We start from the raw sequence: 57,671 nt of genomic DNA on the forward strand, positions 1-57,671 counted from the left end.
GGGGGGCAAAAAAAATGCCTGATTTTTCCAAAAACTCAATCATGTCCAATTCATAAATCGCCCCAAGTTTGGCGATCTGAAGAATATTGGGGACTGTTTTTCCAGTTTCGATATTGGAAAGGGTTTTTTGAGACACTTCCAAAAGATGAGCAACTTCATGCTGGGAAAGCTTTTTTTCTTCCCGGATTTTTTTTAGTCGAGATCCTAATTTCATACTAAAAACAAGTAAAAATTTACTAAAAATTAGAAATATCTTACTAGGTATTGACCTAAAGACACTCCAAATTAGCACTAAGAATATAAAGTAAAAGAAAAATTAAGATTTTTTAGGTTTTGCTTATGGAAAATAGTCTGATTTGTACGAAGCGATTGTTTGACTGGATCAAACTCCCTTATTCCGAGCCATTTTTGAAAGAAAAGTTGCTCACCCATCCAGAGCCGGATTCTCTGTTGGCTATCTCGGATACCTTGGCTGAGTATAAAGTGGAAAGCCTTGCGCTTCAACTTGGGGAAGATAAATTGGATCAACTGCCATTGCCTTGTGTGGTTCAGATTAGCCAAAATCCTTATCCTTATTTCACTTGCCTGTCGCAGGTCACTGAGGATTGGGTGGAATACTTGGACGAAAAAGGAAAGCTGATCAAGGTAAGCAGAAAAGAGTTTGTGACCCAATGGACTGGAGCAACCTTAGTGGTGGAAAAAGGGGAACACTCGGGAGAACCTGGATATACCAAGCGACGAAAGGAGCAATTGATCTATCAGTCTTTACTAATTCTTACTGGTGCAGTTGGTTTGGCTTGGATCATTGGAGATTTGATAGGGTTGGACTATAACACTTCTTTTTCTTTTGGAGCGATTTCTCTATTTATTTTAAAGCTTGCTGGCTTGGGTATATCGGCAATTTTACTGTGGTCAGAAGTGGATAAAAATAACGTTGCAATTACTCAATTTTGCAGAGGAGGTGAAAGTGTGGATTGTAATTCCGTGATTGATTCCTTTTCTATAGGCGGATTGATCAGTTTGGGGAATGTGGCCTTTTCCTATTTTGCTGCAAGTACTACCCTACTCCTAGTTAGTTCATTTTCTTCCTCCGCACTTGGGTTATTGGCTTTGCTCAGCTATTTCAGTTTGGCGATTATCCCTTTTTCGCTGTATTATCAGGGAGTCAAACTAAAAAAATGGTGCCGTCTCTGTCTTTGGATTTCCGGGATTTTAGTAGTGGAATTAGCCGTAAGTCATTTTCTTTTACCTGACTTGGCGTGGCCAAAATTAGGGGAACTGCCCATATTTTCATTCATTTTCTTGGCTTCTGTCCTTGCTTGGATCAGCCTAAAGCCTTACTTGATCGCTCAAAAGGAGCTATACACGACCAAAAGCAAATTGGCCAAGGTTCTGTCCAACAAGGAGTTATTCGACTATTTCCTAAGCAGCTCCAAACAGATCACTTCCAATCCCGAAGGAATGGGGATATTCTTGAAAGGTACAAACTCAAAACATCATGTCTTAAAAGTCTGCAACCCTTACTGTGGTCCCTGTGCCCGTACGCATCCACTCCTGGAGCAGCTCTATGAAGCAGGGAATATTGATTTGCAGATCGTATTTGTCCCAGGAGGAGGAGATAAGGTCAGACTTAAGACCATCCGACACCTTTTGGGGATTGCTTCAAATGGTAATTTGGAGCAGACCCGCCAAGCCTTGGATGACTGGTATAGTCAGGAAAATAAAGATTATGAAGCCTTTGCGGCAAAGTATCCACTCAATGGAGAACTGGAAAAACAAGAATCCAACATCCAAGCCATGCTGGACTGGTCTGAAATGGAAAAGATTAGCCATACGCCCACGATTTTCATCAATGGCTATGAATTGCCATCCACCTATGCGGTGGAAGATTTAAAATATGTCTTAAACTAAAAAAGGCTGCAAAAGCAGTAAAAATATTCAATCGCGATGAATAGTCACAGTCTCCGGTGACTCAAATAGCTGGAGGATTAGCTCATTTAGTCAAAATTATTCAATAACCATTTAAATTGTAAAATCATGAAGAAGTTAAGTTTAGAAATGCTCAGACTCAGCACCGAGGATGTCTTGGAAAGAAGTCAGATGAAGAAGATTACTGGGGGGTATGGGGGATCTGGGACATGTTGGTTGCGTTGTAGTAACGACTGGCAGAGATCCATGCAAGTGCCATTTTGTGGTTCTTCAACAGTTTCATTTTATTGTTTAGAAGGATCTGAAGCCACATGTAATTGCAATTGATTTAAAATATAGCCGAATGGTAGCTTGAGGCTGTCATTCGGCTTTAAATATTCTTTCTATAGAATTTTAGATAAACCAATAATCCTACTTATATAATTTACATATCGTTAAAAATCAGTGTAAACTAAAACGAACAAACGTTCTATATTCCAAAATGTTCAAAACTTACCAATTCCAAAAAGATGATAAAATCCCTTTACTTTCTTATAATTACAATTATAATTCCAATCTTCGGTTATTCTCAGTTCCAATTCAATAAGATAAAAGAGTTTCAAATTAATTCTTTATACAAAGTCGGTATAGTTGATTATTTCGATTCAAAAAATCTTTATCTGGCATATATTAACAAATTGTCAAAAGGAACCGAGATTGCCCTTATTAATGGAAAGGGAGAGATAATATTAAGTAAAAATCTTCAAGGCGATGGCCCTGAAAAGTTTACCACATCAATGAATAGTTTAGGGTTTTCAAGGGGTGGAGATATTTGGGTTCTTACCACTTTTGAACTTCTACTATATGATCAAAATTTAAAATTGAAGGAAAGAATAAAATTTGAACCCAATACTCAAGTTTATATAGCAAATCGAACATATCCCTTTCAATATTTTTATAAAAACAACAACCCATCTAATTTCCATTTCTTTTTAAATCCCTCAGGGGTTCATAATTTTCTCGGCTTCAGGCAATTCAAAAATAAATATTTAGTAAACCTATATGATAGTCACTCTAAATCAAATTATTCTTTAGCACCGATTATCAAAAGAGAAATCGGTCAAAAGCTTAACGAAAACATGTCTGACGTTTATTTTCCAATTTATACAGTTGATAAAAATGAATCGCCGCAACTTTATTTGACTTCTTCATTCGATAGCGAAATAACTGTTTTTGATTTAAATAATGGTACAGAAATAAAAAACATTAAAATTAAGCATGGAGCCTTTGATTTTTTAAAAGGAACCAACTTAGACATAAGCAATCTTCCTTCAAGAGAAAATATTACACTTGGCGCAAAAAACCATAATATATTTAAGTTGGACAATGAACTGATAATTCTAGAGTATATTCAGGAAATCCCCTACGGCACTTATGAACAGAAGATCGCCGAGGATCCTACCTACCATCATTTTCAAGATCCAAACTATCACAGGTTGATATTATTTGAAGGGAATACCCAAGTATCAGGTGACATCAAACTTCCGGTCAATGGTAAATTAATGACTGCCTTGCCAGACAATAGACTTCTATTTCAGTTGATTGACCCTGATATTGAAGAGGATTTTATTCGCTTTGGCATTTATGAACTGGTCAAATCATCCGATTAAAATATACTTACGATTGATTTGAAAACTAATTTCCCCCATTACAAGCAACCCGACTCCAAAGACTGTGGGCCCACTTGCTTACGAATCATAGCGAAGCACTATGGCAAGCTGATCTCCCTGAAGGAAATCCGGGAAATATCGGAGACGACACGGGAAGGAAGTAGCTTATTGAAGCTCAGTGATGCCGCGGAGGCAATGGGGTTTAAGACCATAGGTGCCAAGTTAAGCTTCGAAAAACTCAAACAAGCCCCTCTGCCCTTAATTGTCCATTGGGACAAGCAGCACTTTGTGGTGGTGTATCGAATTAAAAAAGACAGGGTCTTTATCTCTGATCCTGCGTACGGATTGATCTCCTATTCCAAGGAAGAATTTATCCCCCGATGGATCGGTAATAATGCCAATGAGCATACCCAAGAAGGAATTACGCTCCTACTGGAACCCACCCCCGCCTTCCGAAAAATGAAATGGCAGGAAAAAGAAAAGCGTTCGCTTGGTTTTCTCTTCAGCTACCTATTCCAGTATAAAAATCTAATTGCCCAGTTGGCTATTGGGCTGCTGGTAGGCAGTTTGTTGCAGCTGATATTTCCTTTCCTGACACAAAGCATCGTGGATGTGGGAATCCAAAACCAGGATGTCAATTTTATTTACCTGGTTCTCTTTGCGCAGATTATGCTGTTTTTAGGCAGAATGAGTGTGGAAGTACTTCGAAGTTGGATTTTGCTGCACTTGACTACTCGGATTAATATTTCTTTGGTTTCTGACTTTTTCATCAAGCTGATGAATCTGCCTATTTCCTATTTTGATACCCGGATGACCGGAGATATCATGCAGCGAATAGGTGATCACCGCAGGATTGAGAGCCTCCTGACAGGCACCACACTCAATACCTTGTTTTCTTTCTTCAATCTGATTGTTTTCGGAGTTGTTCTGGTCTATTACAGTCTGACGATTTTTTTAATCTTTCTTGGAGGAAGTGTGCTGTACCTTGCATGGGTACTGTTTTTTATGAAGCGCAGGAGAGAACTTGATTACAAGCGATTTGCCCAGTTGAGTCAGGAACAAAGCACTGTGATCGAGCTGATCAATGGCATGCAGGAAATTAAAATGCACAATGCCGAGAAGCAAAAACGCTGGACTTGGGAATTTGTACAGGCCAGATTGTTTCAGGTATCCATTCAGTCCTTATCACTCGAGCAGACGCAACAGGTAGGCTCATCCGTGATTAACGAGCTTAAAAATATCCTGATCACTTTTACTTCTGCCGTACTCGTGATCGAAGGAAACCTGACTTTGGGCATGATGCTGGCCCTCCAATACATCATCGGTCAGTTGAATAGCCCCATCAGTGAATTGGTAGGGTTTGTCCGATCATTCCAAGATGCTAGCATCAGCCTCGACCGACTCAACGAAATCCATGACAAGGAAGACGAGGAAAACTCAGATTTCCAATTGGTCAGAACTATCCAATCGGGTGAAGCCATGGAAGTCAAGAACTTGTCCTTTCGCTATGTAGGTGCTGAGGAGGCTGTATTGACAGGGATTAATCTGCATATCCAACCTAAAAAAGTCACGGCCATCGTGGGTGCAAGCGGTAGCGGCAAGACCACTTTAATGAAGCTATTGCTTAAATTCTATGAGCCTAGCTCCGGAGAAATCCGCTATGGACCCCACGATCTTAAAACTGTCAGCCCAAAAAGTTGGCGGGATCAGTGTGGCGTGGTCATGCAGGAAGGCTATGTCTTCAACGATACCATTGCAGCAAATATCGCGGTGGGTCAAGATTTCATAGATCAAGAAAAGTTGCTTGAAGCTGCTCGTATCGCCAATATTCTCGACTTTATTCAGTCTTTACCGCTTGGGTTCAATACCAAAATTGGCAATGAAGGAGTGGGAATGAGTACCGGACAGAAGCAACGTCTCTTTATAGCCCGGGCTATTTACAAAAATCCGCCCATGCTCTTTTTTGACGAAGCTACCTCGGCTTTGGACGCAAAAAATGAACGCGAGGTCATGGAAAATCTCCAAAAGTTTATGCAGGGCAAAACGGTTTTTATCATTGCCCACCGATTGAGTACGGTTCGCAATGCCGATCAGATTATTGTAATTGATCAGGGAAAAATCGTCGAACAGGGGCCTCATGTAGAATTGGTTCGCGCCAAGGGCATCTATTATGATCTGGTAAAAAACCAACTCGAACTGGAAAAAATTAATTCAAACTGACCATGCCTGTTACGAGTCAAAGCGATAACCTTCACCTTCGATCCGAAGAGGTTCAGGAGATTATTTCCCGACCTCCGGCTTGGTTGATCCGATGGGGCATTACGTTGATATTCATCCTCCTTTCTCTTTTGATCGGATTATCCTTTTTGATTCGATATCCTGATTTTGTGGAAGCCAAAGTATTGGTAACCACTGCTGACCCTACAGAACGAATAGCTGCCCGTTTTACCGGACAAATAGAGCGCTTATTTGTCAACAATGGAGATCAGGTAAAAATCGGGCAGCCTTTGGCAGGCATCAAGAGTACGGCTAAGTTGGAAGATGTATTGTTTTTGAAATCTAACCTGGAAAAAGAACCCTTTGTAAAGGAAAATGACTTTTTGTTTCCTGTGGACACCATTTCTGAGTTGGTATTGGGGGAAATAGCATTACCATTTTTGGAATTCGAAAGAAGCTATATGGAGTATCGCTTGATTAGAGAGCTCCGGCCCTTTGCCCAGAAGATGGAAGGTACTAAGGCGTCCATTGAGGAAATCAAAAAAAGAATCATAAGCCAACAAAATCAAAAGAGATTGCTTGACCGAAGACTTTCTTTAGCCAAAACCGATTTCGAACGAAATAAAAAGCTTCACGAGCAAGGGGTCATTGCAGACAAGGATTATGAGTTCAAAGAAATGGAATATTTGCAGATGGAAGAACAAGTCAATCAAATGGCCATATCCATTTCTCAATTACAAGAGGCATTGAATACTGCTCAGCAGACTGTACAAACTACCCATATCAATCGGGAAGAGGAAGAAGCTCGCTCTTTGAAAGCTTTGATCCAGGCTTACCAAGGTTTAAAGCGGAGTTTGCGAGATTGGGAGTATTCGTATCTGATGAAATCCTCCATTAATGGAGTAGTCAGCTTTCAGAAAGTCTGGGGAATCAATCAACAAGTCAATACGGGTGAATTGATCTTTACGGTATTACCTGAAAACAAAGCGGAACTACTGGGTGCTATGAAGATTCCTGCCCAAAATGCAGGAAAAGTAAATGTGGGCCAAAAGGTATTGATCAAATTGGATAATTATCCATTTCAGGAATATGGGGCATTGATCGGGAGGATTTCCAGCATATCGGTGTCTCCGGATGAAGAGTTCAACTACCTCGTCTATGCCACTTTACCCGAAGGAACCATGACTTCTTTCAATAGGGAAATCCCTTTTAATCAAGAACTATTGGGAAACGCAGAAATCATCACGGAAGAATTGAGCGTAGCCGAGCGATTATTTTTCAAGTTTAGGTCAATCGCAACTTATTAGATGAAGATTGTTCACACATTTTGGGTTGATGAAGGGAAGAATCCCTTGAAGGATAGTTTTGGATGGTGCAGTGCTCCCTATCATTTGATGAGTTGGGCACTGAGTTGCCTACAGCTTCACCAATTTTATGAGGACATAGAATTGATCACCGATAGGAAAGGAAAAGAGTTGCTGATAGACCAGTTGAAATTGCCTTATAAAAATGTGAGAGTCGAACTGGATAAATTGAACTTGGTTGAAATTCCGGGCTTATGGGTGATGAAAAAAATATATTCCTATACCCTTCATGAGGAACCTTTCCTAAATGTGGATGGAGATGTATATGTTTATGAACCTTTTCCTGATGAACTACTCTCCGCTCCTCTGATTGCCCAGAACATCGAGCAGGATTTTGATTATTACAAAGAGTTGGTCGGGCTTGTCGCTGATACTTTTCCATCTGTCCCGAGGCCGATTACAGAACTGATCAACAAGGGAAAGGAAATCCAAGCCAGCAATGCCGGGATATTTGGAGGTAAAAATTATGCATTTTTTAAAGACTATTTTCGGGTGGTCAAGCAATTTGTAGCTGCTAACCAACATCAGATTAAATCCTTAAACCCAATGCAGATTGGGAATTTCAACCAGGTAGTAGAGCAGTATATGTTCCATTGCATGAGTACTGATCAAGGGATTGAGGTAAACTACCTTTTAGACCCTGTTTACGATCCCTCCTACAAGGAGGCATTTGGAAATTTTCATCACTTACCCACCAAATCCGCTTATATCCATACCCTAGGAGATTACAAGAAAAACGGTTGGGTTTGTGATCAATTAGCCTATCGGTTAAGGCTTGATTTTTCAGACTATTATCGGAAAATTTCTGATCTCTTTCAATCAGGCCAAAAATTACAGTCAGGAAAAACTCATATTATAAATACAAAATATACCTATGATGAAATTTTATCCTATTCAAAGGACTATTTAGCAAAATCTGAAAAGGAACAATTTTATAGAACTAAGCGAATGCTAAAAGCCATTTGTGAAAAAGAGGATATTGCCTGGGATAGAAATAAATTCACAATTCGGGGATTTAAAGACTATCTGGAAAGCATCTCCAATACCACCCCTTGGAAAAGAATACTAAACGATGTTTATGAGTTTGAAGAAGAAAAACTTAGACTAATCAGATCCCTCCTTCAAGACAAACTCGAAGAGGGAGAAGCATTTTCTGCCATTCAATTGGCCAATGAAGCTTTGAAGGGTCAAAACTGGAAAGAAAAGGCCGAGCTAAAATTGACTCCTAATTGCAAAACCATCCTTTCAGAATGGGACTGGTCTCAAAACTCTCTTTTGTTTACCCAAATCAAAATGAATTCAATAGAGGAAAACCTACTGCTTCCTGCGCATTTCTATCAAACGGTATTACTTTGGGATCAGCACCATACAGAAATAATAGAATACCTAGTAGGCCCCATTGCCTCCTATCTTTTATCAGTCCTTTCAGAGGACAGCTTTATTCAAATGACTGGTTTATCCGAAAAGGTATGTTCTTTTTTTCAGCTAGTAAGCAAAGATCAGGTTATGGATTTATTGGATGAAGAGATACGGTTTTTAGCCTACAGCGGAGTGATCCATCTAAGGGTAATCAAGAATATCTAATTCAGTAAAAACTTACTAAAAATTAGAAATATCTTACTAGGTATTCTTTTGATAACCAAATACTTTTAGGAAAGTATCGATCGGAGGTACCGATCGGAAATCTTAAACAAAACTAACAAACAAATGAAAAAATTAAGTTTAGAAATGCTCCGACTCAGCACCAATGAAATTTTGGGTAGAGGTCAGATGAGGACAATTGTTGGTGGCATTGATCCCGTGATGATCATTTGTGATTGTACAACATCATCAGGTGAAAGTACTTCTGCTACCTGTACCCCAGATCTAGTAAACCAAGGAGGTAATAGGTGTTGTGCAGCTAGTTATGGTAGCAGTTCACAACAATCTAATTGTGGTTCTACTTTAGCAGGGATATAAAAAATGCGTTGGGGCTGGATTTCTATCCATCCCCTTCTTTTTATCTCAATCAAATGAAAATATACCAATTGTTATTTCTAGTTTGTTTATTTTTTTCGTGTTCTGAATATAAAACCGAAATCTATAAAAGTACTAAAAAATTAGAGTTAATAGATTCTGTTAGGATTGAAATTCCTTATGAATTTGGCTTCGTATCCAAAGTCTCAAGTGATGGATATCTACTCGCGTACAGTTATATAGACGAACTTTTTTATGTTTTAAAATCGGATGGTCAGATTTTTTCTAGTTTCAGCGCTAGAGGGGAAGGACCTAAAGAATATTCTGGAATTCTCCCTTTTGCAGGAATTCACGAGAATAAGGTTTTTTTTCTTGATCATCAAAATTTATACTTTTTCTCCTTAAATGGCGATTTTATCTCAGTTACTGCCTACAATGACCCTTTTGTATCTTCCTTTGGAGGAATTCCAGATTCAGAGCTTTTTCTTTTCAGTGATGGTTCATTTATTATTCCAAATATCCATATTGGGAATCTAGCCAGACAAATAGATAGAATCGCAATTTTAGATACCATTCCTATTTGGATTAAATATGATTTTTCTTTAAAAATTAATTCTTATGAGCGATCTCAAGTTGGGCTTGTTGACAAAAATTCTACTTTTTTTAGTGACTTAACTTTTAATAATTATAAGTCTAAGCTTATAATAATAGATCGTTCAATAATTCAAATACCCGAAATTGGAAAGGACTTATTCAAATATGACTTGAAGACTCCAGATCAAATTGAAAAGATAGAATTAGATCTTCCAGGATTTAAATCCCAAAAAGGATTACAGGAAGAAAAAGTCACAAAAGAAAACTTCAGGTTATTTAATCAGATGTCAGCTGAAAGTAGCTTTATAGGTCATTTTATCAATTTGGATTCCAACAGTTTATTTTTGACCTATTCAATTAAAAAACTAGATAATCAAAGCTCAGGAAGGAATAATGCAAATGATTCTTTTATAAGTAAATTTCAAGGATTCTATTTCGATTTAGCCTCTCGAACTGGTTTTCAGGTAGATCTTCCTTTGAACGGATCAGACTCCTTTTATAAAAGGTTAATCTATTTGGGAGAAAATAAATTTCTTTTCCTTCTTCAAAATGAACTAGAAAAAGATTTTCATATAGGTCTAATTTATAATCTTGTTGATTCCTAAATATGGAATTACTTAATAATTTCTACTGTCGTCCGAGAACGTTTTTGGCTTGAAAATTTAATCTGGGAAATCCCATTTCTCGATTTACGTAAAAACTGGTCAGTCATTACAATGTTTAATTCCTGGACGTTCTTTTCCTCCCCTCCTTTTGAAATTAATGATTTTCCTGATGGAATTCTTATCGTGCATAGAGGAATGCCCAATATGCACGCATACCTAAGCAACGGGGACACGGTTAGCACCAAACCAAATAGCTCAAAGTTTTTTGATGACTTGGTTCCAGTAGAGGAAATATTCAGAGCCCAAAATGAAACAGCGGAAAAGGAATTTAAGAAAGAGCTAGAAAAGCAGATGAACTTCCTCAGACCGGTAGTGGATGAACAGAAACAAATGCTCTATCGACTCGGCTATCGATTGGCGTCAGATGGTGTTTCTTATGACACTTACTTGTTTGAATATGATATGAACTTAACCTTGACTCAGGAGGTCCAATTGGAAAGAATAAAAACCAAACCCCAGAAAATGTTCCTTCGGGATTCGACTTTTTACTTGGCAGTTTCATTTGACGATGAACCAGGTTTTCTGATGTTCAGTAATCCTTTTTGAGGATCTTGGATGTTTTCTGCGCGATAGAATCCAAAATATCCAACAGAGCTTATTCCATCCAAGACCCTTGAGGTTATTGAAAGCCTCAACTCTCAAAAAAAGGACCCCTGAAAAATTAGTCAATTGAAGCTCAGTGATGCGGCGGAGGCAATGGGGTTTAAAACTATTGGGGCAGATTTTATTCAGTAAATACTTACTTGAAATTAGAAATATCTTACTAGGTATTGGCTAAATAAGTAAATAATTTGAAATCTAATGATCGAAAGTGCCGGTCAAGATTCTTAAACAAAACGAACAAGTAAAATGAAGAAGTTAAGTTTAGAAATGCTCAGACTCAGCACGGACGAAGTCTTGGAACGATTCAGATGAAGAAGATTACTGGGGGGTATGGACAGGGGATTTTGATCGCGCCGGGGACATGTGGTTGGGTAGATCGAACTGGTTATCCAGTTTGTAATATTTCAAAGGGAGCAGCGCAAATGTTGAATATGCTACATCCAGGCGGATATTGGTGTTGCCAAAGCTGTGCAAGTAGAGGTGGCTCAGCAAGTTACTGTTGAAACTCGGTTCAAAGGGGGGCGCTACTCCCTTTTGGTTTCTTCATTTAGATATAATAAAATGAGATATCCAGTTAAACAACCTTTGACCAAATATATCTATCCGTCGCGAATAGTCACCTTTTTTCTGATTCTAGCCCCAGCATGCCGATCCGGTGAGCAAAAAGAACTGACAAAAGCTGGTACTCGTTCCAATGAGAAAATAGTATTCGAAAAACTCGATAGCATCCGCATCGACTATCTGGGAACTCCAACTGTCCACGACATCGATCCTGTCAACAAGAGGATCATTTTTATGGATCACAAGGAAAATTCTGAAGATATCCACATTGCAGACTTCGAAGGAAACATTCTCCAATCGTTTTCAAAGTTTGGGGATAAACCGGATTCCTATGGAGGTCTGATGGGGACCTTGAATTTTACTGATACCAATCGTTTTTTGGTATATGGATACCGTGGATTTCTCACCTTCGACATGGAAGGTATGCTTAAGTCACTGGTCAAATACGATGACTTTCATGTCCCTAGCCAAAGTAGACGAAGTATGGGATATAATATGGAAAGGCTAGGCCAGAAATATCTGTTTATTAATCAGGGTCCATCTCCGCAAGACTTGAATGAGTATCGAGCCTTCAAACTGCTAACATTGCTTGACCCTCTGAAGGGTACCCGTAAGCCCATGATAGGATTTCCAGAGGGCAGCCGGTTCCTAAACGGGAACCATTATTTTTTTCCCTGTTGGTTCCCTGTATTCACTGTTCACCGATCGAAAATCTATACCGCGTTTGGAATCGAGCCTGTCATCTATGTGTATGAAACTTTCCCTCCTCATGCCTTGGTGGATAGTATCTCGTTGAATTTGCCCAATTACATGGGATATAATGGCTCGGAGAACCCGAGTGACATCCGCGTATTGGGAATGTGCTTTGTATCTGGGAAGATCGAAAACATCAAGAAAATTGGGAGCCTGTTGTTGATTGGATATTTTCCTGGCTACGCCGAAAAGGATATTTCAATAAACTTCGAAAACAAAACGCAGGAAGAAACTGAATACTTTCAGATAAGTATGCGGGAAAAGTATCCTTCGAGAATTGCAATAGTTGACTCTTTAGGAAATGTGATTAATGATTTTGTTCCTGATAACCTATCACCTAGCAGTATGCTTTTGCGAGATGGACAACTCTGGATGATGGAAAAACCTGATGAGGAAGTGGAGAGAGATTATTTCAGGCTTTTTAGGGTAGGGTTGAAGATTGAAAATAAATAGGTGATCTATAACACACGCCTCAACTTTCTTTCAACAAAAATCAAGAATTAATCAATTTGAGAGTTTCTTTCCCCCATTACAAACAACCCGACTCTAAAGACTGTGGACCCACTTGCTTGCGAATAATCGCCAAGCATTATGGCAAGCTAACCTCTGAAAAGTAAACCCGGGAAATATCGGAGACGACTCGGGAAGGAAGTAGCCTATTGAAGCTCAGTGATGCGGCGGAGGCGATGGGGTTTAGACGATTGGAGCAAATTTTATTCAGTAAATATTTACTGAAAATTAGAAATATCTTACTAGATATTCTATTGATAACCAAATACATTAGGAGAGTATCGATCGGAGGTACCGATCGGAAATCTTAAACAAAACTAACAAACAAATGAAAAAGTTAAGTCTAGAAATGCTCCGACTCAGCACCGACGAAGTCTTGGAAAGAAGTCAGATGAAGAAGATTACTGGGGGGTATGGAATGAGCTATTGCGCTACCATGTATATGATTAGATCCTGTAATCAACTTTCTGGAGGTGCTTATTCGGGCTGGGCTTATGGCTGGACAAGCGGCGGATGTAATAATTCGGGAGGCGCAAATTATTGGAATGCAGTGACCTCAGCGGGGTATAGCATGCAAGGATGCAACACAGGTTGGTATAGTTATTAATTGGGAGAATTTTGAACTAGGGGCCTTGCTCCTAGTTCACCAAGAAAGTAGTCCTTAGAAATCCAATATTATACAGGCATCTTCCAAAGAAATATCTTAAATATATAAGAAGAGCCTTTACTATCCTCCTACCGAAGGCCCGCTTGCTAGAGGTAATCATGGAATCAATTTAACCACAAAATTCTGCAATAAGACATGAAATATGTATTTGCTTTTATTATTTCATTTTTTTCTTCCACTTTACTCTTTTCTCAGAATAACGCAGGGCAAAATCATATTTCTGGAACCATCCGAGATGGAAATTCTCCTGTTGCCAATGCCTATCTTTTTCTAAAAAACTATCCGGATTTCAACTGTCTATCTGATTCCGAAGGATTCTTTAACCTACGTTTTCCTGAGAGCTTAAAAAATGATACGCTAGTAGTATCTCACATCGGCTATACCAAAGCGCAAATCGCAATAAAGAGCCTCAAAAATAATCCGACGAATATCACATTGCAAAGTAAAACCATCGTATTGGATGAAATTACTGTAAAGCCAGAAGAGGATTACCTCAAAGACTTCTTTCAAAAAATAGCACAAAATATCCCAAAGAATTATCCTGAGAAAAGGCATCAAATGAGAGGCTTATTTAGAAAGTTATCCACAAACTACGAGGAGTTTACCCATCTGGCAGAAGCTCAGGTAATAGTGGAGGATGTTGGATATTCAAAAGAGGTAAAAGGAGCCAAAATTAAAATTGAGCATTACAGAGAGAGCGACGATTTTTCGGAAATAGACTCTACTTTTCTCTTACTATTGAAAGCACAGGAGGATTCCTACGATTTTGAAGAAAAAAATAAAATGCCAAGCAACCCAATCATTCGATTATACGAAGACAACTTTATTAGGAAAAGTTATTTGGAAGAAAGCCCATTTAATAGTAATGGGTATTTGAATGAGTTTTTTGGCATTGCAGAATTACCCATTTACCAAGAATTCCTTGGGTACGAGCTAGTGGATAATGATACCATTTACACCATTGCCTACGGGACTACTGATCCTCCTTTAGGGACTTCTTATATAAAAGTCAATAGCAGTGACTATGCAGTGGTAGAGTTTCAAGTGACTAGGTACATGGATCCTGAAAGGGAATTATATGAGCAATTTCTGATGAAATATCGAAAAATTCAGGATAAATACTACCCTGAAAAATTGCTCCATAAAGTACTTCGCTTTATCAATCGGAATGTGGGCAGTCACCAAATGGATATATCTACCTTGTGGTTTGATGAAATAAAAACCGAAAATTTCAAAAAGCTCAAAAGTCGTGAAATTATAGAAAGGGATGAAATATTGCCATCAAACTCCTTTCCCTATGAGCAAGAGTTCTGGAAAATCAATAAGTTGTCTAAAGCTTTTCCTTTAGATTCTGCCATCCTCAAAAGTCTAGAAAGACATAAAAAACTAGAAGATCAGTTTAAGGAAAATGGAAAGGACTGATACAAATTACCCAGCAAAATTTAACCGACTGATCTTTACAGTTCTTGGCGTACTATTCCTATTTTCTTGTAATTCGACACTTCAGGATAATGATCAAGACGATCAAAAGGATCAAATCGTTCTGATGCTTGAAGATAGCATGGTAGGTGATTTTTTGGCCAAGCGTAAAGGCTCTTTTATGTACATTGATGATGAGCTATTTTCTGCGAAAATAGAATTTTCAGGAAAATCCCTTAGTCACTATGGGATAATCAAAACAAAAAGGGACTTTTTAGAGCTGGCATACCGAGACCATAGTCAGACTCAGTACAGTTACCTATTCCAAAAAGGAGATACGGTACTAGTAAAACTAAATGAACAAAACATTTGGATGGAAACGGTCAATAGAAAGGCCTCCCCTTATGAAACCAATTTGGAACTCCTTAGGAATCGAGATCTTTATCAATCTGCCTACTCAAAACTTCAGGACTTTCACTTATTATGGAAATCGAATTATGCCTCGGTTACTCCAGGGGGGCTAAGGGAGGAGCTCAAGCAATACCGCAAAGAGGCGGTAGAAAGCCTAACTTTGGAGCTGTCTTGGATCGATTCCTTGAGGGCCGAAAAATCCATTTCAGCAATTTCGGCTAAGTTTTACACTTCAAAAGCCCGTTTTGAACTGAAGAAATTGAACTATTTTGGGGAGGAAGATGGGGCATTTGATGCAAGGGGAGCTTTTCGATCATTTCTTGGATCGGAATGGGATACCCAGGATGGCGCTCAAACTATTTACCTGCATGACTTTGCTGATTTCCTTCTAAGCTATGAGATGCTACACCATCCCATTCCCTCAACAACTTCTCCCTATGTTACCAATTCCTCTTCCCCTTTCGGCAAACTAATGTTATTCAGCTATTTAAACCAGACACTTCCCTATCTTCCTTTTGAAGAAGCAGCGGATTGGTTGACAAGCTATGAAGATCGTCTAGCTAATCAGGCACAAGCTGAATTTCTCTGGACATCTTTTGAGGCTTTGAGAAATCAGCGGCCGGATCTAGATCTCATAGGGCTAAGTAAATCCACAACTACGCTTGAAGAGCTCTTAGTCCAAAAAAAAGGAAAATTCCTGTACATTGATTTTTGGGCGGCATGGTGCATCCCTTGTATCCAATCATTTCCATCTTCTATCGCTTTGCAAGATGAGTATAAGAATAGGGAGTTTGAAGTAATTTACTTATCCATTGACAGGAACCACAAATACTGGGAAGATGTGGTTGAAAAATATCATATCGCTATTCCAAATCGTTCCTTTTTTGTCAAGAATTTAGAGGAATCGGGGTTTCTTGAAAAGCTAAAAGTAGATGTAATTCCTCGCTATCTTCTTTTTGATCAAGAAGGAAAACTGATCCATCCCTATGCTCCTAGAGCCAATTCGGAAGAAGTTCGGGTTTTTCTTGACAAAATATTACCAGGGTAAATCATAGAATTTTCAATTTCCCTGGATTTTATAGAGAGGAACCCTTTTGGAAAATAACCTGCTGGTGTATTCCAAGAGGATTTGTGGTTATTATCGGAGAGATCAATCTATATGAAATTGGGACGCTTGACTTCATTGTCTCCAAGTTATCTGCAAACAGTGTGGCAAGCTAACCTTTGAAAAGTAAACCCGGGGAATATCGAAGACGGCACGGGAAGGGAGCAGCTTATTAAAACTTAGTAATGCGGCTAAGGGGATGGAGTTTAAGACAATTCATACCAAATACTCTTCAGTAAATATTTACTAGAATTTAGTAAAATTGGTATAGGTATTTAGTTGCAAGGCAAATATTTTTACTTTGAAAGGATCTGAGGTACAGATCTCGTTTTTCAATATTTAAAAAGTTATTATATGAAAAAGTTAAGCCTAGAAATGCTTAGACTCAACACCAACGAAGTCTTGGAAAGAAGTCAGATGAAGAAGATTACTGGGGGAATTGGGTCCGGTTCAAATTGTGAAATCCGTTGTACTCCAGGTCTTCCAAGAGGAACAAGTGTCAATGACTGCTCATTTAACACTATGAATTTTTACTGCCCTCAAGATGAATACCCAAATGCGTCCTGCACTTGTTCATCTGGAGGTGTGGGATAAGGTTAATATATAATTTATAATAAAAATCACGGATCAAGGTGAACTATTTCATCTTGATCCTAAACCTAATGAGATATGAGTAAATCTATTTATACATCATTTTTTATGCTTTTATGGGTTTCCTCTACCTTCGCCCAAGTAAGCCTTAGAAAAGTTTCTGAATTTAAAATTGACAGCTTCTATGAGGTTGGTATTCTTGATTATTACGAAAAGGATCAAATCTATTTGGGTTATACAAAAAGTAAGGATGATGGTGTTGAAATCAGCCTTTTTGATGCCAAAGGGAATAAAATCATCTCTCGAAATCTTTATGGAGAAGGTCCAAATGAGCATGTTTCTCCTTTGAGTGGTCTTGCTTTTACTGAAGATGGGAATATCTGGGGAAAAACTCCCATCGAAATTTTGCTTTATGATCGCAAATTGAATTTGATCAAGAAGACAAGGTTTAGTCCACTCAATACATCTACAATTTATTATCCAAAAAAACTGGCTACACTAAAAAATCCTGTAGGGGAGAATGTAGTGATCACGACTATTCCTAATACTTTTTCTTTTTCTTTTGCAAGAAATTTTGAGAGCCTCAATTTAATTGAAGGAGTCAATTTAAAATCAGGGAAATCAACTGTGCTTATTCCGGCTCGGAATGTTTCAATTTTTTCCAAAATGGATATTAGTATGAAAAATATGCTTTCTGCCATCTATACCCGAAGTCCGGATGGAAAGCAATTATTTGTGACTACAAGTTTTGATGATCAAATTACCATTTTTGATTCCCGGTCTTTGGAAAAGAAGAATCAAATCGAGATTGATCATGAATCATTTGACGCATTGAAAAGCTCCAAGTTGTCCTTACCCAATTTACCTCAGTTTAAAGGTAGAATTTTATCAGCCAGAAACTTCGCTCTCCATGCTTGGGACAATGGTTACTTAGCACTGGAATATCTTAGGGATATCTCATTGGGTATATTCGAAAAGAAGTTGGCCGAGCTTAAATCCTATGATACTTCTATGGACCCTGATTATCACCGATTGATTTTATTCAAAGATGGGAAACAGGTTTCAGGTGATATTCGGATTCCCTATGGTGAGGTTCAAATGGCTCTTCCGGGCAACCGTCTACTTATCCGACTGATCAATCCGGATGAAGAAGAAGACTATATAAGGTTTGGGATTTTTGAATTGAAGTAAACGGAGGAATTAAAATAAGAATTGGTCAATTGCTGTCTAACCAAAGGGTCATCTCCATCTAGAAACAAAAACTTCCGATCTTTTAGTTAGTATCTCGCGAATCAAAGTTGTTTTCCCGGCCTGCCTTGCCCCGATCAGAACAATAGTTTTCCCTTGAAATAGCTTTGCAGAAATCTTGTTTTCGAGTATTCTCGGAATCTTAGCTTCATTCATTCACCAAAAGCAATACTTTTTGGTGAATGAATTCACTGAAAAGGGTGCTTAATGGTGAATACAATGATAATATTTTTAGAAAAAGGAGGCAGCTTGTCCGGTAATCGTCTGGCTAAACTTTTAGATTATTTAGCTATCTTCAAGTTCGTGAAAGAAGTTAGTCTAAGAAAATGAAAAATTTTATTCCTACAGCACTCGCTTTATTCTTATGCTTTTCGTCGTCTTTCGGCCAAACCACCTTTTCCAAAATAGCTGAATTCAAAATTGATCTTTTATACCCGGTAGAGATTATAGATTACCATCCTGCTAAAAAACAATATTTGGGATATATCAATCAAGGGAGTAAAGGAAACAAAATTGCCTTGTTTTCAGAAAATGGTAAAGTCTTAGTCTCGGAAAAATTGCAAGGAGAAGGTCCAAATCAGATCGTAGAATCTATCAATCAAATTGCCCTTGCAGAAGACGGAACTATATGGATTCATTCCAGCCAAAACCTTTATCAATATGATCAAAATCTGAAAAAAGTCAACAAGATTGCTTTTCGATCTAAGTATAATGTCACCCTTTACAGCCCTAAAAAACTGACTTATTTCTATGAAAATGGGGTGAAGGGAGATAACTCCTTTGTCAGTCAACCTTCCGGATATTCCACTTTTTTTGGATTCACAGATTTTTTAAAAGAAAACCTGATAGAAGTTTTCAATCCAAAAAACAAAAACACTTACAACTTAGCGCCAGTTTTAGGTCGGTCAAATTTTTCTAAACTGGATCCCTCCATTGAGTCAATTTATGCTCCTGTTTATTCGCTAGACAAAAGCCGTGGAAAATTATATCTGACCACTACTTTAGACGATGAAATTTCAATTATAGACCTGAAATCTAAAAAGAAAACCGAAGCTCTTAAAATCCGCCACGAAAACTTCCCCGTACTGAAATCTTCCAGCATTTCTTTGAATAACATAGCTTCTAAGGGCCCAATTAATCTTGGAGCTAAAAATGATAATATTTATGTTTTATCAGATGGAACTGTCCTGTTGGAATACATCAGAGCTATTTCACCAGGAGTTTATGAACAGAAAATAACTGAAAACCAAAACTATAATCACTTTGGCGATCCATCTTACCGTCGGTTGATTTTGATCAGAAACGGCAAACAAGTTGGAGAAGATATCCAATTGCCTTATGGGGAGATAGCTATGCTTTTACCTGATGACACACTTTTAATCAAATTACTGAACCCCGATGAAGAAGAGGATTTCACTCGATATGGGATTTTTGAATTAAAATGATTTTAGCTCATTAAAAGCCCACCCCCTGGGAATTTGCAAATCGACTCCAATATCTTTAGGGACCTGTAATCCCAGAATCCAGCCATCGTTAAACAATTAGATGGTAGGCTCCAGTGGAAGTTGATTGAAGTGGATTATTGGTGATAAAAGTATCTAAGCTAATTGGTAAGAATACTAGGGTGAAGTTACTCCCAACAGCTGTACAGGATCATCCAGCGCCTAATTGAACTTCAAAGTTGCTGAGAAGAACCTACACCAAAAAAAGGGGAGAGGGCTTTATCATTCGGGGACAAACTGCAGGAGTTCGTAAAGTTCTTTATCGGTAAGACTTTCCTTGTCGGACTTGTCGTAAATGGATAGGAGGTAAACGACACCATTAGCCACCACAAAGTTCGTAATTAGCCTGGCCCCGCCAGATTTTCCCTTGCCTTTGGACTTGATGGCCAGACGTATTTTAAAGCAACTTTTACCAATGGCCGTGCCCTGATCAGGGTTCTCCTTCAACTCCTTTACCAATGCAAGAAGTTCTGATTTTAGGGACGGATATTTTTTGGTGAGCTTTTTGGCTTGTCGCTCAAAAACCTCAATAGACTTTACACTATAGCTCATTGAGAAAATCTTCTGCGTCACGGGCCTGTTTTTTACCCGCCCGGATTTGCTTCATCTCTTCCACGGCTTCCCTGATCTCGCTCATGAGTTGAGCTTTGGCATCGGTAAGCTGTTTGGTTTTAACGTATGGCAGACTTTTGAGCACTTCCAGCAAATGTAGAGCTTTGCTGTCTTTTATATCCAATAGTACCTTCATGATCAAATTTTTATTGTGAATACGTTTGTTGTATTTTGTAAACCCGATTTACCGAATCAATTAACGACAATAAGTGTACCCTAAAGTCAAGCTTCATATTTTGGATCTCCTGAAATCGGTTTAAAGTCATTTTATCGAAAGAAGCATCAATCCCTTCACCCACCAAGTAGCCCAGAGAAACGCTAAAAGCATCTGCTATCTTTTTGGCAGCATCAACAGAAGGGATGGCAAGCCCCCTTACATATTTGCTGATCATCTCCCTGGATACTCCACTTTCACTAGCCAAATCAGATTGAGACCAGCCTTTTTTGTTCCTCAAATTAGCTATAATGACAGCTATTTTGTCCATAATCAGACTGTTTTGCATCTTCAAATAATAAATAATTACGAAAATAGGGAATATAAGACGATAAAAAAGTTGATATTATTGGGAATAAAACCTGTTTTTTGAGTCTGATAGTTACAAAAAAAGTGTTTCAAAATAATTTACTACTGAAAAAGACCGGACAAGTAAAGTTCGAACCTCAGACCCGTCAACTGACCTGTGGGAGTATCCGGGATTTCTTTTAAAAAATGTGAATTGGACTAAACCTACAGTCAAAATTATATTAGGATGTTCAAATCATTTACCTTTTATTTTTCGGTTTTTTAGGCTTTTTTAGTATTCATCAGCCCAAAACAAACCTCACATGGTATTAATCCTATCTGTTCTTTTTGTTCTTGCTTTCATTTTAATAGCCATCGTCAAATATGACATTCACCCCTTCCTAGTGCTTTTTGCTGCTGCATTACTCTACGGCTTGCTGTCTGGAATGTCATTTGAATTGATTATTCAATCCATTTCTGAAGGCTTTGGCGGGGTTTTGGGCTCAGTTGGTTTGTTGATTCTTTTAGGAGTGATCTTGGGTACTTTTTTAGAAAAAACTGGAGGAGCCTTAGTCATTGCAGAAAAAATCCTGAGCTGGATCGGTAAAAAGTCAGTGAACCTCACCATGATGCTGGGAGGATATGTTCTTTCTATCCCAGTTTTTGGGGACTCTACCATTATCATGATGAACCCCATTGCCAAATCCTTGGCAGTAAAAAGTAACCGTTCTTACGCAGGCACCATGATTGCGCTTTCGCTCGGTGCCATGTGTAGTCATTCGCTCGTCCCTCCTACTCCAGGCCCTATAGCCACCGCCGGGATACTTAATGCGGACTTGGGACAGATGATTTTTTGGGGTGTAATCGTATCGCTATTGACCCTCATTCCGGGCTATATTTTTGTCAACAAATTCGTTTCGCGAATTCCACTTGAAGCAACTATCGAGACAGATCAGGAAGCTGTCTCTCGAAGTGATTATCCTTCAGCAATCAAGTCATTTCTCCCAATCATCATTCCCCTGTTGTTGATCATTATGGCTTCCATAGCCAATTATCCCACCAAGCCTTTTGGAGAGGGACAATTATTAGGAGTGATCAAATTTATCGGCTCACCGGTCATAGCATTGCTGATCGGTGCGCTGCTTTCCTTTACTCTACCCAAAAAACTCGATAAAAAAATGCTGTCGGCAAGTGGTTGGGTTGGAAAGGCACTCTTGATCGCTGCCCCGGTGATTTTCATCACAGGTGCCGGAGGTGTATTTGGGAAAATGCTTCAAAATTCGGGCATTGGAACCTTGGTAAGCGAAGGTATGAAAGATGCCAATTGGGGGATTTTCCTGCCATTTCTGATCGCTTTTGCGCTTAAGACAGCTCAAGGCTCTACTACAGTCGCGATGATTACGACAGCTTCCATCATTGCTCCTCTGATGGGTCCTCTTGGATTGGATTCGGAGACGATGAAAGTGCTGACTGCTTTATCTGTCGGTGCAGGAGCCATTGCAATTTCCCATGCCAATGACAGCGGGTTTTGGGTAGTCACCCAGCTTTCAGGCATGACCGTGAAGCAGGGAAACCAATCTCATAGTTTGGGAACGCTCATCATGGGGATTTCGGCTATCCTCATCATTTATGTGATAAGTCTTTTTGTCTGATAGAGGATTCTATTTAAAACATATGATTATCCTCAATGATGCTAGAAGGCTAGTTTTCTTTACTTATCAAGTCGGATGTCCGATCCGCCACCGCGGACAAGTGTCCGATGACGGAAGCCTGCATAAATCCATCATTTATGCAGAATTTTTACCGTTTAATTCCGCTACTGGTGAAATAGCGGATATACATATAAAAAATGCGTTTACCGGGCCGTCCAACCCCCATCTACGGTAATCAGCGAGCCAACCATGTAAGTAGCTGCATCAGAAGCTAGAAAGAGTGCCGCTCCCTGAATCTCCTTCAACTCACCCCATCTTGCCAGAGCTGTGGCACCTACTATGAATTTTTTGCCCTCCTCGGTATTAGCGATCGGTTCATTCATCTCCGTCAAAAAAGGCCCCGGGCAAATGGCATTAACGGTGATATTCCAAGGTGCAAGTTCCAAAGCTAAAGCCCGAGTCATATTAACAACCGCTCCCTTACTTGCTGTATAAGGCGTACGATTAGCCAAACCGACAACTCCAAGTGTACTTGCCAAATTGATGATAGCACCTTTTTTCTTTTCCTTCATGGCTGGAATCACAGCTTTGGAGGCCAGCCAAGTCCCATTCACATTGATATCCATGACTTTCTTAAAATCCTCCTCCGAAAGCTCATCAATCCCTCCCCGAATATTTATCCCAGCTGAATTGATGAGCGTATCAATCCTGCCAAAAGTATCCAAAGCTTTTTGGGCCATAGATTCCATCGCTTTTGCCTTGGTGACATCCGCAGCAAAACCAATAGCTTTGACCCCATATTGATTGGAAAGTTTCAAAGCTGCTTCATCGCATTCGGCTTGATTACGGCTGACAAGCATCACATCTGATCCCGCTGAAGCCAAGCCCGCTGCCATGGCAAAACCCAATCCTTTGGAACCACCTGTGATGATGGCGGCCTTGCCTTTTTGAGTGAAAAGTTCTATTCCCGGAAGTTTGGTGAAATCTGTCATTTGATTGGATTTAGGTTAAAAGGTTTGATTTGGAGAAGTTTAAGCATTTTTTGACGTTTTCTTCCTCCACTTGTAATTTTTGTTGGTCGGTTAAGCCAGAAATCTGAGGCAGAGAGCCTGGATATTTCTCTTTTCGGATGAAAGATAAATGCTTCGCTAGATCAGTGGCGGGGGTATTCTCAAAGGTCCCCCAATACTTTTCCGTAAGGCAAGGAATCTTTAAGGGGTCACGGGTGATCATTTCCAGAGAAAATTGGATAGCTGGATTGTATTTCCTGCAGAGATCCATACCTTTTTTCAAATCCACAATCCCTTCTCCTAAAGGCACCTCAGAAAGTAAAAAACCCTCCTCGTATTCCTGAACTCCCATGTCTTTCACATGAGTAGAAAAAGCAAAAGGAGCCAAATTCTCGATCACTTTGTTCGGGTTTTCCAAAAGGGAAACATTAATCCCAAAGTCAACCGTAGCACCGACCCATTCAGAACTTAAGTTTTTTAAAATTTCGACAAGTTCCTCAGAAGTCCAGTCCTTATGGTTTTCTACTGCCAATCTCACCTGATGCTTTTTGACAATTGCTTCGGCCAGCTGCAAAGAAATCAATGCCTTTTTCTTAAAGTCCTTAAATTGATCACTGGATTCAAAGTTCTCATAGCGACGACCATTTAGACAAACTGTTCTAAGCACTGTGGCTCCCGCCTCTCGAGCATCCTTGACTTCCTGTTCAAATCGATCTAGATCCGTCTCATTTTTTGGTAAACTAATACTTCCTTCCAAGTACAAGTCCAACATCTCCCGCTCTTCTCTTACCTTATTGCTAAAGTCAAGTCCCCAAGCCCCCACGGTAGTCTGAACTCCCCCGGCACCGATTTGATGACAGTGCCGCATCAAATCCAAAGCATTTTCAAAAGGAGGAAAATCCTCGCTTTTCACCCTACCTCCATAGCGCATTCCATACGAATGGATGACTATTCCCATCGAATACTCTTTCAAAAAATCAGGAATTCTGGGAAAAGGCATAGAAAAGGAAAGTGCTGCCAAACTGCTGGCTTGAAGGAATTGGCGTCTTTTCATCATGGCTTGGGATTGGGTTTTGTCTCTTCTTGATTGAGTTTGGCAATATGAGCGTTCAGTTCGTCAGCAGACCAGGGGTAAACTCTCCCTTGCGATGTATGGCGCGTACCTCCCACGAGTCTTGGACTGATAGGTCCGGCTTGATTTCCCCATTCATTTCGGATATAGGTCAAAATAGCCGCAATACTTCCATCATCCATCGTGGAATGGGAAGGCATGACAGGGAGAATTTCCGGTGCATCATATTCTTTTCCATTGACAGAGATCGGGCCTTCGATTCCGTGCAATAAAATCAAAGCAAGCCTTCGCTCATCTCCAGTCACCCATTCAGAGCCTACCAAAGGCGGCCCCATTCGATTGACACCTCCTCCATTACTCGCATGGCACCCAGCGCAAGAAGTCAGGTACTTTTGCCTACCATCAGCAAAAAGCACTTGAGATTGCGCATCCAAAGTCAAAACACCATTAGACTCCATGTCAGGCGAAAACCCCTCCCAACGAAAAAGATTCTTTGCCCGACTTAGCTGCTGATTTTGTACCGTCAATTGGAATAATTCCGGCTCCTGATCTAGCCAAAATTTACCTTGATTTTCTGCCTTTGAGCCTTGGATGGCTAGGGCTGACAATACTGCCTCAGAAGACCAGTGAGTTGATTTGGAAGCAACAAAATTCAAAAGCGAAGAAGTCTCATCCGGGTCTGAACCTTGTACCACAGCCAAAGCGAGCGTCTCTAAAAATATGGCTTTCGCTTCCGATTGGGATTCAAGAAAATTCTCTTTATCCAGAAATGACAAAAACTCAAACTCATCCCCTTCTAAGCTGCTCATCACTGCATCCCGAAAGAGTGCCTCAGAACCAAAATCCTCCAAGATCGACTTTAGTAAATCAAACTTCACCGGATTTTGTAGCACGGATGCGGTTAGGGCGGCCTGCAATGCAAGACCTTCATCTTGAACTGGTGAAATCGCAATCAAACTCTTTCCAAGTTCCCTTGCGACTATTTCATCTTTTTCAGCGGCTTTTTCTAAAATTCTCAAAATATGCCTTTGCACTTCATCACTCGAATTGTCGAAGGATTGAAGTAGGAAATCAGGATCTACTGAACCCAATCCTTCCAAGGTCCACAAGGCATGAATTCTTCCCAGATCAGTTTTAGACTTTTCGTCGATAAACTCTTCAATAAAGGTTACTAATCTCGACTCCCCTTTTTCTACCAAAAGGCGTTGAGCCATATCTCGATACCAGCCATCACTGTGGTCCAAGGTGGAAATTAAATCCTGATCGGAAAGATCCGATAAATTGATTTTTTGATACTGGGAATGACCTTTCGGAACTATTCGCCAAATTCTTCCCATATGGCCCGGCTGATCAAGATTGCGAAGCAGAGTTTGCTCTCGAAGATAGTCTGTCATGTAAGACCCATGCTGCACGATTCCCTGATACATATCGGCGATATACAATCCCCCGTCAGGACCTAAAGTCCCATAAACAGGCCGAAAGCGTTCATCCGTTGAGGCCATAAATTCCCTTCCGGGATTAGGATCCTCAGCGATTAGTGTAACTCCCTCTTCTCGAATGACATTCCGCTTTACAAGATTCCCGGCATTCTCCATCACAAACATATTACCATGATACTCTTGGGGCAAAAGGCTAGCTCGGTAAACGGTCGGTGCACTTGCTGAAGTAAATTCAAGTAAACGGCCGGTAGAGTCCAATGTGCCGGGAATATAGCCCCGATTTACAGCCAAATTACTTCGGATGGGATAGACTCGGCGATCAATCGTCAGGCCATGATCAATTCCTGTATTAGTTTGATGATTCTTGTTTCTGTTGAAAGTATTTGGAGGAACCAGATCTCCATGGAGCTGCGACCAGTTGTAATTATAAATCAATCGCCCCTGATCATCTTGGGTGATTCCCCATTGCCCCCTAAACTCGGTGCTATCACGAATCCATTCTCCTTTTTGTAGTCGATATCGAAGTCTGGATTTGGCGCTGTAGTACCAGTTGTCTAGATTTCTGACAAAACCATTATCGGAATGCTCGGGAATTCCATTGGCAGCATAGGTGGAATCCAATAAAGTCTTCCTGTCAGCTATCCAATCTCCATCCAAGTCTTCGGTAACCCAAAGCGCGTTATTTTCAGCAACCAAAGCTCCATTTTCAAAAAGCCCCAAAGCCCGGGGCATGATCAAGCTGTCCAAATAAACAATTCGATGATCCATTTTTCCATCACCGTCTGTATCTTCTAAAATAGCGACAGAACCAACGGGTTGATCCTCTTCAGAGCCATCGATATCATTCATGTATCCGCGCATCTCCACGACCCAAAGCCTCCCCCTTTCATCAAATTGGATGATCACGGGACTTTCTACCAGGGGTTCGGAAGCCACCAATTGAACTTCCAGTCCAGGATCAATCTGAAAAGTGAGAATTTCTTCCTCAGCAGCTCGTGCAGGGCTATCCGGAGTCTCAGGCATTGGCTTCGGCTCCTTGCAGGCAGCAAGAATTGAAATGGAGCAAAAAAAGACTTTCCAAGAGAGCCTATTCATGGTATGTAGATTATTTTGGGCGATAAGGTCAATAAACCTCCTTTCTAAAATGAAATATATTTCCCTGATTACCAAACGAGTATTTGGTGAGCGGTTTGAATTATGAGCTTTTGAAAAAGAAAGGGCGCAAATAAGACGAATGAGAGTTTACTCCCGCAAAGAAGCGAAGCGGCAAAGGATTAAGTGACTATTTAAAAAGACACCGAAGACAAATTGTGGAGATGAATTTAATAGAGAGGCTGTCTCAAAAGTGAAGTTTGTCACATTGAGCGAAGTCGAAATGTCTTCAAGAAAGCTGGAAATGGCCTTCGACTCCGCTCAGGCTGACAACTAACTGGTTTATTAGACAACCTCATTATTTTGGGTACAAGCCTGCCTGACGGAAGGCAGGCCCTGAGATTTGCACCACTAAGAGCCGCGAAGTACGATGGAAACGAATTTGATGCATTGAGTGACGCTGAAGGCGTCAAACTATGAATAGCCCCGGGTAAGGAGGAACTGCCTGCCCCGATAGTCGGGGACGCAACCCAGGGTATAAATTGAAAACACATTAGGAGCGCTGGCCCTTGATCTTAAATTGGAAGCAGAAATGTTTTGCCAGCAAGAACATGTCCACCGTGGTGGATAGAAAATAATTTACCTCGCAAAGCAGTGAAGGAAAAGAGTGCTGAAGGCACGAAACATATTAGCCTGGGGTGCAAACCCCAGGTAAAAGAACAACACCATTCCCCAGCGCTGGCCCTTGATCTTAAATTGGAAGCAGAAATAGGGTGCCAGCAAGACGGAAACGAATTTGCTCCGAAAAGTGAAAAAGGATTGCTTGTACCACTTAGTGAACCGACGCTATCACGTCAATCAACCAAGGCGGAAAAGTATTTCCAATTTTCAAATCCTAAATAAACCTCCAATCAAAGGAAGTCTCCTATTTTCAAAAGAGATTCAGAAATCCTGAAAATTGGACGTAAATTCCATTCACAAACCCATGAAACAACTTCTGATTGCCATATTTCTTTGTGTGAGCATTGCCGGGCCGATGAGTCTGGGAATGGCTGCATTCGAATTGCGCTTTTGGGAGTTGAGGGAAAATTTCTCGGAGCGATATACCCAAAGCGAAAATAAAGAACGCATTCAGACACTGATTTTTTCAAAAAGCGAAATCTCTCAAGTTTTGAAATGGGAGCATGATCGGGAATTTGAGTACCAAGGTCAAATGTATGACGTGCTGGAAATCCACGACAAAGGCGAAAAAGTCGAATACCTGGTTTGGCATGATGAGGAAGAAAGCGAATTGAAAGAAAAAGAGCGCGAATACGAGGATTTTGACCCTAAAGATCAGGAAAGAGCTCAATCAAAAAGTTCTTTTCACCTCACTTTTTTCTTTCAGGAAATCCCGCTAACGAGCATTTTAACTCTGTCTCCAGAGCGCCTGGAATCAATCCAAATCGAAACATTCTGGAAAAATCTTAACACCCTTCCAATCACCCCTCCTCCTATTCTATTCTGATGATCTAGCATTGCTGTGTATCGACAGCATTTGTATCAATTAATCCAGAATAGAAATGAAATATTTTATGACCTGGGTGATTTGTTGTGCCTTGATTTTTGAAATGAGAAGTCAAACGATCATCATTTTGGACAAGGCCAATGAAGAACCTGTAACTACTGCGGCAGTCAGTGATCCTGCCACGGGCAGAGTGGTTTTTGCCAATAAAAAAGGACAGGCAGACCTGAGTTCTTTCGTGGCATCTACTACCTTACAAATAAGCAGTTTTGGGTACAACACCCTGATGATCCGAAAGTCAGAATTGGCTTCGAGCGATGAGCTGGTTTTCTACTTGGAGAAAAACAACCTGAATTTGGGAGAGGTAATCATCTCGGCTAATAAATGGACCCAAGACAGTCGGAACATCCCCCAAAAAATCACCCCTATCCCAAAAGCTGAAGTGGAGTTTCAAAACCCTCAAACAGCAGCTGACTTGCTGGGCATTTCCGGCAAAGTATATGTGCAAAAGAGTCAACAAGGGGGAGGCAGCCCCATGATTCGGGGATTTGCGACCAATCGGCTTCTCTACTCGGTGGACGGCGTGCGGATGAATACGGCTATTTTCCGAGGCGGAAATATCCAAAACGTCATCAACCTTGACCCTTTTGCCATTAGCAGTACTGAGGTGCTATTCGGCCCTGCTTCTGTCATCTATGGGAGTGATGCCATAGGAGGAGTAATGAGTTTCCAAACATTGAATCCGTCATTTTCTGTCAACGAAAACCCTGTAGTATCCGGCACCTTGCTTGGCCGATATTCGTCGGCTAATCAAGAAAATACCGGACATGCATCGGTGCAAATCGGCTGGAAAAAATGGGCCATTGCTACCAGTTTTACTTCCTGGGACTTTGATGATTTGAGGCAGGGAAGTAATGGTCCCGACGATTACCTGAAGCGCAACTATGTCGAGCGAATAGACGGAGAAGATATCGTAATCCCAATCGAAGACCCTGCTTTGGTGCAGATTCCTTCAGGTTATAATCAGCGAAACCTCATGCAAAAAGTGCGTTTTCGTCCTAATGATGATTGGGAGTTTCAATATGGCTTTCATTATTCTGCCACCTCCTCCTATGGACGCTATGATCGGCATAATCGTGTTCGAAATGGGCTTCCCCGCTACGCTGAATGGAATTATGGTCCGCAGAAATGGATGATGAATCACCTGAAAGTTTCCAATTTTCAGTCCAATAGCTTCTATGATCGTGTAAACCTGAGTTTCGCCCTTCAAAATTTTGAAGAAAGCCGAATCGACCGCGACTTGAACAACCCAATTCGAAACACACAAATCGAAGAGGTCAATGCCTACTCGGTCAATTTAGATTTTACCAAAAACTTAAACCCCAAGAATTACCTATTCTATGGCTTGGAGTGGGTTTTAAATGATGTAAACTCTTCGGGTTTCACTACGGATATCAACTCTGGATTCCGGGAAGAGGGAGCGGCTCGCTATCCCAATTCTACCTGGACATCTTTTGGAGCCTATCTCAATTGGGAGTCAAAAATCCTTGAAAAAGCAACTCTACAAACAGGCCTTCGATACAGTCATTTTGGAATCGAGAGTCAATTTGATACCCGCTTTTTCCCTTTTCCCTTTGAAGAGGCAAGTCTACAAAATGGCAACCTGACGGGAAGTGTGGGAATCATTTGGAATCCGGCTGAATCCTGGATCCTCAGCACCAATTTAGGAACCGCATTCCGCTCTCCAAATGTGGATGACATCGGGAAGGTATTTGATTCCGAACCCGGGGCTGTCACCGTCCCCAACCCAAATTTAAATCCGGAGTACGCCTACAACTGGGATATTTCCATTGCCAAGGTGATCAATGAGACTTTGAAGATTGACCTGACTGGCTTCTACACGCTGCTCGATAATGCTTTGGTGCGTAGAAACTTCCAATTGAATGGTCAGGACAGTATTTTCTATTCGGGAGAACTGAGCCAAGTACAAGCTATCCAAAATGCAGCCCAAGCTCGAGTTTACGGTTTACAGTTGGGTATGCAGATCAAATTGAGTAGCCGCTTTACTTTCCTCACAGATATGAACTTCCAAGAAGGGGAAGAAGAGCTGGATGATGGAAGTATCAGCGCCTCTAGACATGCGGCACCTTTCTTTGGGGTGAGCCGAATCGACTACCAGGCGAAGAAGCTTCGTGCTCAACTCTATGTGGATTATCAAGGTGAACGTAGCTTTGAAAACTTGGCTTTCGAAGAGCAACGCAAGGATGAAATCTATGCCAAGGACGAAAATGGAAACAACTACGCTCCAGCTTGGTACACCCTTAACATCAAGTTTTCCTATCCTTTGACTGATTTTCTATTTCTGAATATGGGATTGGAAAATATCACCGATCAACGCTATCGACCCTATAGCTCCGGAATCTCCGGACCTGGGAGAAATTGGGTTCTCTCGCTGAGGGGTAATTTCTAAGTATTGATTAAAGTCTGGGGTTTTCCTCAGACTTTTTTTTAATTTAAACCCGAAGTATGCATTAGACTTCTTATTACGAGTCCAAACCGCTGCAAAATCAATCGCTTTGCTGCATTTAGCTCAATCGCCGTAGCGGTGCTATGCCTCATTCGCTAAATGCTTGATTTTATTGCGGTTTTAACTCTCACTACAGATTCTAATGCATAATCCGGGTTAAATGGCGAACGCCTAGACTTTTATGATCGACTATCCCAAGTCCCCAGAAGAATTACAAGAATACCTGAAAAATGGCCTTAGCCAGGAAGAAGCGGCTAAACGGCTGGAGCAATTTGGCCCCAACCAACTGAAAGAAAAAAAGAAGAAATCCACCTTCCAACTTTTTCTAGACCAATTCAAGGACTTTATGATCACCATTTTGGTCATCGCTGCGATATTCTCAGGTATTGCAGGAGAGTGGTCAGACACCATCATCATTTTGGTCATAGTTGTGTTGAATGCTATTATGGGTTTTGTGCAAGAGTATCGTGCCGAAAAAGCCATGGAATCTCTCAAAAAAATGAGTGAGGTCCAGTCGCAAGTCATTCGGGGAGGGAAAAACCAAGTCTTACCCTCCCGGGATTTGGCGCCGGGTGATTTAGTGCTCTGTGAGGCAGGGAATATGATCCCGGCAGATATTCAATTATTGGAAGAGAATGCCATCAAAGTCGATGAATCCTCCTTGACTGGAGAATCTGTCCCAGTGGAAAAGGAGTCTAGCAAGGATATAAAAAATCCGGAAGCGATCGACTCGAATGTTCACCTGTTCAAAGGCACTCTTCAAACCAATGGGCGCGGAATGGGAATCATTTTGGCAACAGGAATGAATACCCAGCTGGGGAAAATTGCCGATTTACTTCAGGAAAAAAGGCCAAATACACCCCTTCAAATCCGAATGGAGAAGTTTGGAAAAACCATCTCACTTTTTATCCTTCTGATTTGTTTGGTGATTTTTGGAATGGGAATTCTGAGAGGAGAAGACCCTATCCCATTAATGCTGGTCAGTGTGAGTCTCGCTGTGGCAGCCATTCCAGAAGCATTACCTGCTTTGATCACCATTGCCCTGTCTTTGGGTGCAGCCCGACTTGCAAAAAAGGAAACTTTGATCCGAAAACTACCTGCTGTCGAAAGCTTGGGGTCCATCACCTTCATTTGCACGGACAAAACCGGCACCCTGACCAAAAACCAAATGAAGGTAGTCCGGAAAGAAGCCTCCCAAGACTCCTTACCGGAAGGAAATGTACCCCTTCAATTGGCCATGGCGCTCAATCATGACATTCAGTCCAACGAGGAAGGGAACTTCATGGGCGAAGCGACTGAGTTGGCATTGGTAGAACATATCGTGGAAGATTTGGGGCAAAAGGAGTACGAGCAAATTCAAGAAAAATATCCCCGAGTCGGAGAGTTGCCTTTTGACTCCGAGCGAAAGCGGATGAGTACTTTCCATCAATTTGGGGACCAGGTTTTAGTCATTTGCAAAGGGGCTACTGAGACTATCCTGGACGTACTTGAAAAGGATATTTATTCAGAAGAAATTATAAAAATGTCCGACAAATGGGCTTCTGAAGGAGAGCGGGTCTTGGCTTTTGCAGGAAAACTCATCCCCTCCCTTCCGGCAGAAGAAGAATGGGAGAATTTGGAAAAAGACCTGTCTTTTTGGGGTTTGGCGGGCATGATAGACCCTCCACGCGAGGAGGTAAAAGAAGCTATTCAGGAATGTAAAACGGCGGGTATTCAACCTGTCATGATCACGGGAGATCATCCGGAAACTGCCAAAACTATTGCTGAGCAAGTTGGTATTTTGGAGGAGGGCAGACTATCCATCAGCGGCTCGGAATTGCGTGAGCTTTCAGATGAAGATTTTGAAAAGCAAATCGAAAAAATCAGCGTTTACGCTAGAGTTTCTCCCGATCAGAAATTGCGAATCGTCAAAACCCTTCAAAGCAAAGGACAATTTGTAGCCATGACAGGAGATGGGGTGAACGATGCCCCCTCCCTTCGGGCAAGTACCATCGGAGTGGCCATGGGAATCACCGGTACAGATGTGAGCAAAGAAGCCGCTCACATGATTCTATTGGATGATAACTTTGCCACCATCGTGCGAGCAATCCGGGAAGGCAGAAGGATTTTTGACAACATCCGGAAGTTTATCAAATACATCATGACCTGCAATGGGGCAGAGATTTTGACGATTACACTTGCTCCATTTTTGGGTATGCCTATTCCCCTTCTTCCCATTCACATCCTGTGGATCAATTTGGTTACTGATGGCATCCCGGCATTGGCATTGGCGAAGGAAAAAGCCGAAAGCAATATCATGAAACGGCCTCCACGACCACCAAAGCAAAGCCTATTTGCTGATGGTGTAGGGATTCACATCCTTTGGGTGGGTACCTTGATGGCTGCAGTGACACTTTTCACCCAATATTGGGCGATCCGAAATGAATGGCATTGGCAAACCATGGTTTTTTCTGTCTTGGCCTTTTCCCAATTGGGACATGTGATGGCCGTGAGAAGTGACCGGGATTTTTTATTTAAACAAGGACTCTTTAGCAATCTACCTCTCATTCTTGCCGTTCTGGGAATGATAGCTTTACAGATATTGGTCATTTATGTGCCCGTTTTCAATAAACTTTTTCATACAGAAGCGTTGAATCTACCCGAGCTACTGATTTGTGGAGGGATGGGTTTGGTTGTTTTTCATGCAGTGGAAATGGAGAAATTGGTGAAAAAATGGCGAAGGAAGAGCTGAATATGCTTGCATAGCTAAGCATTTTGGAAAAAAAAGCCTGTGCAAGAGAAACGAAAACTCATGAATAGAAGAAAGTTTTTAAAATCCGGAATAGCATTAGGAACAGCCCTGGCAGCTGGTGGAGTTTATGCTTGGCAAATCGAGCCTTATTGGTTGGAATTTGTTCATCTCCCTATGCCTGTCAAAAATTTACCCAAAGAGCATGAAGGAAAGATCCTGATTCAATTGTCTGACATTCATGTAGGCGACCGCTTTCCTCACAGTTACCTCATCGATTCGATGAAAAAAGCACAGGAATTCGATCCGGATTGGGTTGTATACACGGGTGACTTCACGCATTTCAAAAACTCCAAACAGTACAGCCAACTCAGCGCTGTACTCAAGTCAGCTACCAAAGGAAAAGTTGGCACTTTCGCTTCCCTAGGGAATCATGATTATGGACACGGATGGTCTATGCCTGAGGTAGCTGATGAAACGACTTCTATTTTAGAAAAATCTGGTATAAAGACTCTTAGGGATGAAAAATACAACTCGGATGGGTTGACGATCTATGGAATAGAGGATCTTTGGGGTACTAAATTTAATCCCGAAAAAGTGATGAAAACTTGGGATGCAAAAGAGGCTGCCATTGTCATGTGTCACAATCCAGATGCCTGTGATCTACCGATTTGGAACGGTTACGATGGGTGGGTTTTGGCTGGTCATACTCACGGAGGTCAAGTAAGGCCACCTTTCCTTCCGGCTCCTATTCTGCCCGTCCAAAATAGACGTTACGACCAGGGAAAAATTGACCTAGAAGATGGACGCACTCTTTACATCAATCGGGCTCTAGGAAATTACTTCCCCATCCGCCTCAATGTCCGACCTGAAATCACCGTTTTCACCCTTACCCAAGCATAAGTCTAATCTTCCATTTAACCCGGATTATGCATTAGAGTCTGTAGTGAGAGATCAAACCGCAATAAAATCAAGCATTTAGTGATTGAGGCATAGCACCGCTACGGTGATTGAGCTAAATGCAGCAAAGCGATTGATTTTGAAGCGGCTTGAGCTCGTAATAGGAAATCTAATGCATATTTCGGGTTTAATTCTTTCCCCAATCTGATTATCTTCCGAATTCGTTTTTGCAAAAAATAAGAATCGGTGTCATTAGAAAAACAGGAAAAACTGCCAAGAAACCTTGGACTTTGGGGCATTTGGATGCTTGTGGTCAACGGATTTATTGGAGCAGGAATCTTTGGATTGCCTTCCGGCGCAGCGGATTTGGCAGGTGAATACAGCGTTTGGATTTATGCATTTTGTGCACTGCTCATGCTCCCGGTGATTTTGAGTTTTGCGGAAGTTGGGAGTTACTTTAGAGGAACAGGCGGCCCGATCAAATACGGAACGCAAGCTTTTGGAGGATTTGTAGGTTTTCAAGGAGGCTGGTTGTATTACCTCGCCCGGTTGATTTCCTTCGCCGCCAATACGGTACTCCTATCAGATAGCATTGCCTACTTTTTTCCTCTTGCAGGAGAAGGCACCGGTCGTCTTTTCACCATTTTGCTCACCATTCTGGGGCTTAGTTCGGTGAATATCCTAGGTTCGAGTGAGTCCATCCGATCCATGACCTTTTTCACCATTATCAAATTTGGAGTTTTGATAAGCTTGGTTTTTGGAGGTTTTGTTCTTTTGGGAGACACCATGGTCCCAACATTTGATTCAGCGCTTCCTGAGGCGGGGAATTTAGGAGCAGCAGCCTTGCTTTTGATTTATGCTTTTGTAGGCTTTGAGGGGGCGATTGTCCCTGCAGGAGAAGCTAAAAAACCCGAGCGAGACATGCCCATGGGGCTAATTCTCGGACTTGTCGTAGTGGTGATTTTATATATGCTGATCCAATTGGTCGCCATGGCAGCAGTCCCCAATTTGGCAGAATCCACCACTCCACTACTAGACACAGCATCCAACCTCTTTGGGGAATTTGGAGCCTACTTTCTGATGGTTGGCGTGGCCACTTCCGTAATCGCCAATCTGATTAGCTCCATGTTTTCCGCTACGCGTGTCACCTATGCACTTTCACTGGAAAATTCCCTCCCAGCTTGGTTTGGAAAGGTCCACAATCGCTTTCTTACACCCGCCAATTCAGTTCTCTTTTTCGGAATAGCAGCCTTTATCCTGGCGGCTATGGGTTCTTTCCGGTTCTTGGCGGCCATGACAGTCTTATCCCGGCTTTTCCTATTTATCATGACCTGTGCAGCCGTACCTGCACTTCGACCAAAGTTCCGTGGACAAGGAAGGTTTATTCTAAAAGGCGGCTATCTAATTCCAATTTTGGGAATTTTGTCTTGCCTGTGGCTGATGATGCAGGTAAGCTGGGAATCAGTTTGGATGACAGGAATTTTTGTATTCATTGGAACAGGTTTGTATTGGATTGGAAAGCGACAAGCAGATAATTCCACAGAATAAACGCTTAGCTTTTCCGATAAATAGTAATTTCGTCCATGTCCCAGGAGAAACTTGCCATCCGTACCGTAATTTTCAGCATGCTGGGAAATGCGCTGCTCTCAGGAATCAAATTTCTGGCAGGTATTTTCGGAAATTCCTTTGCGCTGATCGCCGATGCTATCGAGTCTTTGGTGGATGTTTTTTCAAGTATTTTGGTTTTGATCGGCTTGAAATATGCACAGCGACCGGCAGACGAAAATCACCCCTATGGACATGGAAAAGCTGAAGCCCTGATTACCTTTTTGGTGGTGGGTTTTCTAATCGTCTCTGCCGTGACAATTGCCTATCAGGCCATCCAAAATATCCGCACACCTCATGAAGGACCGGCATCTTGGACCTTGGCGGTTTTGGCAGCGATTATTTTGTGGAAAGAAATATCCTACCGATTTGTACTTAATCGCAGCAAAAAGCTTCAATCTAGCTCCCTCCGAGCTGAAGCTTGGCATCATCGCAGTGATGCTATTACTTCAGTAGCTGCATTTATCGGGATTTTGATTGCGATTTGGGGTGGTGAGGGCTATGAAAAGGCTGATGACTATGCAGCCATTTTTGCTGCAGGCTTCATTCTCTACAATTGCTACCTTATTTTTCGTCCGGCACTTGGGGAAGTCATGGATGAAGACACTCATGATGACTTGACTACCGAAATCAGAAAAGTAGCACTGACGGTAGAAGGAATCACTGGTACAGAAAAATGCTTTATTCGAAAAGCGGGTATGAAATTCCACGTTGATTTACATGCTAATGTGAACGGGGACTTGACTGTGAGAGAAGGACATGACATCGCCCATGATCTCAAGGATACTTTGAAGAAAGAAATCCCCAAATTGGGGCATATCCTGATACATATCGAGCCGTTCGATTAGAGGCTGACAATTGATGTCTTTACAAATCCTCTTCTGCGTTTTTTAAGCTAATTTGAAACCATGGAAAAAATCATAACCACAAGCTACAAAAGTCCCGTCGGTGAATTGATCCTTGGAGCTTTTCAAGGTCGACTTTGCCTCTGTGACTGGTACTATCGGAGGATGAGAAAAGCAGTGGACGAACGTATCCAAAAAGGATTGAATGCTGATTTTTTAAACTTTGATCTTGATTCGGAAAAGAAAAGCCCCACTTCAGCTATTGATAAGGATATTAGACCTGAAAATATCAAAGTCATCCAAAAAGCTATCGAACAGTTAGAGGACTATTTTTCAGGAAATCGAAAGACCTTTGATGTACCATTAAGCATGGTTGGTACAGATTTCCAGCAAAGCGTTTGGCAGGAATTGATGGAAATCCCTTTTGGTGAAACGAGAAGCTACCTGGAGCTTTCCCAACAAATGGGGAATCCAGACGCTATCCGAGCTGTCGCCTCCGCTAATGGTGCAAATGCAATCTCCATCATTATTCCCTGTCATCGGATTATTGGTTCGGATGGAAGCCTAGTGGGCTATGCCGGAGGCTTGGATGCAAAAAAGCGATTGTTGCGACTTGAGGGAGCGAAAAACAATAAAAATAGAGCCCAAATAGAGCTTTTTAATTAAGGATTATTCCTTTCTTTTCTCCCAAACCTGGGGGTCACGACTTGAATATGTAATTGCAAAAACAACGATTCTATTTTCTTTCTTTTTCTATTTCCCAGTCCAAGAGTTCCTCAGGATTTTCTTCAAAAAATTTAATGCGCTCATCAAGCAGTTTCTTACGGGATGAACTAACAAACCCTTCTTTCTCCTTTTTTAAAGCGTAGAGTTTGAGAAGCGTATTTTTGTCATCAAGTTCAGTCAACCATTGAATCAAATCCAATTTCAAAGAAAGCGTATCCATTTTTTGTTTCGTTTTTATAAAAATACAAATTGAACGCTAGAAATGGTTAAACCCTGCTACAAATCAATATTAAGTAATCCAAAACACTGCTTCGCAATTTCCAATTCCTCGTTGGTAGGGATGACCAATAATTTGACCTTGGAATCAGCGGTTTGAATCTCCTGAATTCCTTTATCCAAATTCTCATTTTTCGCCAAATCCATCTGGATTCCGAGGTAGTCCATATTTTCACAAACCAATTTTCGAGTCAAGCGATCATTTTCACCCACTCCTCCTGTGAAAATCACCCCGTCCAACCCATTCATACAAGCCGTAAACGCACCTATATATTTTTTAATGCGGTAAGCGTACAAGTCATAGGCAAGTTGGGCTTTAGAATCTCCTTCCTGCAGGTGCTTTTGAATGTCCCGCATATCGCTAAAGCCTGTCAGGCCAAGCATCCCGCTCTTTTTATTCAAAAGATTATTGACCTCATCGAGGCTATAGCCCAGTTGATTGACCAAATAAAAAATAACTGCCTGATCGATGTCCCCTGCCCGGGTTCCCATAATCAATCCATTCATAGGCCCCATTCCCATGCTTGTATCAATCGATTTTCCATTTTGAATAGCTGCCATACTGCAGCCATTGCCCAAGTGAATGCTGATAAGTTTAAGGTTCCTGCTCCCTAAATGATCCATCGCCCGCTCGGAAACATATTTATGGCTGGTACCATGAAATCCATAGGCCCGAATGCCATGTTTCTCATAAAACTCATTGGGAATGGCCATCCGAAAAGCAACAGGAGGCTGTGTCTGATGAAAAGCCGTGTCAAAAACAGCGATTTGCTTTGCCTCAGAAAAAATCTCCTCCGCCACTTCAATACCCAGAAAATTCGCAGGATTATGTAAGGGAGCAAGTGGAAAAAGCTCCTTGATTTTTGCCTTGACAGCCGAACTGATAAGCTGGGTGCTGGCAAATTTCTCACCTCCGTGTACTACCCGGTGTCCAACCGCTTCTACCTGCCTTGGGTCAGAAATGACGCCTATCTCAGGATCTGTCAAAAATTCAGCAACTAACCTCAAACCCTCAGAATGAGAATTAATTGCTTTGGTTTCACTTCGCGCTATATTCCCCTTTGGCAAAAAAGCCTTATAGTCAATTCGGGACTCATCCAAGCCAATTCGATCCACCATTCCTGAGCAAATTACCTGCTCCTCGGGCATTTGGATCAACTGATATTTGATGGAGCTACTCCCTGAATTGATGACAAAAATTTTCATGTGTTTATAATTTGATTTTGAAAGGCCACATGGAATGCCCTACTCCGATAAATCGGAACATTTTTCTGTCTGAGAAGCCATTCTCATAGGCATTTCATTGTTCTGCTTCTTGTGCTTGAATGGCTGTAATTACAACCGTATTAAAGATATCAATGACCGTGCATCCTCGACTCAGGTCATTGACGGGTTTGTTGAGACCTTGGAGCATGGGACCTATGGCAATAGCCCCGGTTTCCCGCTGCACAGCTTTATAGGTGTTATTTCCTGTGTTGAGATCTGGGAAAATCAAGACACTTGCCTGACCTGCTACCTCAGAATTGGGAAGTTTCTGCCTACCCACAATCGGGTCTACTGCTGCATCGTATTGAATAGGCCCCTCGATTTTAAGTTCTGGACGTCTGGATTTGACAATTTCGGTGGCCTTGCGTACTTTTTCCACCTCCTCCCCTGCTCCGGATGTTCCCGAAGAATAGGAAAGCATCGCTACCTTCGGCTCTATCCCAAACATCAAAGCGGATTCAGCTGAAGATATGGCGATATCTGCCAATTGCTCAGAAGTAGGATTTGGCACGACTGCACAGTCCCCAAAAACCGACACGCGATTAGGGAGACACATAAAAAAGACTGAGGAAACGGTATTGACACCGGGTTTGGTTTTGACAAACTGCAAAGCAGGTCGAATCGTATGCTGTGTAGTATGCACTGCTCCGGAAACCATGCCATCAGCATGCCCTTTATAAACCATCATGGTTCCGAAATAGGATACATCATGCATGAGATCTCTTGCTGTCGTGAGAGAAATTCCCTTTGCTTTGCGCAGCTCATACAATTCCTGCGCATACTCCTCAAATCGCTCTGAAGTTGCCGGTTCTACAATTTTGATTCGATCAAAGTCAGTGGAAATATTCAGGCGAGCCATCATGGATTCGATCTCCTCTCGATTTCCCAATAGGGTAAGTTCGACCACTTCCTGTCTCAAAAGCATATCAGCTGCTTGCAAAATCCGCTCATCTGTCCCCTCAGGAAGGACGATGTGCTTTTTATGGCTTTTGGCCCGCTTGACAATCTGATACTGAAACATCCGAGGAGTCAGAATCTCCGAACTGAAGGAACCCATCCGATCATCCAGGGCCTTTTCGTCCACATATTCTTCAAAAAGCCGTATGGCCAAAGCGATCTTATCCTTATCCTCCGGGGCGATACGAGCCCTGATTTCATTGACCTTGGTCACGACCATGAAAGTTCCATCCTCTACCTGCAATACAGGAACAATCGTCTCCAAACCTTCCAAAAGCTTGACGATAGAAGGCTCAGGGTGCATTCCACCCGAGACGATGACTCCGGCTATCTTTCCAAAATTCCTGGAAATATTTGCCTGAAGGGACCCGATCAGAATATCTCCTCGATCCCCAGGGGTCACTACCAGTGTATTATTGTTGATTCTGTCGAGAAAATTGTGAAGCTGCATGGCTCCCACGACCGATTGATCCACCCGATTAGTCAGGTACTGCTCTCCGAATAACAACTTTGCACCTAAGGAATCCATGATCTCTCCCATGGTAGGATTGCTAAGCTGTTCATGACTTGGAATAGCGCTAATGAGGATGCTTTTGGGAAGGATATGCTTGAGTCGGCGAAGAATCTCTTCCCGCTTGGATGGTTTGACTTTATTGGCAATGAGGGAAAGTACCTGCACCTCCTGACTGAGGTAACTATTGACGCTTGCCATGGCCAAATCGATGATTTCTGAAGTGGTCCGATGCGCACAATTGAGAATAATTGCCGCCGGAATCCCTAGATTTTTGGCAATGCTGATATTTCCGTCAAACTCCACATTCGTGCTGACATCTGAAAAATCAGTCCCCTCCACGACAATAAAGTCTGCGGATTCTTTCAGCGAGTTGAACTTCTCGATAATGGTATCGATGAGAAATGCGTCATTCCGCTTATTGATCTCTTTAAATGCATTTTTACGAGTGAAGGCATACATCTCCTCGTAGCGCTGATGCAGGTTGAAATGCTTTCCAAGCAATTCCAGCCTCCGGTCTTTATCTCGCTTATTTCCGGTAATTATGGGTTTGAAATAGGCCAATCTATCAGTTTTGGCAGCCAACATATTCATCAAGCCCAAGGCAAAAATGGATTTTCCGGAAAAGGGTTCGGTTGTAGTGAGGTAGATCGCTTTGGTCATATATTTCTAAAAACTTAAAGTACGCGGAGCAAAATTGCCTTTGATAAATTTAAAAATACCTGATAAAGATCAGCTGACAAGGGGATTTTTCTTTTTCAAGATTTGTAAAAGCTGAGAAGGGTCAGAATCATCAATAAAAGAGATGTTTTGGGTTCGACGTTCGGCGTTCAAGGTTCAGCGTTTTCTGCAATAGAAAAATTGAGCTTAATAATTGGTCATTATACTCTCCCTCCTTCTGACCCGGACAAGCCCTATGGCTGAAATTTTCCAACCTTACCACCTTTCAACTTTTCCACTTTTCCCCTTACAATTCACTACTTACTAATGAGATAGCCACGTCGCTTCTAGAATTGCCCGAGAATCTAATGTTTTTCGTTCCAGCTCCTCGCTATGACGGACACCTTACAACCTTCCCTCTTTAACCCGAAATATGCATTAGACTTCTTACTACGAGTCCAAACCGCTTCAAAATCAATCCGCTTTGCCGCATTTAGCTCAATCACCGTAGCGGTGCTATGCCTCATTCGCTAAATGCTTGATTTTATTGCGGTTTGATCTCTCACTACAGATTCTAATGCATAGTCCGGGTTTAAACTTTTCAACTTCAAAAAGCCCCCGCCACCAAGAACCCAATATAGGTCCCCAAGGCATTTCCCAAGCTTCCTACCAGAACTCCGGGAATCAATAAATCAGGACGATTTAAGCTCTCTGCAGCTGCAATAGCGGTCGTATTCCCTCCCACATTTGCCTGGGAAGCAACTGCAATCACATCCCAATCCATTTTCAAAAGTGCACCGATTCCAAAAACAAAAAGTCCATGAATCAAAACCAGCAAACCCACAAAAAGAATCAAGGTACCAGCTAATTCACCCACACCCGACAGCGCAGAGATGTCACAGAGGGTTCCGATTACGCCTAGGAAGATCATAATCATAAAAAAGCCCAAGGTTTGTTTTCCATGCAATTGCTTGACGGCGGGGAATTGTGCTAAAATCAAGGCAATAGTCGTCAAGGTGATGATCTCAGGGACTTGAGGAAAATACTCCGCCACTATTCCGCTAATAACCATAGCCAAAAATCCCAAAGCCAGCATGGAAGCCAAGGAAGACATGGAAATCACCTCAACCCCAGCACTCTTTGGGGTGCTTTGGGCGGATTGAAGTTTTTTTCGAGGAAAAAGCTTTTGAAGGTAGCGAGGTAAAATCAAGGTGGCTATGATCCAAGGCGTTCCGATCAAATTATCCACCACGGTAGTCGCAGCGAATAATGGCCCATTTTCATTGACGGCATAGCTCAGGGCCACTGCATTGAAATTGATACTCCCACCGATATAGGTCCCGGTGTACATACCGGCCACTGCTCCAGCAAGCTCTCCAATGGCAGCTTCCGGTTGAACCAGAAACCAGGATACGGCCACACCTACCACCGTTCCTACCGTACCAATTCCAAACATCAGGAGGATGGGAATCCCGGCATCTTTGAGACTCCGTAGGTCGACCTCGAGCAAAGCTATGAAAATGCCCAAGGGTGCTAGGTAAACAAAAACCCCATCGTAGATTGGATGTCCTTCCATAGCGGAGGGGATGAGTCCCACATTAGCGAAAAAGGCACAAATCAAAATCACCCAAATGGGTGTGCCAACCGTCCTTCCCCAAGGAAAACGTGTCAACCAAATTCCAAAAAATACTGCTACACAAAGCGTAGCAGCAATAAAAAGCGGCTGATCTTGAAATGTCATGTCGGGAAAATAGGGAAAGACAGTGAATTAAATACTAAAAAATTTCAAAAAACACAGACTAATATTTCGGTTTTCGATTGGTTTTAATGCCCTCCTTCGCTAAATTTTATCAGTAAAAACTATTTAAAGTATGCAAAAGATTCTTTGGGCTGTGATTTTTTCAGCCTTCCTCGCCTCTTGCAGCCCGAGTGCTGCCCCACCTGTTCTCACTGAAGTCTCCACACCCGGCTATCATCCGGGACGAGTAGTTTGGTACACCTTGGCTTCACCCAATCCGGAAGTAGCCAAAAACTTCTATGAATCGGTTTTCGGCTGGACCACGACACCCTATGGGGACAATAATCGGGAACTCTGGGTTTTTCAAAAAGATCAAAAGCCGGTTGCACTAATGGCCCGCTATAAAAGCGACAACAACTCCGGAGAATGGATAGGAAGTATCTCAGCAGAAGATGTGGAGCAGGCAAGTTCCGAAGCCAAATCCCTCGGCGCCACAATTTTAGCGAAACCCGTAGCCGTAGCCAATCAGGGGATGATTTCCTATGTTCAAGATCCTCAAGGAGCGCATTTCTCCCTGATTCGAATGGCAGGAGGAGACCCCGAACCTAATCTTGCTTCACTAGACAACTTCCTCGGTATGGAACTCTGGTCCAACAATACGGAAGAATCCCAAAAATTCTACACCGATATCCTAGACTATGAAATTGAAATGCGCAAGGAGGGAAATGTAGATTATACGGTTTTCAAGAAGAATACCCTCAACTGCCTGGGGATGCTGGAAAATCCCGTGGAAAATGTACGAAGTCATTGGCTTCCTTATATCCGGGTAGCAGATGTAAATGCTGCCTTGGCCAAGGCCAAAGAGAATGGAGCGACCGTCTTGCTAGAACCCCGTGCAGATGTTCGTAACGGCTCGGTAGCCATTATTCTTGATCCTACGGGAGCTCCTCTAGCCCTTCAAGTGTATAATCCTTAAAAATTGAAAAAATGAAAAAGCGAATATTCAGTCTACTAATAATTCTTGGTCTCTCTCTCTTCTTGCCTGCTTGCTCCAATATGCATATGACGGGCGGCGTAGGACTCAACTTCAGTGGCGGCCCCTATGGCATGCGTGTCACCCCTTCAGTCAATGTGGGGATGTATGGAGGAGGCTATCGCTGGTAATTAAGATTAGGATAAACAGAACTTTTATGGCGCCTATCCCCCGGATTTGGGTGGATAAAGGAGTTTTTATGGCGCCTAAAAGAAGTTATGCTCTATTTAGAAACGACAAATGATCAACATATTTAAAAGGAAAAAAAGAGAAGGCTGTCCAGTTTGTTTTGAAAACAACACGATTGGCTTTGGAACCGATTATTTGGAATCTAAATTCATTTCAAGAATTGATTCGGAACAGGAAATTGGGGGAATTGAAATCTTTAAATGTCAAAAATGCTCAACTCAATTCTATAAAGAAGGGAATATGTTCAACAAGATAATGGACGGACAGATTGACACCTTGAAAAGATGGGCTAATAAGACCTTAAAAACTGACGATTCCTTAAAGAAGAAAATTGATGAAATAGGTTTTTCAGAAAATTGGGACGGAAGTAAAGTGGCGCCAGCTAAAATACTTTTAAACAATGGGAAAGAGTTTGATTTTGCAACTATTCGGATAACCAAAACACCACCTATTGGAGCTTTTTTTGACAATTTTGAAAATCTGTTTTTTATTGACGAAGTAGAATCTATAGACAAAAGCCAATTTGGACTATCAAGCGAGATAAGAAACGAAGCAAATAAAGCAGTAGAAAGAAGAATGGGCTTCTATCCAACCGTATTAAAGACAAATGACGGTAAAAAGATTGTTGTTAATGGACCTTCTCTTTTTTTTAACTCAAACGGAATAAAAGGAGAGCAACTCATTTTAGCAAAGGAAGATTGGGATCATCGAGCGAAATATATTTATGAAGACAAAATTGAAAATCAGACTCTAATAGTTGGTAAAGAATGAAAACAGAGCATAACAGCACCTACCCAAAAGTGGCGGTTCAGTGGTTAAATCAAGCTTTGTGCTTCTATCAAAGCTTGTGCTTGGTTGACAGTGAAGTGCTTCCAAATCGCCACCTTCGGGTAGCTGCAAACCGTTACCACGCATTATGAAAGCAACGACATCCATATTTTTCATTCTTGTATGTTTGACAACAAAAGCTCAGATTAATTTGGACTCCTTGCGACAAAATATAGAAAACTCGACTATTTGGAAAAAGACTAAGACAGTTGATTATTTAATGCAACCTTTTCAACGGTTTGAAAGAGTTGACCAATTGGAAAGTTTTGATTTATTCATTGACAGTACAGGATATTTAAACGAATATATTGGACTAACGGCTGTTTACAAACAGTTCGACAATCAAAATAGACTAACAAAGAGAATTGGCTATAATTTAAAAGGAAATTACTATCTATGGGACTATAGCCCTATCGAAATGACTGAATATCATAATGACACTACAATTGTAGCTCACTATAATGAAAAGTGTATTTTGACTGAAAAGGCAGCAAAGATTAAGGACGGTAAAGGAAGAGTAATTGAAGAACTTTGGTATGACAAAAATCTTAAACTAAATTCAAGAACAACATACAACTACATAGACCAACAAAACGAATTACTTATAACAACCTTTGATGGAAGTAACCAAATCAAATATGATAAATTTGGAGTCGGAATAAAACTACAAAAGTTTGACACGCTCAATAGACTTATTGAACAACGCTATTACGATTCACAAATGAGTTTAGTTGAAGCGGAACACGGTTTGTCATCATCATCAAACTTCTTTGAATGTAAATTCTCAATACTTAGAACAGAATACAAGAACAATGAAGAACTGACCCAATACTATAATTCAAAAAATGAATTGCAATGCGAATCAGACGGCTTTTCAATATGGACGACAAAATAACGCGTGGTAACAGCACCTACCCAAAAGGCGGGGTTTCGTATTCCAAAGACAGTTTTGTGATTAATCAAACATTAGTTTTTCAAATCAAGTTTTGTGGTGAAGTCCCCGCCCTTCGGGTAGCTACAAAACGTTGGCGAAAATTGAAAAAAAACCATGGAAAGCAATAAACTATATCACCACTTTCTGAAATATCTGTTTCTTGGCCTGGGAATAATCATGTTAATTACGTGTATCTTATCTTGGTTCTTTCCTGAGTTATTCTGGGTAAATGGTGAGAAAATGGAACAAAGCATCGTTACCACGTTAATTTTTGGAATGATAGGATTAGTTTGCTTCCCAATATTTATTGTGATTAAGGATAAATTTGTAATAGTAAAATTTGGAGGCCAAAATGTTACAATAAAAAATGGTGACAACGAAAGAAAAATAAATTGGATGGAAGTAGAATCTCTTTCTCACATACAGTTTGTTTACCCTCCTTTGTATAAACTGAAAGTTAAAGGGGATAATAAAGTCTATTGGTTCAATACTGAAAATCAATTTATAAATACAGGTGGATTTATAAGTGATACAAGTGAAATGGGGGACTTAATAAAGAAAAAGAAAAGAGAGTTAGGAGTTTAATTTTGCAAACCAATTGACCATCAATCCATTAATTCCGTAAATTGAAGAAAAAAAACATGGCAAACCTTACTTTAAATAATAAGACTTTGGAAAAGTATTTTGGTATGTTGCGAGGTCTAGATAATCTTTCGAAGAAAAAGTTGATCAAAAAATTGACCGATTCTCTTGAAAAAAAAGAAGAGAAGGTGGATTTACGATCACTTTTCGGAGCATGGGAAGACAACAAAGATTCCGATGAAATCATTAAAGAAATTAGAGAATCCAGAATTGAAAAAGCAGAAAATCCTAGTTTCGAATGAAGTATCTTTTAGACACCAACATTTGTATCCATTTTTTAAGAGGCAAGTATGAACTGATAGAAAAGTTTGAACGGCTAGGTACTGAGAATTTTACTATTTCAGAAATTACTTTGGCAGAATTGGTTTTTGGAGCTGAAAACAGTAAACACCCTCAAAAGAATCTTGATTTAGTTGAAGTCTTTGCTAACCAAGTTGTTATCCTTCCAATTTTTAATGCGATTTACCTGTATGGAAAGGAGAAAGCCCGTTTAAGGTCAAAAGGATTGATGATAAGCGATTTTGATCTTTTTATTGGATGCACAGCAGTAGAAAAAGACCTTATAATGGTGACCGAAAACTTGAAAGAGTTTCAAAGAATTTCTGGTATTAAGTTAGAAAACTGGGTTAATAGATAAGAAACAACTTTCGCTAACATCACCTTGAATATATTGGGCGGTTCAGAGTAATCATGAAATTCAATACCTTTAAGAAAACAGGAGTTGGTTGAAAGGGAACGTTTCCGAATGCCTGCCTGGCGTCAGACAGGCCCGCCGTCACCAAGCTGAATCACGTTGGCTGTAATTTAAATAAAGCCTTTTCAACTTAAAGTTTCCTCAACAAGTTTACGATAATTATTCTGAATACCTGCTGTCACTTTTGATTTGTCTTGGTGAAACCCTGCCTCAGCTATCGAAAACATTTCCGAATTTTGTTCCCTTAAATTTTTATCGCTCCACAGAATAATTTCTGTAATCACAGGAGCTAACTCTATCCCTTTTTCTGTTAATAAATAGATGTTTTCTTTTTGATTATCAGGCAATTTCTGTTTGGTAATTAGCCCATTCTCTTCCAACCACTTCAATCTTGCTGACAAGATTCCGGGGGCTATTTTTTCAGGAGATATCGAAAAGTCCTTAAATGTCTTTTTCCCTTGAACCAGCATATCTCTTACGAGGAGTAATGACCATTTGTCTCCTATGATATCTAAAGTGGAAGCTACGGGACAGCCCGATCTAAAATTACTTTTCATTTTTTTTTGCTATCATTTTGATAGTAATAAATAATTTTTACTTACTATTGCTACTGAAACAATAGTAAAAATAGCATTATTATATGAAATCATCAAAACAAACTGTACTCATAACAGGTGGAGGATCAGGCATTGGGCTTGCCTTAGCAAGGAAGTTCCTTGAGAATGACCATACGGTGATCATAACGGGCCGAAATCTCGATAAGCTTGAAAAAGTAAAACAGGAAAATCCTAAAATCCATATCTACCAAAGTGATGTAACAGATGAAGCAGCAGTGAAAACGCTGGCAGATGATGTTCAACAAAAGTTTGGTGCCATTGACATCCTTGTCAATAATGCCGGCATCATGAACTTAGTCGATGCCGGAAACGAAAGGAATGACCTGCAAAAACAAATGCAGGAAATTGAAATCAACTACAATTCGCCTATTAGAGTATTGCACTACTTTCTACCACAATTGAAAAAAAGTAAGAACGCAGTATTGGTCAATGTCTCTTCAGGATTGGCTTATGTGCCTTTTGCTCAAGCACCCGTTTATTCGGGCACAAAATCAGCCTTGCATTTTTGGACATTAGGTATTCGCCCACAACTGAAACCTCATGGCATTAAAGTTATTGAACTTTTACCACCCGTGGTTGACACCCCATTGGCACACGGAGCAGACATTGCCGAAGACGATAATTTGAAACCAATGCCCCCCGAGAAATTAGCAGCGATTTTTTGGAAGGATTTCATTAGTGGCAAAGAAGAAATCACGCCAGGAATTTCTAAACAACTGAAATTCATGAGCCGCTTGGCACCAAAATTCATATTCAAACAACTCAATAAACAAGCTATTCCAAACACAATTTAAAATGATGGACAATTTTACAATTATCAACTTACAGGCCTTAACAGGCACAGTCGCAATAATTTTAGGTTTTAAATATTGGATACAACCGCGAATCTCGAAGCTGCCCATCCATGAGGCACTTCTTCCATTCGTTTTTCTCAATACATTCAGATACCTCGGTTTAACATTTATGGCAAAGGAGCAATTTTATGACGGTTTTCCGACTGAATTTTTAACCACAGTTGGTCTGCTTGACCTTACCACTGCAATTTTAGCCATCATTGCAGCCATTGCCTTAAAAAACAAATGGAGTTTTGCCATTCCGCTGGTTTGGATATTCAACATCGTAGGATTTGGAGATTTAATTACCGCGTTCCCGCAATTCTTTGGACTAGAACTTTACAATCAAAACCTTGGCTTCATTTGGCTGATGTTTGTGACTTATGGTTTAGCGACATTCCTTAGCCATATCTACATTTTTTATAGGCTTTTTAAAAATCTCAGGAAAAGCTGAAAGAAAAGCATAAATATGACTGGGTATAAAATCAATTATGATTATCCGCAATGATGTCAGAAACCTAATTTCTTTGCTAATCTAGCCGGATGTCCGATGACGGAAGCTTCAAAAATCGATCATTTTCGCAGAATTTTATCCGCACAAATTCGGTACTGGTAAGAATGCGGATAAACGTAAAATCAATATTGAGTTGGATTCTAATCAAATCTTATGTTTGATTAAGTATCTTCATATTTAAAATTAAAAGCTTTAAATCAGAACCTGTTCATAGCTGAATGTCCAATACCAAATGAACAAATCAGTTGACAACTATTTTATCGAAGGCTGCGGAAGATGTCCTTTGGGCGGCAGTCCTGACTGTAAGGTTCATTCTTGGACTTCAGAATTGGCACTCCTGCGAAAAACAGTCCTCAGCTGTGGCTTGAAAGAAGAATCCAAATGGGGCGTTCCCTGCTACACTTATCAAGACAATAATATTCTTATCCTCAGTGCATTCAAAGATTATTGTTCCCTCAGTTTTTTCAAAGGATCGCTGCTAAAGGACGATAAAAAGCTATTGGTAAAACCTAGGCCTAATTCCCAAGCAACAAGGCTTTTTAAGTTTAAAACGCTTCGAGAGATTCTGGATATTGAAAATGAAGTGAAAGCTTATATCCATGAATCCATCGAACTGGAAAAAACTGGGCAGAAAATCCATTTCCAAAAGAACCCTGAGCCGATTCCAGAGGAATTTGAAGCAGAGTTGGAACGAGACCCAGTTTTGAAAACTGCTTTTGAAGCATTGACACCGGGAAGGCAGCTAGGATATATCCTTTATTTTTCCCAGCCCAAGCAATCCAAGATGAGAACAGGCAGGATAGAAAAGTGTAAGCCTATGATCTTGTCAGGAATAGGCATGAATGACAAGTATAAATCCATGAAGAAATCTGAGAATCACAAATAAGCAAATCCATCATGATCGAAATCATTGACCTCAGTCAAGAAATCTATGAAGGAATGCCTGTCTTTAAGGATCTTCCTCAGGTAAAAATCGGGATACACAACTCCCACGAAGAATGGAGTGGAGAAAGGAATCCCAAGGCTCGTACCCCCGCAGTGCATAAGCTTGAGCTCGGAGAGCATACAGGCACTCATGTGGACGCCATCAATCACATGGCCATTGAGCACAAAGGTAAATCCATTGATAAGATGCCCTTATCCATGTTTTATACAGAGGGAATTTGTCTTGACTTCTCGCATAAAAAATTAAGGGAATTAATCGAAGCTTCTGAAATCGAAGAGGCATGCAAAAAGGCTGAAGTAGAGATTAAAGCAGGTGATACAGTTCTTCTCTACACAGATCACTATCGGCGTCACTTCGCTAGCGAAAACTGGGCAAAAGGACCTGGAGTATCAGCTTCCTGTGCCAGATGGCTTGGAGAAAAGGAAATAGCAGCCTTTGGTGTGGAAACCATGTCACCGGGTGTATCGGGTGTGTCCAATCGAGAGGTACACCATATTTGCGGCAAGCTAAACTTCACCCATTATGAAAACATGGTAAATCTCCATCAGTTAGTTGGGAGAGGAAGATTTCGGTTTGTAGGCCTCCCACTCAAAATCCGCGGAGGAACCGGGTCTCCGGTGAGAGCGGTTGCCATTTTTGAGAATAAATAGATTCACAATTTTTGCGAAAAGACATCAAGTGTAACCCTTAGATTTTCCCTCAAAACCATTTCTCCTTCTATTTGACCAATTTGGATTGCAGAATTTTTAGAATTGGGTTTTCTTTGCCGAAGTTAAAAGCAACCGAAATACAGAAATAAAAACTTTTTCATCCCCTTACCTATCAAAATTATAAGGTTTATCATGAGCACTCCCTCTAAAACTCCGAAATCCCAGATTTTAAAGTCACTTGCGCTAGTACTGGCAGTAGTGCTACTCAGCAGCCATGATCTCTATCTCAAGATGGGCACCTATTTCTTACAACCGAATCAAGAGGCAAGGATTAGCCTTTATAATGGGACTTTTGAGAGGAGTGAAAATATTATTACCCGCGACCGAATGCTTGATGCCTCTATTGTCATAGGTGGCGATCGACGGGCGATCCAAGCAGATCAGTGGCAAGATCAGGACAGTACCATTACTCAACTTCCCTTTAAGGCCGAAGGAGAAGGCACCTACCTTGTTGGCGTCTCTACTCAAGCCAAAAACATAGAACTCGCCGCGAATGAATTCAATGATTACCTTGAACACGATGGCGTATCGGATATGCTGGAGCAGCGTACCCAAGCCGGCTTGCTAGATCAAGATGCAGTCGAAAGCTATCAGAAGCATGTGAAAGCCATCTTTCAGGTAGGAGATGCCAAAACAGAAGATTGGAAAACAGTACTGGACTACCCGATCGAATTCGTCCCACAGGAAAATCCCTATGAAAAATACAGTGGGGAGAATCTAGCCATTCAGTTGTTGCTGGAAGGCGAGCCACTTGCCAACCAGCTGGTTTATGCTGACTTTATCCAAACTGCACATTCCCACGAAGGTCAGGAACATAGTCATGAGCATGGTGAAAGCACGCATACTCACGATGATGAATCAGGCTCAGAAGAGACCCATACGCATACGAGCGGTCAAAAACTCAGAACCAATAATCAGGGAATAGTAACGGTAGATCTTCCCGAGGATGGCATCTACTATATCCGCACCATTCATATGGTCACTACCCCTGAAAGTGAGGAATTGACTCATCAATCAAAGTGGGCCACACTGACCTTTGAGGTCACTCACAAGCATGGAGCAGATACGCATACCCATGACGATCATGATCATGAGGAGGGAATTCCTACTTGGGTATTTGTATTGGGCAGTGCAATATTAATCGGCTTGTTTTATCTGATTTTCAGAAAAAAAGATTGATGACGCGAATCAAGCTTACCCAAGGCCTTTTTGTTTTCTTATTTTTCATTCCATTAGTGGGCTTTGGCCACGATGTCACGAGTGCCGATCAAGAACTTCTTAGAAATGGAGGTTTGTGGGCTTACGTACAAGTGGGTGCCACACATATGCTCACCGGCTATGATCACTTGCTCTTTCTTGCCGGAGTTATTTTTTATTTAAACAGCTTTCGTGATATTGTCAAGTTCATCACCGTCTTCACGATTGGACATTGCATTACCTTGATCGGAGCCACCTATGCAGGTGTAACTGCAAATGAGCACTTAGTCGATGCAGTCATTGCTCTAAGTGTCTTCTATAAGGGCTTTGAAAATTTGGGGGGCTTTGAAAAATTAAAAGTCAAATCTCCCAATTTACTTCTGATGGTGGGACTTTTCGGGTTGATTCATGGGTTTGGGCTTTCTACCAGATTGCAATCCTTTGAGATGGGAGACGGGCAAATGCTGGCAAAAATCCTTTGCTTCAACTTGGGGGTAGAAATTGGACAGATCCTCGCATTGATTCCTATAGTTTTGATTATTTCTATTGCCAAAAAGTATCCGCGATTTCCTGCTTTTTACAAAGCCGTCAATAGCTACCTCATTCTTGCAGGAATCGGCTTATTTGCCTATCAATTATACGGCTATTTCTTTGGGCATTGATCGAAAGTAAATTGAACTCGCTCACTCCAAATTTTCCTATTTGACTTCAATCCTAGCCATAAGGAATCAAAAAGGGATAGCTTTCAATAGCTATCCCTCTTTATTTTTCATTCCTCTTCTTTCCCAATAGAAGTTTCCAGACTTCATAAAGAAAAAGAGCGTATCGACTTTCAGATTCTTTAATTCAATCTTCTGAGATACTTGAAAAATTCCGAATCTGTGGATAAAACGATACTCGTGCTTTCATCCATTGATTTTTCGAAACTTTCCATCGTTCTCAAAAACTTATAAAGCTCAATTGATTGTCGATTTTTATTGTAAGCCGAGGCATAAATGGCTGTTGCTTCAGCATCCGCCCGACCTTTGATTTCCTCAGCTTCTCGGAATGCCTCCGACTGAATCTGTGCCAAATCCCGCTCTTTGTTACCTTCAATCACCCGGGCGCGACCTTGTCCCTCAGAGCGAAACTGATCGGCAATTCGATTTCTTTCGGAGATCATACGATCGTAGACACGATCCCGTACATCATCCACATAATTCATTCGCTTAAATCGGAAATCAAGAATACGAACGCCCAAATCTGCGGTTCGCTCATTAGCTTTTTCAAGCACAATCCGCTCTATCTCGTCTCGTCCTACCGAGATATCCTGAAGAACTTCGATCTCTTCCATAAAATCCTCTGTGATCTCCGGATCACGGTTGGTTGACCGAACGATATCCAATAGATCATGGCTGGCGATGGCATTTCGAGTTTCGCCATCTAGAATGTCATCCAATCGAGACTGTGCAGAACGCTCGTCCCGAAGACGGATGAAAAACTGCAGGGGATTCGTAATCTCCCAGCGCGCGTAGGTATCAATGAAAATGAATTTCTTATCCTTGGTAGGCACCTGATTCTTGTCTCCATCCCATTCCAGGTATCGTTTGTCGAAAAACTGCACCTTATGAAGGAAAGGAATCTTAAAATTCACTCCTGGATCGGTCCGAGGCTCACCCACGGGCTTACCGAATTGAGTCACGATAGCCTGCTGCGTTTCATCCAAAATAAAGTAACTATTGAATAGCAAAATGGTGAAAATCGCTACGGTTACGATGCTTATTATTCTTTTTCGATTCATTGCTGCGGAGTTTTTACTTTGTCAATATTCAAGAGCGGCAACACATTGTTACCTTTTTCATCCACGATGATTTTGTTACCGATTTTCGGAAGAATACTTTCCATCGTTTCCAGATAGATTCGCTGCTTGGTGACTTCGGGAGCTTTTACATATTCTGAATACAAAGAATTAAATCGCTCCGCTTCACCCTTGGCACGGTTGACACGATTGAGCGCAAAAGCTTCCGCCAATTGTATGGTCTCTTCCGCTTCACCCCGAGCTCTTGGAATTACTCGATTATACTCAGCCTCGGCCTGATTGATGAGTGTTTCCCGCTCCTGCTGCGCTTGGTTTACTGCATTAAAGGAAGGCTTGACTGGCTCCGGTGGATTCACATCTTGCAAAACAACCTGATCGATTCGAATACCATTCTCGTACTCGTCGCACATTTCTTGAAGTCGAACCTCCACACTGGAAGCCACCTCTTGACGTCCGACGGTTAGCACCTCATTGACGGTCCGGTCACCTACTACTTTTCGCATGACTGACTCAGACATATCGCGAAGCGTCTTTTCTGCATTCCTTACTTTGAATAGAAACTTGTAGGAATCAGTGATTCGGTACTGCACCACCCACTCTACATCGGTCAAATTAAGGTCACCTGTGAGCATCATACTTTCATCTCCATAGCCAGATTTGGTATATTCAGACTCACGACCTGCACGGGTGGTTCTAAAACCAAACTCCTGCTTGAGCTGTCTCTGTACCGGGATTTTATACATTCGCTCGATTCCGAAGGGCAGCATAAAGTTCAGCCCTGGCTGCACGGTACGATTGTACTCCCCAAGCTGAATGACCACCCCTTCCTCTTCAGGACCTACGGTCCGAATACTCGAGAATAGTCCAATTAATAGAACAACCCCAATCAGAATTTTACTGAGGTATTTCCGAATCCAGTCCGGATTGATATTGATTTGATAATTTCTGTCTTCCATATTTCTTGTTTACATCTTTTACTACGGATTCCTCAAGGAGAGGGATAGGAATAATCGTCTTAGTATCAAGATTACAATAAAAAAGGCTATGATTAAAGATTTAACCCTAAACTTTCCGCTGACAAGTTTTTTAATATCCAGAAATAACTGGAATAAAACCTTGGCCTATATCTGGTAAAATACGACAAATAGCGTATGGTAAATCGGGAGTCCTTAATCTTTCTTTATCCTATCAATTAAAGAAATTTTATACCTCCCAAACAAATGAAAAAGTTAAGCTTCTTATTATTCGCGCTGGCCTTCCTGGTAGGAAAGGCCTGGACGCAGACAGCTCCCACATTTAAGTATACAATCGGTGGGAAAATCGAAAAAATGACCCTGACAGATGCAGGTGTATTGCTGGTAAATGGCAGTAACGGATTGGCTGGGATTAAACCCGGTGCAAGTAGTCCACACTTCAACTTTGCGGAGTATGGAAAGATCAAAGAAGAAGAGATGGAACTGGTTCCGATGAGTCCTTATGTTGTATTGACTCAGGGCGGAAAATCCCAGATTCCTGGGACCATCTTTGCCAACTCTAAGCGAACCGTGATCGATGTGATCACCGGAGAAAAAGTCTTCGTAACTGAAGAAAATGGCTGGAAGCAAATTGCGCAGCTGAAGATTTTTATCCCTGAAAACAAACTGGTTGTAGTAGGCAATCGGGAGAAAAGTGAAGGGGAAGTTTTGGCTGTGGGCATCTATGATTTGGCTACCGGTAAGCAGGATGGCTTTGCCAATCTGGACCCAAATGCCGGCAAAGTCCGAAGTGCAGCAGCGGTACCGATGAGTTCGGGAGCTCCGTTCCTACTTCATGACCAAGTATTCGTCCCAACTACCAAGGGCGTAGTCTCAGCAAACGTGAAGGACGGAAGCGTTATTTGGCAAAATGAGATTAAAAATATTACCAGCATGGTGGCCGATGAGACCGGAAATGAAATATATGGCTTTGAGGAGCGCTCGAACGGCGACACCCGAATTCATAAATTCGGAAAAGATGGACAGGAGCTTTGGGAGGACGAGCGCAAAATCAAGGGCTCGGTCACTCGTTTTCAAATTCTTCCGGGTGGCTTGACTGTAGTCAGCGATGTATTCAAAGGTGGAAGCAGCTTGGTCAGCCAAATCGGTGGTAGTGGAGAATCGAAAATTGCATTCCTCAATGCTTCAAATGGAGAAGACCTTTGGGAAAAAGCACCCAAAACCAAGGGCTATGTACAGCATTTTTATGTAATGGAGGATGGGATCTTATTTGGTTTGGCAGAAGGCGGAATCAACAAAATCAAGTTTGATGGGACTCCCCTTTTCAAAAAGCCGATCGATACCGGAGCTAATATTCACACCATGGCCACTACCCCACAGGGAATGATTTATATCACCGATACAGATGCTAACATCATCGACCTAAATACAGGAGATGCCAAGTGGAAAAAGGGAATTCAGTACAAGAAAGCCACTTCAGTGACCAGTGCCTATGACCAAGCGAATGGACGATATCTGATCAGTACGGGTGAGGAGATTTTGGCAATAGATGAAAATACAGGAGACTTCAGCACACTGGCTAAGTTGAAATTTGAAGGTAAAGAAAGTCCCAACACCATGGGGATGCGATCTTCTGGCTTGTATTTGGCTTCGGATCAAAATATGATGCTACTTGATGTCAATGGTCAGGAAAACTACCATGTATTCCATAAGGCTCCCGGCCAAAGTACATTTGCAAAAGTTGCTCTGGGTGCATTAACTGTAGCCTCAGCAACGATGGCGGCAGCGGCAGCGTCCCAATCCACCTATTCCTACTACATCGGGGAATACAGCAGTGCAGAGGCCCAGCGTGCCAATAGAAATGCAGCAGCTGCGGAAAGCTTCTCCAATATTGCTTCTGTTTCCTACGGAGAGATGACCAAGCGATTCAAAGCTACTATGGCAACTGCCAACGACCAGTTCATCCTTACCGATCTGAGTGATGGTGTAGGATTAGTCAAGGTAAATAAGGACACCGGAAATACTGAAAAAGAGATCGTTCTTAAGGATAAAAAGCCTGTTTACGAAGTCGATGATATCGAAGGCTATTTGTATTACCTATCAGGAAGTGGCGAAATCAGTGCATTTGATTTAAAGAATTAAACAATAGCTTGAAAAGCAAAAGCCCCTGCAAGTAGATTTTGCAAGGGCTTTTTTGATTTTTAAGTCTTTCTTAAGTCGAAAAAAACTTAATCTCCAAAAGAGAATTCTCCTCTATCGAAAATGTCGAAGCTCAGTGAAACGTAGAAAATATTTGCTTGAAGATTTTCGTAAGGCCGCATGGTTTGACCCATTTCAGAAATTGAAAAATCCTGATTGAAAAATCCGGTTGGATAATATTTAAATTTGATACTAGT

The 57,671-nt window shown here is 41.3% G+C and carries 54 protein-coding genes (2 of these 54 running past the window's edge); 39 read left to right on the top strand and 15 right to left on the bottom strand.

Features of this window, described 5'->3' with window-relative positions; genetic code table 11:
• Positions 1-214 carry the 5' portion of a helix-turn-helix domain-containing protein gene (locus tag CDH51_RS20410; protein WP_100627924.1) on the bottom strand. It extends 137 nt beyond the left edge of the window, so 214 of the gene's 351 nt are visible here — the first part of the coding sequence; the start codon lies at positions 212-214; its stop codon lies beyond the left edge, outside the window.
• A 125-nt stretch (positions 215-339) separates the two neighbouring features.
• Here CDH51_RS20410 and CDH51_RS06565 point away from each other — a divergent pair, with 125 nt between their 5' ends.
• The 16 genes from CDH51_RS06565 (at position 340) to CDH51_RS06655 (ending at position 19,687) form a co-directional block, all read left to right on the top strand.
• Positions 340-1,911: a cysteine peptidase family C39 domain-containing protein gene (locus CDH51_RS06565; protein ID WP_100627925.1), complete on the top strand. Its 1,572-nt coding sequence runs from the start codon at positions 340-342 to the stop codon at positions 1,909-1,911.
• Between the two features lie 527 nt (positions 1,912-2,438).
• On the top strand, positions 2,439-3,578 hold the full coding sequence (locus CDH51_RS06575) for a hypothetical protein (RefSeq protein WP_100627927.1): 1,140 nt from the start codon (positions 2,439-2,441) through the stop codon (positions 3,576-3,578).
• A gap of 12 nt (positions 3,579-3,590) precedes the next feature.
• Positions 3,591-5,798, top strand: coding sequence for a peptidase domain-containing ABC transporter (locus CDH51_RS06580; RefSeq protein ID WP_198514312.1), 2,208 nt, complete (start codon positions 3,591-3,593; stop codon positions 5,796-5,798).
• 2 nt (positions 5,799-5,800) lie between these two features.
• A complete protein-coding gene (locus tag CDH51_RS06585) occupies positions 5,801-7,102 on the top strand; it encodes an HlyD family secretion protein (protein WP_100627929.1) in 1,302 nt (433 codons plus the stop codon).
• The gene (locus CDH51_RS06590; RefSeq protein WP_100627930.1) at positions 7,103-8,743 is read left to right on the top strand and encodes a DUF6734 family protein; all 1,641 of its coding nucleotides are present in this window, start codon (positions 7,103-7,105) and stop codon (positions 8,741-8,743) included. It begins immediately after the preceding gene.
• 428 nt (positions 8,744-9,171) lie between these two features.
• A complete protein-coding gene (locus CDH51_RS06600) occupies positions 9,172-10,314 on the top strand; it encodes a hypothetical protein (protein ID WP_157807055.1) in 1,143 nt (380 codons plus the stop codon).
• A 111-nt stretch (positions 10,315-10,425) separates the two neighbouring features.
• Positions 10,426-10,920 (top strand): hypothetical protein, encoded by a 495-nt coding sequence (locus tag CDH51_RS06605; protein WP_100627933.1) that lies wholly within the window; start codon positions 10,426-10,428, stop codon positions 10,918-10,920.
• Positions 10,921-11,285: 365 nt separating this feature from the next.
• Positions 11,286-11,480, top strand: coding sequence for an rSAM-modified peptide (locus CDH51_RS06610; protein ID WP_100627934.1), 195 nt, complete (start codon positions 11,286-11,288; stop codon positions 11,478-11,480).
• 58 nt (positions 11,481-11,538) lie between these two features.
• Positions 11,539-12,744 carry a hypothetical protein gene (locus CDH51_RS06615; protein ID WP_100627935.1) on the top strand — a complete coding sequence of 402 codons (1,206 nt, stop codon included), beginning with the start codon at positions 11,539-11,541 and terminating at the stop codon, positions 12,742-12,744.
• Between the two features lie 56 nt (positions 12,745-12,800).
• Entirely contained in the window at positions 12,801-12,908 is a 108-nt protein-coding gene (locus CDH51_RS20415) for a cysteine peptidase family C39 domain-containing protein (RefSeq protein ID WP_198514280.1), read from the top strand.
• Positions 12,909-13,129: 221 nt separating this feature from the next.
• Entirely contained in the window at positions 13,130-13,408 is a 279-nt protein-coding gene (locus CDH51_RS06625) for a hypothetical protein (protein ID WP_100627936.1), read from the top strand.
• A 195-nt stretch (positions 13,409-13,603) separates the two neighbouring features.
• A complete protein-coding gene (locus tag CDH51_RS06630; protein WP_100627937.1) occupies positions 13,604-14,890 on the top strand; it encodes a carboxypeptidase-like regulatory domain-containing protein in 1,287 nt (428 codons plus the stop codon).
• On the top strand, positions 14,877-16,346 hold the full coding sequence (locus CDH51_RS06635; protein WP_100627938.1) for a TlpA family protein disulfide reductase: 1,470 nt from the start codon (positions 14,877-14,879) through the stop codon (positions 16,344-16,346). Before CDH51_RS06630 ends, CDH51_RS06635 begins: the two co-directional genes overlap by 14 nt.
• Positions 16,347-16,757: 411 nt before the next feature.
• On the top strand, positions 16,758-16,997 hold the full coding sequence (locus tag CDH51_RS06640) for a hypothetical protein (protein WP_100627939.1): 240 nt from the start codon (positions 16,758-16,760) through the stop codon (positions 16,995-16,997).
• Positions 16,998-17,072: 75 nt separating this feature from the next.
• Positions 17,073-18,185: a hypothetical protein gene (locus tag CDH51_RS06645; protein ID WP_133389376.1), complete on the top strand. Its 1,113-nt coding sequence runs from the start codon at positions 17,073-17,075 to the stop codon at positions 18,183-18,185.
• A 383-nt stretch (positions 18,186-18,568) separates the two neighbouring features.
• Entirely contained in the window at positions 18,569-19,687 is a 1,119-nt protein-coding gene (locus CDH51_RS06655) for a hypothetical protein (protein WP_100627941.1), read from the top strand.
• A 279-nt stretch (positions 19,688-19,966) separates the two neighbouring features.
• On the opposite strand, the gene CDH51_RS06660 is transcribed toward CDH51_RS06655, so the two are convergent.
• Genes CDH51_RS06660 through CDH51_RS06670 form a run of 3 tightly spaced genes read right to left on the bottom strand, consistent with a single transcriptional unit; the run spans position 19,967 to position 20,841 of the window.
• Positions 19,967-20,296, bottom strand: coding sequence for a type II toxin-antitoxin system RelE/ParE family toxin (locus CDH51_RS06660; RefSeq protein ID WP_100627942.1), 330 nt, complete (start codon positions 20,294-20,296; stop codon positions 19,967-19,969).
• A complete protein-coding gene (locus tag CDH51_RS06665) occupies positions 20,286-20,492 on the bottom strand; it encodes a hypothetical protein (RefSeq protein ID WP_100627943.1) in 207 nt (68 codons plus the stop codon). The genes CDH51_RS06660 and CDH51_RS06665 overlap by 11 nt, the downstream gene beginning before the upstream one ends.
• A gap of 10 nt (positions 20,493-20,502) precedes the next feature.
• Positions 20,503-20,841, bottom strand: coding sequence for a helix-turn-helix domain-containing protein (locus CDH51_RS06670; protein ID WP_100629360.1), 339 nt, complete (start codon positions 20,839-20,841; stop codon positions 20,503-20,505).
• A 340-nt stretch (positions 20,842-21,181) separates the two neighbouring features.
• On the opposite strand from CDH51_RS06670, the gene CDH51_RS06675 reads away from it, so the two are divergent.
• Positions 21,182-22,510, top strand: a complete 1,329-nt coding sequence (locus tag CDH51_RS06675; protein WP_100627944.1) for a GntP family permease — start codon at positions 21,182-21,184, stop codon at positions 22,508-22,510.
• 203 nt (positions 22,511-22,713) lie between these two features.
• Here CDH51_RS06675 and CDH51_RS06680 read toward each other — a convergent pair whose 3' ends face one another.
• From CDH51_RS06680 to CDH51_RS06690, 3 genes are read right to left on the bottom strand one after another with little or no spacing between them, the layout of a single operon-like run.
• Entirely contained in the window at positions 22,714-23,502 is a 789-nt protein-coding gene (locus CDH51_RS06680) for an SDR family NAD(P)-dependent oxidoreductase (protein WP_100627945.1), read from the bottom strand.
• A gap of 10 nt (positions 23,503-23,512) precedes the next feature.
• Complete coding sequence (locus CDH51_RS06685) at positions 23,513-24,577, bottom strand: sugar phosphate isomerase/epimerase family protein (RefSeq protein ID WP_317045931.1); 1,065 nt, start codon at positions 24,575-24,577, stop codon at positions 23,513-23,515.
• On the bottom strand, positions 24,574-27,126 hold the full coding sequence (locus CDH51_RS06690) for a DUF7133 domain-containing protein (RefSeq protein WP_100627946.1): 2,553 nt from the start codon (positions 27,124-27,126) through the stop codon (positions 24,574-24,576). Before CDH51_RS06690 ends, CDH51_RS06685 begins: the two co-directional genes overlap by 4 nt.
• Positions 27,127-27,720: 594 nt before the next feature.
• Here CDH51_RS06690 and CDH51_RS06695 point away from each other — a divergent pair.
• The 8 genes from CDH51_RS06695 to CDH51_RS06730 all read left to right on the top strand — a co-directional run bounded on the left by CDH51_RS06695 (position 27,721) and on the right by CDH51_RS06730 (position 37,898).
• Positions 27,721-28,026, top strand: a complete 306-nt coding sequence (locus CDH51_RS06695) for a hypothetical protein (RefSeq protein WP_157807056.1) — start codon at positions 27,721-27,723, stop codon at positions 28,024-28,026.
• A gap of 82 nt (positions 28,027-28,108) precedes the next feature.
• On the top strand, positions 28,109-28,630 hold the full coding sequence (locus CDH51_RS06700; RefSeq protein WP_157807057.1) for a hypothetical protein: 522 nt from the start codon (positions 28,109-28,111) through the stop codon (positions 28,628-28,630).
• 55 nt (positions 28,631-28,685) lie between these two features.
• Positions 28,686-31,097: a TonB-dependent receptor gene (locus CDH51_RS06705; protein WP_198514281.1), complete on the top strand. Its 2,412-nt coding sequence runs from the start codon at positions 28,686-28,688 to the stop codon at positions 31,095-31,097.
• Positions 31,098-31,335: 238 nt separating this feature from the next.
• Positions 31,336-33,885, top strand: coding sequence for a calcium-translocating P-type ATPase, PMCA-type (locus CDH51_RS06710; RefSeq protein ID WP_100627949.1), 2,550 nt, complete (start codon positions 31,336-31,338; stop codon positions 33,883-33,885).
• A 60-nt stretch (positions 33,886-33,945) separates the two neighbouring features.
• Positions 33,946-34,785 carry a metallophosphoesterase gene (locus tag CDH51_RS06715; RefSeq protein ID WP_100627950.1) on the top strand — a complete coding sequence of 280 codons (840 nt, stop codon included), beginning with the start codon at positions 33,946-33,948 and terminating at the stop codon, positions 34,783-34,785.
• 243 nt (positions 34,786-35,028) lie between these two features.
• The gene (locus tag CDH51_RS06720; protein WP_232724771.1) at positions 35,029-36,330 is read left to right on the top strand and encodes an APC family permease; all 1,302 of its coding nucleotides are present in this window, start codon (positions 35,029-35,031) and stop codon (positions 36,328-36,330) included.
• A 35-nt stretch (positions 36,331-36,365) separates the two neighbouring features.
• A complete protein-coding gene (locus tag CDH51_RS06725) occupies positions 36,366-37,235 on the top strand; it encodes a cation diffusion facilitator family transporter (RefSeq protein WP_100627951.1) in 870 nt (289 codons plus the stop codon).
• 60 nt (positions 37,236-37,295) lie between these two features.
• Positions 37,296-37,898 carry a methylated-DNA--[protein]-cysteine S-methyltransferase gene (locus tag CDH51_RS06730; RefSeq protein WP_100627952.1) on the top strand — a complete coding sequence of 201 codons (603 nt, stop codon included), beginning with the start codon at positions 37,296-37,298 and terminating at the stop codon, positions 37,896-37,898.
• Between the two features lie 70 nt (positions 37,899-37,968).
• Here CDH51_RS06730 and CDH51_RS06735 read toward each other — a convergent pair whose 3' ends face one another.
• From CDH51_RS06735 to CDH51_RS06750, 4 genes are all read right to left on the bottom strand, one after another.
• Positions 37,969-38,178 (bottom strand): addiction module protein, encoded by a 210-nt coding sequence (locus CDH51_RS06735; RefSeq protein ID WP_100627953.1) that lies wholly within the window; start codon positions 38,176-38,178, stop codon positions 37,969-37,971.
• A 56-nt stretch (positions 38,179-38,234) separates the two neighbouring features.
• Positions 38,235-39,440, bottom strand: a complete 1,206-nt coding sequence (locus CDH51_RS06740) for an acetate/propionate family kinase (protein WP_100627954.1) — start codon at positions 39,438-39,440, stop codon at positions 38,235-38,237.
• A gap of 94 nt (positions 39,441-39,534) precedes the next feature.
• The gene (gene pta, locus CDH51_RS06745; protein WP_100627955.1) at positions 39,535-41,631 is read right to left on the bottom strand and encodes a phosphate acetyltransferase; all 2,097 of its coding nucleotides are present in this window, start codon (positions 41,629-41,631) and stop codon (positions 39,535-39,537) included.
• 604 nt (positions 41,632-42,235) lie between these two features.
• Entirely contained in the window at positions 42,236-43,369 is a 1,134-nt protein-coding gene (locus CDH51_RS06750; protein WP_100627956.1) for a DUF819 family protein, read from the bottom strand.
• Positions 43,370-43,499: 130 nt separating this feature from the next.
• On the opposite strand from CDH51_RS06750, the gene CDH51_RS06755 reads away from it, so the two are divergent.
• The 7 genes from CDH51_RS06755 to CDH51_RS06785 all read left to right on the top strand — a co-directional run bounded on the left by CDH51_RS06755 (position 43,500) and on the right by CDH51_RS06785 (position 47,629).
• Positions 43,500-44,342 carry a VOC family protein gene (locus tag CDH51_RS06755; protein ID WP_100627957.1) on the top strand — a complete coding sequence of 281 codons (843 nt, stop codon included), beginning with the start codon at positions 43,500-43,502 and terminating at the stop codon, positions 44,340-44,342.
• A gap of 11 nt (positions 44,343-44,353) precedes the next feature.
• On the top strand, positions 44,354-44,530 hold the full coding sequence (locus CDH51_RS20040; protein ID WP_157807058.1) for a hypothetical protein: 177 nt from the start codon (positions 44,354-44,356) through the stop codon (positions 44,528-44,530).
• A gap of 109 nt (positions 44,531-44,639) precedes the next feature.
• Positions 44,640-45,359 carry a hypothetical protein gene (locus CDH51_RS06760; RefSeq protein WP_100627958.1) on the top strand — a complete coding sequence of 240 codons (720 nt, stop codon included), beginning with the start codon at positions 44,640-44,642 and terminating at the stop codon, positions 45,357-45,359.
• Between the two features lie 145 nt (positions 45,360-45,504).
• Positions 45,505-46,311 (top strand): hypothetical protein, encoded by an 807-nt coding sequence (locus tag CDH51_RS06765; RefSeq protein ID WP_100627959.1) that lies wholly within the window; start codon positions 45,505-45,507, stop codon positions 46,309-46,311.
• Positions 46,312-46,464: 153 nt separating this feature from the next.
• Positions 46,465-46,935 carry a hypothetical protein gene (locus tag CDH51_RS06775; RefSeq protein WP_157807059.1) on the top strand — a complete coding sequence of 157 codons (471 nt, stop codon included), beginning with the start codon at positions 46,465-46,467 and terminating at the stop codon, positions 46,933-46,935.
• Between the two features lie 56 nt (positions 46,936-46,991).
• Entirely contained in the window at positions 46,992-47,234 is a 243-nt protein-coding gene (locus CDH51_RS06780; RefSeq protein ID WP_100627962.1) for a hypothetical protein, read from the top strand.
• A complete protein-coding gene (locus CDH51_RS06785; protein ID WP_100627963.1) occupies positions 47,231-47,629 on the top strand; it encodes a type II toxin-antitoxin system VapC family toxin in 399 nt (132 codons plus the stop codon). The genes CDH51_RS06780 and CDH51_RS06785 overlap by 4 nt, the downstream gene beginning before the upstream one ends.
• 182 nt (positions 47,630-47,811) lie before the next feature.
• Here CDH51_RS06785 and CDH51_RS06790 read toward each other — a convergent pair whose 3' ends face one another.
• Positions 47,812-48,243: a winged helix-turn-helix transcriptional regulator gene (locus CDH51_RS06790; RefSeq protein ID WP_100627964.1), complete on the bottom strand. Its 432-nt coding sequence runs from the start codon at positions 48,241-48,243 to the stop codon at positions 47,812-47,814.
• A gap of 83 nt (positions 48,244-48,326) precedes the next feature.
• Here CDH51_RS06790 and CDH51_RS06795 point away from each other — a divergent pair, with 83 nt between their 5' ends.
• The 6 genes from CDH51_RS06795 (at position 48,327) to CDH51_RS06820 (ending at position 53,165) form a co-directional block, all read left to right on the top strand.
• The gene (locus CDH51_RS06795) at positions 48,327-49,097 is read left to right on the top strand and encodes an SDR family oxidoreductase (protein ID WP_100627965.1); all 771 of its coding nucleotides are present in this window, start codon (positions 48,327-48,329) and stop codon (positions 49,095-49,097) included.
• Position 49,098: 1 nt separating this feature from the next.
• Complete coding sequence (locus tag CDH51_RS06800) at positions 49,099-49,590, top strand: hypothetical protein (protein ID WP_198514282.1); 492 nt, start codon at positions 49,099-49,101, stop codon at positions 49,588-49,590.
• A 292-nt stretch (positions 49,591-49,882) separates the two neighbouring features.
• Entirely contained in the window at positions 49,883-50,536 is a 654-nt protein-coding gene (locus tag CDH51_RS06805) for a YdeI/OmpD-associated family protein (protein WP_100627966.1), read from the top strand.
• Positions 50,537-50,547: 11 nt separating this feature from the next.
• The gene (locus CDH51_RS06810; RefSeq protein ID WP_100627967.1) at positions 50,548-51,246 is read left to right on the top strand and encodes a cyclase family protein; all 699 of its coding nucleotides are present in this window, start codon (positions 50,548-50,550) and stop codon (positions 51,244-51,246) included.
• Positions 51,247-51,438: 192 nt separating this feature from the next.
• Positions 51,439-52,485 (top strand): DUF4198 domain-containing protein, encoded by a 1,047-nt coding sequence (locus CDH51_RS06815; protein WP_100627968.1) that lies wholly within the window; start codon positions 51,439-51,441, stop codon positions 52,483-52,485.
• Positions 52,485-53,165 carry a HupE/UreJ family protein gene (locus CDH51_RS06820; RefSeq protein WP_100627969.1) on the top strand — a complete coding sequence of 227 codons (681 nt, stop codon included), beginning with the start codon at positions 52,485-52,487 and terminating at the stop codon, positions 53,163-53,165. The genes CDH51_RS06815 and CDH51_RS06820 overlap by 1 nt, the downstream gene beginning before the upstream one ends.
• Positions 53,166-53,344: 179 nt before the next feature.
• Here CDH51_RS06820 and hflC read toward each other — a convergent pair whose 3' ends face one another.
• Together hflC and hflK are read right to left on the bottom strand one after the other, a co-directional pair.
• Entirely contained in the window at positions 53,345-54,283 is a 939-nt protein-coding gene (gene hflC / locus CDH51_RS06825) for a protease modulator HflC (RefSeq protein WP_100627970.1), read from the bottom strand.
• Positions 54,280-55,257, bottom strand: coding sequence for an FtsH protease activity modulator HflK (gene hflK, locus CDH51_RS06830; RefSeq protein ID WP_026945477.1), 978 nt, complete (start codon positions 55,255-55,257; stop codon positions 54,280-54,282). Before hflK ends, hflC begins: the two co-directional genes overlap by 4 nt.
• 264 nt (positions 55,258-55,521) lie before the next feature.
• Here hflK and CDH51_RS06835 point away from each other — a divergent pair, with 264 nt between their 5' ends.
• Positions 55,522-57,417: an outer membrane protein assembly factor BamB family protein gene (locus CDH51_RS06835; RefSeq protein ID WP_100627971.1), complete on the top strand. Its 1,896-nt coding sequence runs from the start codon at positions 55,522-55,524 to the stop codon at positions 57,415-57,417.
• Between the two features lie 86 nt (positions 57,418-57,503).
• Here CDH51_RS06835 and CDH51_RS06840 read toward each other — a convergent pair whose 3' ends face one another.
• Positions 57,504-57,671 carry the 3' portion of a hypothetical protein gene (locus CDH51_RS06840; protein WP_100627972.1) on the bottom strand. Its footprint extends 504 nt past the window's final position, so 168 of the gene's 672 nt are visible here — the last part of the coding sequence; its start codon lies beyond the right edge, outside the window; it ends in the stop codon at positions 57,504-57,506.

The organism is Algoriphagus formosus (assembly GCF_002807035.1).
In the GTDB taxonomy this organism is placed as follows: Bacteria; Bacteroidota; Bacteroidia; order Cytophagales; family Cyclobacteriaceae; genus Algoriphagus; species Algoriphagus formosus.

Excerpts from the sequence above, each read along its gene's own strand:
- CDH51_RS06760 (WP_100627958.1), top strand. The coding sequence starts at position 44,640 with ATGATCAACATATTTAAAAGGAAAAAAAGAGAAGGCTGTCCAGTTTGT.
- CDH51_RS06655 (WP_100627941.1), top strand. The coding sequence starts at position 18,569 with ATGAAAAATTTTATTCCTACAGCACTCGCTTTATTCTTATGCTTTTCG.
- CDH51_RS20040 (WP_157807058.1), top strand. The coding sequence starts at position 44,354 with ATGAAAAAGCGAATATTCAGTCTACTAATAATTCTTGGTCTCTCTCTC.
- CDH51_RS06700 (WP_157807057.1), top strand. The coding sequence starts at position 28,109 with ATGAAACAACTTCTGATTGCCATATTTCTTTGTGTGAGCATTGCCGGG.
- CDH51_RS06645 (WP_133389376.1), top strand. The coding sequence starts at position 17,073 with ATGAGTAAATCTATTTATACATCATTTTTTATGCTTTTATGGGTTTCC.
- CDH51_RS06795 (WP_100627965.1), top strand. The coding sequence starts at position 48,327 with ATGAAATCATCAAAACAAACTGTACTCATAACAGGTGGAGGATCAGGC.
- CDH51_RS06815 (WP_100627968.1), top strand. The coding sequence starts at position 51,439 with ATGAGCACTCCCTCTAAAACTCCGAAATCCCAGATTTTAAAGTCACTT.
- CDH51_RS06705 (WP_198514281.1), top strand. The coding sequence starts at position 28,686 with ATGAAATATTTTATGACCTGGGTGATTTGTTGTGCCTTGATTTTTGAA.
- CDH51_RS06715 (WP_100627950.1), top strand. The coding sequence starts at position 33,946 with ATGAATAGAAGAAAGTTTTTAAAATCCGGAATAGCATTAGGAACAGCC.
- CDH51_RS06675 (WP_100627944.1), top strand. The coding sequence starts at position 21,182 with ATGGTATTAATCCTATCTGTTCTTTTTGTTCTTGCTTTCATTTTAATA.
- CDH51_RS06735 (WP_100627953.1), bottom strand. The coding sequence starts at position 38,178 with ATGGATACGCTTTCTTTGAAATTGGATTTGATTCAATGGTTGACTGAA.
- hflK (WP_026945477.1), bottom strand. The coding sequence starts at position 55,257 with ATGGAAGACAGAAATTATCAAATCAATATCAATCCGGACTGGATTCGG.
- CDH51_RS06665 (WP_100627943.1), bottom strand. The coding sequence starts at position 20,492 with ATGAAGGTACTATTGGATATAAAAGACAGCAAAGCTCTACATTTGCTG.
- CDH51_RS06710 (WP_100627949.1), top strand. The coding sequence starts at position 31,336 with ATGATCGACTATCCCAAGTCCCCAGAAGAATTACAAGAATACCTGAAA.
- CDH51_RS06605 (WP_100627933.1), top strand. The coding sequence starts at position 10,426 with ATGTTTAATTCCTGGACGTTCTTTTCCTCCCCTCCTTTTGAAATTAAT.
- CDH51_RS06610 (WP_100627934.1), top strand. The coding sequence starts at position 11,286 with ATGAAGAAGATTACTGGGGGGTATGGACAGGGGATTTTGATCGCGCCG.
- CDH51_RS06640 (WP_100627939.1), top strand. The coding sequence starts at position 16,758 with ATGAAAAAGTTAAGCCTAGAAATGCTTAGACTCAACACCAACGAAGTC.
- CDH51_RS06750 (WP_100627956.1), bottom strand. The coding sequence starts at position 43,369 with ATGACATTTCAAGATCAGCCGCTTTTTATTGCTGCTACGCTTTGTGTA.
- CDH51_RS06730 (WP_100627952.1), top strand. The coding sequence starts at position 37,296 with ATGGAAAAAATCATAACCACAAGCTACAAAAGTCCCGTCGGTGAATTG.
- hflC (WP_100627970.1), bottom strand. The coding sequence starts at position 54,283 with ATGAATCGAAAAAGAATAATAAGCATCGTAACCGTAGCGATTTTCACC.
- CDH51_RS06765 (WP_100627959.1), top strand. The coding sequence starts at position 45,505 with ATGAAAGCAACGACATCCATATTTTTCATTCTTGTATGTTTGACAACA.
- CDH51_RS06590 (WP_100627930.1), top strand. The coding sequence starts at position 7,103 with ATGAAGATTGTTCACACATTTTGGGTTGATGAAGGGAAGAATCCCTTG.
- CDH51_RS06785 (WP_100627963.1), top strand. The coding sequence starts at position 47,231 with ATGAAGTATCTTTTAGACACCAACATTTGTATCCATTTTTTAAGAGGC.
- CDH51_RS06800 (WP_198514282.1), top strand. The coding sequence starts at position 49,099 with ATGATGGACAATTTTACAATTATCAACTTACAGGCCTTAACAGGCACA.
- CDH51_RS06585 (WP_100627929.1), top strand. The coding sequence starts at position 5,801 with ATGCCTGTTACGAGTCAAAGCGATAACCTTCACCTTCGATCCGAAGAG.
- CDH51_RS06660 (WP_100627942.1), bottom strand. The coding sequence starts at position 20,296 with ATGAGCTATAGTGTAAAGTCTATTGAGGTTTTTGAGCGACAAGCCAAA.
- CDH51_RS06600 (WP_157807055.1), top strand. The coding sequence starts at position 9,172 with ATGAAAATATACCAATTGTTATTTCTAGTTTGTTTATTTTTTTCGTGT.
- CDH51_RS06805 (WP_100627966.1), top strand. The coding sequence starts at position 49,883 with ATGAACAAATCAGTTGACAACTATTTTATCGAAGGCTGCGGAAGATGT.
- CDH51_RS06565 (WP_100627925.1), top strand. The coding sequence starts at position 340 with ATGGAAAATAGTCTGATTTGTACGAAGCGATTGTTTGACTGGATCAAA.
- CDH51_RS06810 (WP_100627967.1), top strand. The coding sequence starts at position 50,548 with ATGATCGAAATCATTGACCTCAGTCAAGAAATCTATGAAGGAATGCCT.
- CDH51_RS06740 (WP_100627954.1), bottom strand. The coding sequence starts at position 39,440 with ATGAAAATTTTTGTCATCAATTCAGGGAGTAGCTCCATCAAATATCAG.
- pta (WP_100627955.1), bottom strand. The coding sequence starts at position 41,631 with ATGACCAAAGCGATCTACCTCACTACAACCGAACCCTTTTCCGGAAAA.
- CDH51_RS06635 (WP_100627938.1), top strand. The coding sequence starts at position 14,877 with ATGGAAAGGACTGATACAAATTACCCAGCAAAATTTAACCGACTGATC.
- CDH51_RS06780 (WP_100627962.1), top strand. The coding sequence starts at position 46,992 with ATGGCAAACCTTACTTTAAATAATAAGACTTTGGAAAAGTATTTTGGT.
- CDH51_RS06685 (WP_317045931.1), bottom strand. The coding sequence starts at position 24,577 with ATGATGAAAAGACGCCAATTCCTTCAAGCCAGCAGTTTGGCAGCACTT.
- CDH51_RS06835 (WP_100627971.1), top strand. The coding sequence starts at position 55,522 with ATGAAAAAGTTAAGCTTCTTATTATTCGCGCTGGCCTTCCTGGTAGGA.
- CDH51_RS06575 (WP_100627927.1), top strand. The coding sequence starts at position 2,439 with ATGATAAAATCCCTTTACTTTCTTATAATTACAATTATAATTCCAATC.
- CDH51_RS06615 (WP_100627935.1), top strand. The coding sequence starts at position 11,539 with ATGAGATATCCAGTTAAACAACCTTTGACCAAATATATCTATCCGTCG.
- CDH51_RS06775 (WP_157807059.1), top strand. The coding sequence starts at position 46,465 with ATGGAAAGCAATAAACTATATCACCACTTTCTGAAATATCTGTTTCTT.
- CDH51_RS06625 (WP_100627936.1), top strand. The coding sequence starts at position 13,130 with ATGAAAAAGTTAAGTCTAGAAATGCTCCGACTCAGCACCGACGAAGTC.
- CDH51_RS06670 (WP_100629360.1), bottom strand. The coding sequence starts at position 20,841 with ATGGACAAAATAGCTGTCATTATAGCTAATTTGAGGAACAAAAAAGGC.
- CDH51_RS06690 (WP_100627946.1), bottom strand. The coding sequence starts at position 27,126 with ATGAATAGGCTCTCTTGGAAAGTCTTTTTTTGCTCCATTTCAATTCTT.
- CDH51_RS06725 (WP_100627951.1), top strand. The coding sequence starts at position 36,366 with ATGTCCCAGGAGAAACTTGCCATCCGTACCGTAATTTTCAGCATGCTG.
- CDH51_RS06820 (WP_100627969.1), top strand. The coding sequence starts at position 52,485 with ATGACGCGAATCAAGCTTACCCAAGGCCTTTTTGTTTTCTTATTTTTC.
- CDH51_RS06630 (WP_100627937.1), top strand. The coding sequence starts at position 13,604 with ATGAAATATGTATTTGCTTTTATTATTTCATTTTTTTCTTCCACTTTA.
- CDH51_RS06680 (WP_100627945.1), bottom strand. The coding sequence starts at position 23,502 with ATGACAGATTTCACCAAACTTCCGGGAATAGAACTTTTCACTCAAAAA.
- CDH51_RS06790 (WP_100627964.1), bottom strand. The coding sequence starts at position 48,243 with ATGAAAAGTAATTTTAGATCGGGCTGTCCCGTAGCTTCCACTTTAGAT.
- CDH51_RS06755 (WP_100627957.1), top strand. The coding sequence starts at position 43,500 with ATGCAAAAGATTCTTTGGGCTGTGATTTTTTCAGCCTTCCTCGCCTCT.